Genomic DNA, 57,671 nt, shown 5'->3' with positions numbered 1-57,671 from the left:
CCATTTTTTGCTCCGGAATATAGCTAATATAAATTGTCGCAAAGTCAGGCTGACCAGTTTTTGGACAAAGTGAAGTAAATTCAGGGAAATTAAATTTTACGAAATAATCACGATCAGGGTGAGTATTATCAAATGTTTCTAAAATTCCTGGGTCATATTCAAATAAATATTTTGTGTTGTTGCTACCAAGTAATGATACTTCTTCAAGTGAACCTTTTGATCTTCCTACCATTTTGATTAAACTCCTCTCTTGTTTCCCCAAACAAATGCATGTAATTGAGGTAAAACTTTTACGTTTTTAAAGATTTTTGATTTCATTGCTTCATCTATAAGCCATTCATAACGTTTTAACATGTATTGTAATAAAGTCCCATCATCCGCATTTAACCAGCTATTTCCGACTTGTAAAAAGAACGGAACATGTGGGAATTTTTGATGAACGGTTTCTGCATAAGCTAAGTCTTTTTCATCAAAAATAACAACCTTTAAGCAAAATTTCGGGTGATTTTCTAAATTTTGAATAATGGTTCCTAACATATCGAAGTCAGTATTCATACCGCTACTAGGTGGTTTAGGTGATAAGGTTACTTCATCTATAGAAGGTAACCATGATTGCCACTTACTACCTTGGGTTTCAAGAGCTAAAGTCATATTTTTTTCTTTTAATAACTCTACTACAGGTCCTAATGAAGGAAGTAGGGCAGGGTTTCCACCAGAAATTGTTATATGTGAGAATGTATCTCCGCCTAAGCTCACTAAATTCTCCCAAACTTCTTCTGCGGTCATCCATTTTATATTGTCTTTTTCGCTACCATCCCACGTGAAAGAAGAATCGCACCAACTACAAGAATAATCACAGCCTGCAGTACGAATAAACATCGTTTTTTGGCCGATTGCCATCCCTTCACCTTGTACAGTAGGTCCGAATATTTCAAGTACAGGAATTTTACTCATTAATCATCCACTCCCTACGAGCTTCTGCGTAGCAAGTAGGCGTTTCAAATAAACGAACAAACTCTACACGAATATCTTGTGCCGGATTTGTATGAGCCTTAAGTGCATTTTCCATTTGCTCATAAATCCAAACAACCATATTTTCCGCTGTTGTATTCATTGGAGGTAGCATTTCATTTAAATAACGATGATCTAAATAGATTTCAATTTTTTCCTTCCAAATCTGTTTAATATCACCGAAATCAATAACTAAGCCGATCTCATCAACAAAACCACTAATTCCAAAAATGACTTTATATGTGTGTCCATGTAAATTTTTACATTTACCTTCATAGCAATGTAAGTGATGTGCAGCATCAAAGGTAAATTCTTTATTCACTAGAACACGTTTATGGTGGTATTTTAAGTCTTCTTTTTTGATGTGCTCATCAATCTTATGAAGTCGATCTACGATGCGAAAATCAAACATGCTTTGCGGCTCCTTTCGATTGTAGATAACGATCTAAACCAGCTTGACGAAGCTCACATGCAGGACATTCTCCACAACCGTCAGAAATAATACCATTATAGCAAGTTAACGTTTTATTTTTAACGAATTCAAATGCATTCAAATCATCAGCTAACTTCCAAGTGTCAGCTTTATCAATCCACATAAGTGGAGTATGAATAACAAATGGGTAATCCATTGATAGATTAAGAGTTACGTTTAATGATTTAACGAAGATATCTCGGCAGTCAGGGTATCCGCTAAAGTCAGTTTCGCAAACACCAGTAATAATGTGTTTCGCGTCTTTTTGTTTAGCAAGTACTGCTGCAAAAGATAAGAATAATAAATTACGTCCATCTACGAATGTAGAAGGTAATTCACCTTCTTCGTGTGTAATTTCAATGTCTGTTCTTGTTAAAGCATTTGGAGCAAGTTGATTTAACAAGGACATATCAAGTATATGGTGGGGGATATTTAATTCCTTACATATATCTGCAGCTACATCTAATTCTAGTTTATGACGTTGGTTGTAGTTGAACGTAACAGCCTCAACTTCACCAAATTGTTGCATAGCCCAGAATAAACAAGTAGTACTATCTTGGCCACCGCTAAATACAACGATTGCTTTTTCATTTTTCATATTTCTTCTCTCCTTTACGTGTTTAAAAAGAAGAGGGCATCCCGAATAACAAAAATAAAAACAATATGACAATATTGTTTTTGCCTTATTTTTTTGTAGAGGGGGGTTTGCGACCTCTACCACAAGCGATCTAACTTATGGATTTTTTTATTAAATTTTCTTTCTATCTAATTGTACTAGGAAAGTACAATCATAATTCCCATTATAATCGTTTCATCATAAAAGAACAAAAACTTTTGTAGGAAAGTAAAAAATTTCAAATTTGATTAGTAAATTTAAGATCTGGTGGAGTGTTTTAGTACTAATGTATATATCATGATTAGGAGTTGCATGGTTCAAAACTGTTATTTATTTTGTATATAAATTGATAGGGGAATCGAATTAAAAATAAGGAATTAGTTCGGGTTTAACTGCCAATAGGCTAGAGGAACAATTGATTATTAATTTTTTCAATCTAAAGGATGCTGTATGATGTTGATTTCCACTGCAGGGTTCTCGCTTTCCATGGGGCGAGATTCTTGAGCCTCATCGGCGTGCCGCCTGTGGGGTCTCAGCCTTCCCGCATTTCCCATAGGAGTCAAGAACCCTTCCGTTCCAATCAACTTCTTCAAAATAAAAAGCATGTAATACAGCACCATATTAATCTCCTTTAGTTTGAGAAAAACATAAATTAGATTCTCAGTAATTTTGCGCATATCTGTAAATCTTTTACTTATTAATAAATAATTAAATTCGTTCATCAAACAATTAGTATCACAGTAATTTATAGTCTGAAAAATGTCCATTACTAAAGTTTGTTGGTATTTCACAAGCAAATTCTAGTAAAACAAAAAAATAACATCAACATAAGAAATTCACCATTAAATAGATCACTTAGTAACATTTAAATTATTGACTATTTTATTTTTCAACACTCTGAAATTTAAGTAGAAATTTATGATTTAGGCGTGTGTTTTGGCTCCATTGGTTGTGTAATGACTAGGAGTTCCAGGGATCGAATCTAATATTTATTTTGTATAGAAATTGCTGGAGTTTAGTTGTTTTATTAGTGGGGAATTAGCACAGGATTAATAGCGTGGAAACAATGTGTTTAATTATCTATTAAAGAAGTGGTTGATGAAGTAAATCTCATAATTTATTTCATTTTCTGTTAGTAAACAACAAAGTTTTATTTCAAACGACAAAACACATGCCAGATTTTTTGCTTTGTTGATAACTTAGCTTTTGGTTTTACAATTATAAATTATCCACAAGCTGATTATCTTTTTTAGCTATCCACAAGTTGAGAGGTGGGAGCAATTTATCTACAGATTAATTTTTAATTATTGTAGTTTTTAAGTGAGTTGTACACATTTTTGTTTACAAGTATACGTTTTGTAAACAGTTGTACACATATTTGTACACAAGTTTACAAGAAGTAAACATTTTGTATACGGAAAAGTATACTTGTACACAAAGTTGTACACATGTTTATGTGTTTACCGTTTTGTATACAAGATGACAATTTAGTTACATTTTTATGATAGTTCAGTGCTGAACATTGACCAAAAGGCTAAATTTAAGTTAATCTATTATCAGAATTATCTATTAATATGTAAACTTTTTAACCTATCAATGAAAGGGATGATTTTGATGGTAAAGGCACGTATTGCGGCAATTGATGTAGGAAACGATTCACTCAAAGGGATTTTTGGGAAGATGGAAAATGAAATTAATATTCCTAATATTATTGCTAGGGATACGGAGGATCGTCCAATCATAGGGGTAGAGGAATTAGACAACCAAGAGCCGGTTGATGGTATTCATATTCGAGTACACTCTCCTACTTTAAAAGAAAATAATTCAATCTATCGTGTGGGACATTTGGCAACAAAGAGCAGCAATGCTTCAGAATTAGATCCAGGAAGCAATAAATCTGAAGAAGATCAAACACTAATTATGTTGTTTGCCGCTTTAGCATTAGACGCAGCACGAGAAGAAAATACACATCATAAGAATTCAAATAATGTTATAGATGCTACATATATTTTAGGGACAGGTCTTCCACTTAGAGAAGTTAAAGAAGGTAAGGATGTAGGGTATCGTTCAAGATTGCTAAGCTCTGTGCACCAAGTCGAGTTTTTAGTAACACCTAAATACCAAGGGGTAAAGGTAAATATTAAGTTTGAAGAAGTTAAAGTATACCCAGAAGGATTCGCCGCATTCATTAATCTTGTTATGGATAATGATTTAAACATTATTAATAAAGCACTTATTGATAAAAGAATCTTAATCCAAGATATTGGTGGCTTATCTACTGATGTAGCAGTTATTAAAAATAGAAAAGTTGATGATGATAAAGCACAGGGCTTTAATCTAGGTGTATCAGAATCACTTGAAGCTATTCGTGAAGAAATCCGTTCAAGACACGGGATTGAATTAGATAGCCGCAGAGATGTAGTTGAAATAATAACTAAGAAAAGTGATCGAAACCATATCATGGTAAAAGGTAGTAGGACAAGCGTTCATGATATTGTTGATCGAATCCTTCTTGAGTTAGCAAAGAAACAATATCGCCATTTGCGTAATATATGGCAAAGAAATTCACAAACGGAAATTTGCTATTTCATTGGTGGAGGATCTCTTATCTTAAAGGATTATATTAAAACACTTAATAATAATCTAGACGGATATAATATTGATTTCTTTGAAGATGAAAAAGAAAGTATTTGGATGATGGCTAATGCATATTACAAACTAGTTGCAGATTTTTATAGAAGAACTCAAAAGGAAAAGCAACCTGAAGAACAAAAATTAGCTAAAACAAAATAAGGTGATTTTATGAATGAGAAAGAATTGATGAGAGGGCAACCCATAACCTTCCGTATCCCATCAGATACGCCTGATCAGATTGTTAAACAATTACGACATCTGAAGGAAACTGAAAGGAGAAACTTTTCTAGTAAGATTGCCGAATTTGTAATGGATGGGGTAAATAATTCTCTATCAAAGCAAAAACAGACAATAACAATTCCACTTCCTAAAAGTTTAAGTAAAGCCCAAAAGGATTGGTTAAAACATGAACATTCGGAGGCGTTATTAGGAAATATTGTCTACCAATTATTAATGGATCCAATTAGAACTGCATCGCTCCTCACTTCAATTAATAGTAATTCGCTAGAAATTGATGAGGCACTATATTTAAATGAAGAAGTTGCGGCCGTAAATGAAATAATGGGTGAAACTAATTATAAAGAACAGACTAGGGAAGCTAAACTAAATGATATAGAAGAAGCTGAAACAAACGTCAATCATGATGACCTTGATCTGGAGAACTTTGATTGGACAACTGCTAGTAAAAATGAAATAACAACAAATGATGAGGATGAAGTAGAAGAAGATATGGATGATCTTCTTGGAGAATTTCTTGCTCAAATGAATAAATGAAAAATGGAAAAGGGACCGAAAATTATGGATCGGTCCCTTTCTTCGTTTCCTAATTATTTTTTATGAAAATTGAACCGACGACTTTCTTCTGAGGAATTCAGGTAAAATAATACCAATTAAAATTAAAATAATACCAAAATATTGCGGCGTTCCAATTGTTTCCTTTAATACAATTGCTGACATTAATGTAGCGGTTGGCAACTCTGCAGCTCCTAATATAGAAGCTAGACCTGATCCAGTTAAAGGAACTCCTTTAGAAAACATTAAAGTAGAGAAAAACGGACCTAGAAAGCCAAGAATCAAACCATATTTTGTTAAGAGCTCCACGAATAAACGTCCATTTGTAAAAAATGTAGGTGGTAAAAAGATGGCACAAATGATAAAGCCACCAGTTATCATTAACGCTGTTTTTGTCATTGGATTCGTCTTTAAAGCAACTCTACCACTAAGGAGAATAAAGGTGCTATATGAAACTGCAGATAACAACCCGAATAAAACGCCCATCCAATTCATCGAACCAATTCCACCGGTTAAAACATTAGTAGCAAAAAGTGTCCCGATTACAAGAGGAACTAATGAGAGTAACTTACTTTTTTCAGGAAGTCTACGATTGAATACTGATTCTAATAACACACCGATCCAGGTGAACTGGAACATCAAGACAATAGCTAACGATGCAGTGATATATTGTAAAGCCAAATAGTAAAACATTCCTGTTAAGCCAGTGGTAGATCCCAATACAATAAGTGATAATACATTCTTCTTTGTTGGCTTTAAATATTGCTGTGTTTTTAACTTTGATGACTTAGTTTTATTAAATATGACAACAGACCATAGGAATATTGCACCTACAAACATTTGTATGCCGACTACATCATTTACAATAAAACCATCTCCATAAGCCAGTTTTACAAAGGTAGACAAGACGCCATAACTGACAGAACCTATAATGATATAAAGCATGCCCTTCAAAAAAACACCCCACTTATCTAAATAAAAAGAAGTAAAGAGGATAAACCTCTTTACTTACGAATATTTCATATTTTCCGGACTAGCTAAGCTAGATATTTCTCCGGTAATATTACATTTCTTCTAAAATGCCCTTAACCAAATTAACAAATTTCGATCTAACCATGCTTGCCACTTCGATTACTTCCTCATGGTTTAATGGTTGATCTAGAATTCCACATGCCATGTTTGTTAGGCAAGAAATCCCTAATACCTTCATACTTCCGTGAACAGCAACGATTGCTTCAGGTACTGTTGACATTCCTACAGAATCTGCACCAAGTGTACGGATCATGCGGATTTCAGCAGGTGTTTCGTATGATGGACCACTCCACCAAGCATATACACCTTGTTGTAATTTAATCTCTTGTTTTGCGGCAACATTTAGAGCAAGGCTGCGTAATTCTTTATTATATACTTCAGAAACATCAGGGAAACGAGTTCCTAATTCTGGGTTATTTGGACCAATTAAAGGATTTGTTCCTACTAAGTTAATATGATCAGTAATCAGCATTAAATCGCCTGGGTTAAAGCTTGTATTAACAGCACCACATGCATTTGTTACGATTAACTTTTCTACACCAAGTGCTTTCATTACTCGAACAGGGAAAGTTACTTCATCTAAAGTAAAACCTTCATAATAATGGAAGCGACCTTTCATTGCTACTACAGGTTGTCCTTTTAATTCACCGATTACTAATTCATTTGCATGTCCTACTGCTTCGGATTTTGCAAAATGAGGAATTTCACTGTAAGGGATTACAACAGAGTTTTCGATTTCATCTGCAAGAGTACCTAAACCAGAACCTAAAATTAGTCCAACTGTTGGACGGTAGCTTGTTTTATTTAATATAAAATCTCTTGTTTCTAAAATATGTTCAGTTTTATGCATTTATTTTTTCCTCCTAAAATGAGCAATAAGTTCGTAATAAGAAATCTAGTAAAATAATCATGCGTTCAACTTAAGTCTAATGGAAAATTACCTACTTGTAAATAGACTTAAAATCATTTCGGTAAAAAGCTTAAGTGGTTTTATGAAAAATACTGTAAAATTAGCGTATAAAAAGCTATACTTAATTCATAAAATATAAAAAGCTGAGTAAATACGTTGAAATTAGATTTGAATATTGGAGGAACTAATGATCAGGCAATTTATAGGCTATCAGTCGCCTAAAATAAAAAGTTTAAAGCTTTTATTTAGCTTAATACGGAAATTAGGACCAATAAAAGTAAGTTCACTAACTGAAACTACAGGGTATAAGCACACTACTTGTGTTCGGTTATTAGACGAATTAGTACAAGAGGGACTTATTTACGATACCGGTTTAGGGGTTTCAAGTGGAGGGAGAAGACCAGCCATGTATGAGATTAATCCAACTGCCTACTACCTAGTTGGTGTCGAAATTACGAATTTATTTACGACGGTATTACTGCTTGACTTAAACTTAACGATAATAAAATCAAAAAAATTAAAAATGAGCAGTGAAAGTACTGGAGAATATACACTAAATTTTGTGACGAAAAGTGTAGCTGAACTATTAGAGCACAATAGTATTGATAGGGAAAAGTTACTAGGAATTGGCGTTGGAGTCTTGGACCCAATCGAACAAGAAAATGTAATTAATACAGAGTCATTTTTAGCTGATGGATGGGAAAACTTAAATATTGTTAATTATTTAGAAGAAGCTAATAATTGCCCGGTACTATTAAATAATGGTACTAACTTAGCTGCTTTAGCAGAGTACCGACTAAACTATCGTAAAGAAAATGAGAATATCGTATTTGTCTCGAGTGATATGGGAATACGATGTGGAATCATTCAGCAAGGCAAATTAATAAATAATAAGAATGAAATGGATGACGCTTTTGGTCATATGATCATCGATATTCATGGAAAACGCTGTTCATGTGGCTCATATGGTTGTCTCCAAGCGTACAGTAGTTTGCCAGCAATTCGGGAAGAGGTTATTAAACGGATGAAGCGAGGAGAGGCTACTTCTTTAAAGGAATCAATAAAGGATGTAGAAAAAATAAGCTATCATCAAATTCTTGAAGCACTAGAAAGCGAGGATCCTCTTTGTTTAGAAGTAATCAAAGAGGCTGCTAATTATTTTGGGATTGGACTAACCAATCTAATTTATCTATTGCGTCCCGACGTTGTCATATGTGGAGGCACATTAGTACCAAAACCATTATTCTTTGAATTAGCTTCCGATGTAGCACAAAAAAGAATGGAAAAATACCCTAATAGTCCTGTTAACATTATTAAATCAGCAACGCCTTATAATATTGTTGCTCAAGGTGCAGGTTGTATCGTATTTGATTACTTTACCGAGGAAATGATGTAATAGTAGAAAAAACCGTTAATGCTCTATTGAGAACAAATAGAGGTTAACGGTTCTTTTTAATGTATGAATGTTAATTTTTCTTAGTTTCAAATAAATGAAACTTAATTCCATACGGATCAGAAATCATAACGCTTTTATCGTGATAAACTTTTGTTATATGACAACCGGCATCTATTAATTTGCCAATTATATGATCGAAATGATCTACCGCAAACTCAAAATAAACATTTTTATCCGGATTATTTGCAATAAAAAAATAAGTACCATTTAAGGAGAATTTAGTTTCATTCTCGTATTTCTTTTCAAGCTTCATACCAATTGTGTTTTCATAAAATTTAATTGCATTTTCATAATGATCTACTTCAAAAGCAATATAGTTAGTAAGCTGATAGGGTGTTTGGTTATTAAGTTTTTTTGCCGGTTGAAAATTCTCCGAGCCGGTAGGTAGCAAATCCAGTAGATGCCATACGGAACAATAATCGTCTCCAGGACCAAAGCGGGCTTTTGCAACTTGATAAATCGAACCGTCTAGGTCTTTTCGAAATGTTGTAACACCTGGTTGACAATTACCATCTACCTCGAAGCCCATATCTATTTTAAAAGTAGTATCCTTCGTCGAAACAATCGGGAAAACCCAACCTCGTTCTGCTGCAAGATCCTCTTGAACACCCGGTGCATCTGGTGTCGAAAGGACAAAAGCAGCTTTATTACGAATATGGTGATAAACTCCGTTAAACTCGTCGGCCCACATTGTGCAATAAGAACAACCTCTACCCATGTTATGGATCACGATTAGTTCATCTTTTTCCCCAAAAAGTTTTAGTAAACTTGTTGGCTCTCCATTTGAAGTAACGAACGGATAATTTTCAACTTTCTGCTCCGGTATGGCTTTCCGTAAAGCGGTTAGCTGTCTCTTTTTTTCTAAAATCTCATTTTCTAGCAAATCGATTTCAACTTGCAAATCTTGAATTTTCACTTTGTGCACCTCCAAAAGATATATATATATAGTTCAATATTAAGCAGCGATATCCTCTCAGTGAAGCAACTACTTACTAACAAAATATAAAAAAAGGACTTTCCGTAAAGTTAGAGTAGTAGACACAGAATAGTTGAAGAAGGATTGGTTATTAAATGAAAACTAGCTGATGGGAAATGTTGTAATTAGTCGGTTTTTTTATTAGGTAGATGACAAGATTACTGAACAAGAATTAAAAAGAGGTGCCCCGTTATACTACTGGGGCACCTTTATTGGTTTGAAAGCAGTGGGGAAATTTTATACTTTTCGTTTATTATTGTAACTTTCCAGTACTTCTTAAATCCTCAAATAAACTATAGTCAGCTAAAACTTGATTATAGTAGTTTTCACTTAATTGGAGGACGGTTGTTTTAAATTGTGGCCAAGCATTAATTGCATCTATTACTCCTTGCTCAAGATTATAGTTTACATATGTTGTGTTATAGTCTTTATCAGCTCTTGCATGAGCGTATGCTAAGGCTTTTGCAGAGTACTTTAAAAAGTCTTGCACATCTGATTTACTTTTAAAGTCAGCTGCATCAAATGTTTCATCCCATGGTGAAATTCGTTGAACGCGATAAGACTTAGTATTAAAACTCATTTCCCCTAAATGATTATCTACTTTAATTCCATCTGCTAATTCTCCTGTTTTTGATCGGTTAGCATGAGTTGGGAACCATGAATTGTACTGAGTTTGCGACAAGCTGCCTTCTAAAAACATAGATGGGTTCCGTTGCTCTTTTACTTCCAAGATCACATCATCACTTTGTGAGGTCGTATCACCTTCAATTAATACATAAAACTTGTCTACACCTAAGCTTCCAAGTCCTGAGTGTAAACGTCGAGCTATATCTTTGATCGTAAAGTATGTACTTGGCTTTGAAGAAACAAAATTAGAAATGCTAGCTTTATAATTTGTCCAATTGTTAACAATATTTGATCGTTCCGTAGATGTTACAGCCTTTAAATTACTATTTGAAAAATTAAATAGTCTCATTCCAGATGTGGTTGTGGTCCATTTATTTAATAGCTTAGCTACACTATCAGAGCTTTTTATATCTCGCATTTCATCTTGGACGAATCCACCTGTTAATGTTCCTTCGTCCAGTTGCGTTGTCGTCTCACTGCTATTTCCATTTACTGCTGTTAAGGTATCTTGATATGTAGTTAAAAAGCTTGTTACTAAATCACGTCTATCTTGCATTGATAAAGATACATTTGGGGCTTCATTTGCCATAAGGAAAACGCTAGTAGAAAAGCGAATTAGATCCCAATAAAATGGTGCAACATACGATTCATCTGAATCATTTAAATCAAAAACGACCTCGCCTTTACTATTATCAAAATAACCAATATTTTGTGTATGTGCATCTCCTTGAATCCACGTTTTAATATTTGCAGTCGTTTTCCAAGTGCTAGGAATAGGAATGACACCAGTTCCTAGGTCTGCATAGAAAAGTGGGTTAGTCGCACGGTAAAAGGCAAAGGGAGACTCCTCCATGCTAGTATATTTTTCTTGTCGAACAGTTGAATCGGTAATAAATGAATTTGCATTTGCTAATTGTGTTTGGATGTATGATTCTCTCGATGATGATTGATCTGCAGCATAAGAAGTTGAAACAGGTAGGATTGATAAACAAGCAGTTAATGTCAAAATAGTTCGCTTCATAATATTCCTCCAAATTAAAATGGCTTACTTTTTTGATTTTAGATCGTGATTATATTGTCAGTGATAAAAACGTGTAAATTTTTAGTTAATTTAATTGTGCAAATTGAAACCTATCGTTACATGCATTACTAAGCAGGTAAGTATTAGGATTTCCGCGGAAATTAAGAGGGGTGGGAACGTTTCCAAAAAAACGCTTGCAATCCTGTACGTACAAGAATATACTAATCTTGTACGTACAGGATGAAATTAAATATATTAAAATACATAATAGATTGGTAGAGGAGGGTTACCATGAGCCGATTTAGTGATGAAGCAAAGCAACTACTGCAACATATTGGTGGTAAAGAAAATATAGCGACAGTAACACACTGCGCGACACGCATGCGCTTTGTATTAAAGGATGTTAAAAAAGCTGATGAAAAAAAGATTCAAGAGATCAAAATTGTGAAAGGTACTTTTACTCAGGCTGGACAATTTCAAGTCATCATCGGAAATGAGGTATCTACATTTTATAATGAGTTCGTCAAACTAGCTGGAGTGGACGAAACGTCAAAAGATGCAGCTAAAATAGCTGCAAGGCAAAATATGACATGGCTTCAAAGACTGCTTGCTCACTTAGCAGAAATCTTTTCTCCATTAATTCCGGCGATTGTTGTAGGTGGTCTTATTTTAGGTTTCCGTAACATTATAGGGGATATTAAATTATTGGATGATGGTACGAAAACACTTGTCCAAACCTCTCAATTTTGGGCGGGAACACATTCGTTTTTATGGTTAATTGGTGAGGCAATTTTTAATTTCTTACCAGTTGGTATTACGTGGTCTATTACGAAGAAGATGGGGACAACCCAAATTCTAGGGATTGTTTTAGGGATTACACTTGTTTCGCCTCAGCTGCTTAATGCATACTCAGTAGCTAGCGGAGCAGTGCCTCCAGTTTGGGATTTCGGTTTTGCTAAAATTGATATGATCGGTTATCAAGCGCAAGTAATTCCAGCTATTTTAGCAGGTTTCACTTTATCTATTTTAGAAATAAATATTCGAAAAATCGTTCCAAGTGCAATTTCAATGATTGTTGTGCCGTTCTTTGCGCTAGTTCCAACAGTGTTAATCGCACATGTAGTGCTAGGTCCAATTGGTTGGAAAATTGGCTCAGTTATCTCACATTTAGTTTACTCAGGATTAACATCTTCATTTGGATGGCTGTTTGCATTAGTATTTGGATTCTTCTATGCCCCATTAGTTATAACTGGATTGCATCATATGACGAACGCGATTGATCTTCAATTAATGAGTCAACTCCACGGTACAAATCTGTGGCCAATGATTGCGTTATCGAATATAGCTCAAGGCTCAGCGGTTTTAGCCATTATTTACTTAAATAGAAAGAACGAAGAAGAAAAGCAAATTTCAATTCCGGCTGCTATCTCTTGTTTCTTAGGCGTCACAGAACCAGCAATGTTTGGGATTAATCTAAAGTATGCTTATCCTTTCTTGGCTGCTATGATTGGGTCTGGAATTGCCGCTATTGTTTCGGTGGGTTCTGGCGTAATGGCGAACTCGATTGGAGTAGGGGGTCTTCCTGCAATCTTATCTATTCAGCCAAAGTACTTCGGAATGTTTTCAATGGCTATGCTAGTTGCAATCATTATTCCGTTCATTTTAACGATTATTTTTAACAAGAAAAAACTGCTAGTGAAAAACTCATAGTTATTTAAGAGGAAGGAAATTTCATTTTTCCTTCCTTCATTTTTTAAATCAAGGAGATTATCAAAATGAAGGATTTTAAGAATAGCGTCGTATACCAAATTTATCCCAAGTCTTTTTATGACTCGAATGGTGATGGCATTGGAGACTTAAAAGGAGTTACCAAAAAGCTTGATTATCTAAATGAATTAGGTGTTGACTACATTTGGCTAACCCCGTTTTATGTATCTCCTCAAAACGATAATGGTTATGATGTAGCAGATTATCGAAATATAGATCCTACATATGGAACGATGGAAGATTTTGAAGAATTAGTAAGTGCTGCAAAAAGTCATGATATTGAAATCATGTTAGATATGGTTTTTAACCATACATCATCAGATCATGTGTGGTTTAAGAAAGCACTTAGTGGAGATGAAAAATACAAAAATTATTATCTATTTATGGAAGCTAAGAATGGAAAGGAACCGACAAATTGGATTTCAAAATTTGGTGGTTCAACTTGGGAAAAAGTAGAGAACTCTAATGAATACTATCTTCATTTGTTCGATAAGTCGCAACCAGATTTGAACTGGGAGAATGCTGAAGTACAAAATGAACTATTCGACATCGTAAATTTCTGGGTTGATAAAGGCGTGAAAGGATTTCGTTTAGATGTTATTAATCTTATTTCTAAGCCGGACGTTTATATTGATGACGAGACGGGCGATGGTAGAAAGTTCTACACAGATGGACCTAGAATCCATGAATACTTAAAAAAGCTCAATATGGAGACATTTGGCAAGCGAGAGGATATTATTACTGTTGGTGAAATGTCTTCAACTTCAATTGAACATTGTATTCAGTACTCGAATCCATCCGAGAAAGAGTTATCAATGGTGTTTAGTTTCCATCATTTAAAGATTGACTATAAGGATGGACAAAAATGGTCTTTAATGGATTTTGATTTTATATCTCTTAAATCAATTTTGGATCAATGGCAAAAAGGGATGCAATCAGGAAATGGCTGGAATGCATTATTTTGGTGTAATCATGACCAACCCCGTATTGTTTCTCGAATTGGAAATGACGGGAAATATCATAAGGAATCAGCGAAAATGCTAGCTACTTCTATGCATTTATTAAGAGGGACTCCATATATTTACCAGGGTGAAGAAATTGGAATGCCTAACCCTAATTTCGATCAGATTGAAGACTATCGTGATGTTGAAAGCTTGAACTATTATAAAATATTAAAAGAATCTGGTGTACCTGAAAACGAAATACTAGCTATTTTAAAAAGTAAATCAAGAGACAATTCTCGTACTCCAATGCAATGGAATAACTCAGAGCATGCCGGTTTCACAATGGGAACACCTTGGATTTCGACAGGGAAGAGTTATGGACAAATAAATGTTGAAAAAGCTCTCAAAGACGAAGAATCGGTGTTTCATCACTATAAAAAACTAATCAATTTAAGAAAAGAACTCGAAATTATTTCGTCTGGAACTTATGATGCAATACTAATTGATCATGAACAAATCTTTGCATACACTCGTAGACTTAATAATCAAATGCTATTAGTAGTAAATAATTTTTATGGCGAGGATACGGTGTTTAAGTTGCCTGAAAATCTGGATATTGAAGGATATGATAGAAGAATATTAATTTCCAATTATAGCGACTCCAGTCAAAATATTGAAGAATTTACTTTGCGACCTTATGAGTCTGTTTGTTATCATCTTGAGAAAAATGTTGGAATATAATAAAATTTTTCTAGGTGATGAAAATGAACGCAAAGTATATTTCGATCTACCATAAGTTAGTTGAGCAGATCGAAAAAGGTGTTTTTTCTGTTGGGAGTAAAATACCTTCAGAAAAGTCTTTAATGGAGCAATTCGACGTTTCTAGAGATACAATTAGAAAATCATTACAAATGCTTGAGCAAAATGGATATATAAATAAAGTCAAAGGTAAAGGTTCGTTTATTTTAGACACTACAAAACTAAATTTTCCGGTATCCGGTTTAATTAGCTTTAAAGAGATGTCAAATCAAATTGGCAGAGAAGCAGAAACAATTGTCGAAATTCTTGAAAAGAAAAAACCAAGTAAATTTATAAGAGAACAACTAGAAATCGATGATAAAACGGCGATTTGGAAAGTAGTTAGGGCCAGAAAAATCGATGGAAAGAAAATTATTTTAGACAAAGAATATTATAATAGTAAATATGTCGAAAAACTTTCAAAGTCAATTTGCGAAGGATCAATTTTTGATTATATAGAAAACACATTACAGCTAAATATTGGCTTTGCAAAAAAAGAAATTGTAGTACAGGCTTGTACTGAAGACGATCAAAAATATTTAGACTTAGATGGTTATGACATGGTAGCGGTAGTAAATACTTTTGTATATTTAGACGACGGTTCACTATTACAATACGGTCAATCTAGACATCGACCTGATAAATTCAAATTTGTCGATTTTGCAAGAAGAATTCAGCAAGTTAATGAATGATTATAAGACCTTATTCAATTGGATAAGGTTTTTTGTATTACACATTAACAAAGTATTTGTTCTTAAGTATGAGGACGATCCCAATTTTAAGTACAGGGGTGTCTTCTCCAATCGGCGATTTAGGTTATAAATTGCTATTAGTTTAAGTGTATACTATGCTTAATCAAGCTAATAAAGGAAAAATTAGAAGACTCATTATTAAAATAAGATGGCGAGTGAAAAGCCTTAAAGAAAAGGCTTAATTTTACTCAAAACCGGCAATTTTTTCGGACAGGTCACACTATAATAAGTCTTTATGGAAATAATGAGTAAAAAACAAAATGAATGGATGGACTTATGGATAGAGAAATGATTATAAAAATTAAACAAAAATTTGTAAAAGACTATAAAGCTGGGTATCCATTAATTTCAAAAGAATCGATAGTGAATAACAAAGACTTAATAAATGAAGGAACACTTATTAAACTAGTGGATGAACGGAATGGCTTTATTGGAAAGGGCTATTACGGAAAGCAAAATAAGGGGATCGGTTGGATTCTTAGCCTGAACGAACATGAAAAGATCAGTCCGAAGTTCTTTGAAGATAAAATTAAACAAGCAATTAATGGACGCCAACAATATTATAGCAGTTCTGATACTACAGCCTTTAGGGTATTTAACGGAGAAGGTGATGGAATTGGTGGCTTCACAATTGATTTTTTTGACGGATATTATTTAATTAGTTGGTATAGCGAAGGAATCTTTCAGTTCAAAGATTGGGTTATACAAGCAATACAAAATACTGTCGAATTTAAAGGCATCTATCAGAAAAAGCGTTTCGACACAAAGGGTCAGTACATTGAAGAAGATGACTTTGTGATGGGAGAAAGAGGTCAATTTCCTATTTTAGTAAAGGAAAATGGAGTTAATTTTGCAATTTATTTAAATGACGGAGCGATGGTAGGTGTATTTTTAGATCAACGAGAAGTTAGGAAACTAATTTGCGATAAATATGCTTACGAGAAAACGGTTTTAAATACTTTTTCTTATACAGGCGCGTTCTCTGTCTTTGCAGCAGCTGGCGGGGCAAGTAAAACAACTAGCGTTGACTTAGCAAATCGAAGCTTAGAAAAAACAAAAGAACAATTTCAAATTAATAAAATTGATCCTGCTACCCAAAGCATAATCGTTGAGGATGTTTTTCATTACTTTAAATACGCAGTTAAAAAGAATCTTTTATTCGACATGGTTATACTAGACCCACCAAGCTTTGCAAGATCTAAGAAGCACACATTTAGTGCCGAAAAGGACTATAAAAATCTGTTGAAAGAAGCAATTGCAATTACCGAAATGGACGGTGTAATTGTTGCATCGACAAATTGTAGCACTTTTGGAATGAAAAAATTTAAAGGCTTTATTGACACGGCTTTTAAAGAAATGGACGGACAATATAAATTAATGGAAGAATTCGGCCTTCCAGCTGATTTCCAAATAAATAAGCAGTTTAAAGAAGGCAACTATTTAAAGGTTGTATTTATTCGTAAAATTAAGTGATCGAAAAGAGGATGTCCCAATTTAAGGGGCATCCTCATTTATATATATAGGAAATATTTAAAAGAAGAGTAGGTGAAATAATGGTCGAAGTGCAAATAAGAGTGTTGAAGGTGCTAATAAAACTGTGAGATATGCAAATAAGAAGCCGGAAACTGCAAATAAAGTATGAAGTGCAAATAAAAATAGAGAAACTGCAAATAAAATTAGTGAAAGTGCAAATAAGATTACCAAACTGCAATTAATATTGGTGAAACTGCAATTAAATTTGCTAGAATATCATATTTGATAAGATAATACCTATACCGGTTGGGGTATCATAGCTCCACAATTAGTCAAAAGTAGATGAACAGTTAGGCAATAACAATAAAATTACGCTAATTCTTTCTAAATCGACTAAAAAAGTAAAGAATACCACTAAAAATCTACAAATAATGATCATTAAACTAACTCTAATAGAAAACCACACTTAGATACCCCCATAAATCAACAATCAAAAGGGACCGCCCATGTTCAGCAACGCTGACACTTAGGACGGCCCCTCAAATTGCCTGGAAAATACGTGCAATCAGTCTAAAAATTAATTGTTTGCCTTTTGCTCATATAATTTGATCACTTCGATCATTACATTTGTTGCTTTAACCATATTGTCGATTGAGATGTATTCAAATTTACCGTGATAGTTTTCTCCACCTGTAAAAATATTCGGAGTAGGTAAGCCCATATATGAAAGCTGTGATCCATCAGTACCGCCGCGAATAGGTTCTACAATCGGTTTAATTTCTAGGTTCGTCATCGCCTCATATGCGATATCAACTACCTCTTTAACAGGTAAGATTTTCTCTCCCATGTTATAATACTGGTCTTTTAATTCTAAAGTAATACTATTTTCACCATGCGTTTCCTTTAATTGACTTACAATATTCGTTAATGTCTCTTTTCGGTTAGCAAATTTTTCTTTGTCATGGTCTCTTATAATGTAATGCATTTTTGTTAATTCTACATCACCTTCAATTGATACTAGATGATAAAATCCTTCGTATCCTTCAGTTGATTCTGGCGCTTCTTCAGCAGGTAATAAATTATTTATTTCCATGGCAATTTTCATAGAACTGATCATTTTATTTTTAGCAGTACCTGGGTGTACATTTTTACCTTTAACTGTAATCATTGCACCCGCTGCATTAAAGCTCTCATATTGAAGTTCGCCAAGCGGACCACCGTCCATAGTATAAGCGTATTTAGCATCAAACGCTTTTACATCAAATTTATGTGGGCCTCTGCCAATCTCTTCATCTGGCGTAAAAGCTACTCTAATCTTACCGTGCTTGATTTCTGGGTTTTGAACTAAGTATTCCATTGCAGTCATAATTTCAGCAATACCAGCCTTATTATCTGCACCTAGTAACGTCGTTCCATCAGTTGTCATTAATGTATGACCGATATATTTACTTAACTCTGGTGAATGACTTGGAGATAATACAACATTTAAACTTTCATTTAAAACAATATCTTTTCCGTCATAATTTTCAACTAGCTGAGGATTTACATTTTTTCCTGTAAAATCTGTCGCTGTGTCTAAATGTGCTAAAAATCCAATTGTCGGAATTTCTTTGTCGGAATTTGCCGGAAGTGTAGCCATTACATATCCGTTGTCATCCATTGTTACGTCAACTAATCCAACTTTGTTTAATTCTTCAACTAGCATGCGACCTAATGTAAGTTGACCCGGTGTAGAAGGGCATGTTTCACTACTAGCGTTCGATTGTGTATCAATTTTTGCATAACTAGTTAAGCGGTTAATTAACTCATTTTTCATGTGAAAATCTCCTTTTTACATTTCATAATTTGTAGATAATGCGCTTTCATTTGTAAATTCTAGTGAAAAGAGGCCACAATTATATTTTAGTTCGTTTATTATTTGAATGTAAAATATTACGCAGTTCTCTTCCTATTTAAAATGCTTTTAGCCATTAAAAACTGTGCAGCGTAATAGGTAATCATAATTAACTCATGGCCATACTTAACGCTTTCTACAAATAAGTCCCACGATAAAATAGAATCGGAAATGATGAATAATAAGCTTCCAAAAATAGCCCATTTATTACCAGTCATTATTGCTGTAAATACCATCATTGAAATTGCTACTGAATAGGCAATAACAGGAATAACTAACGTATCTTGTCCGCTGTCATTTAATGAATTTACTAAATTTGAACATAGAATAAACGCATAAATTGCAATCGGAATGATTGATAGCATACGGTAAATTGAAAATTTCCATCCTGAAATAAAGCCAGCTGCATAAAACAAATGTCCAATTAGGAAAGCACTTAAGCCAATAACAAACCATATTAGCGTTCCATCACCAATCATACAAAAAATAAGCCCTAAAAGTATGAGGGTACGATATTTAGTCGATTGATGAGGGTTTTGTGATAAAGCATAGAAAATAATTAATACCATTGGAATTAATTTAAATAAGATTTTTATGCTTACAGGCTCTGAAGGAATAAAAAAGATATAAAGAATACCGAATAGCAAAGTCAGTATAGGAAAATACTTCTTCAAAATAAAATTACCCCTTTCTAACTATTTCCTTTTTACTAAATATTATCAGTGAAAAATGAAAAGAATGCTATTAGAATATGAAAGGTTAATCTATTAAACTATAAAAAAAAGCAAACCAGAATTGGTTTGCTTTTAGAAGATGGCCATACCATATGAGTGAGCTATTTGCCCATTTGAACTCGAGGTATTTGCAATAATAACAGTAGTTCCAACGCTTAGTTGATCGAATAACCATTCAACTTCATTATTGTGCATTCGGATACAACCGTGACTAACTGATTTTCCAATTGAACTCTCGTTAGCATTTCCGTGAATCCCGTAAGAGTTCCCAGGGGAGCTTCCCATACTTAATCCCATCCATCTTTTACCTAGCGGATTATTTGGAGCTCCTCCAGGGATATTTTCCTTATACCAAGGTCTATTTTTAATTTTATTTAAGATTTTAAACTTTCCAGTAGGTGTAGGGGAGGATGCTTTTCCCGTTGCTACACTAAATGTTTTTACTAGTTTTCCTTTATTGTAATAAGATAGTTTATTTGTCTTTGTATTAACAATAACTAGTTGCCCACTTGAAAGTGGTTTAGAGCTTTTAGCTTCGGTATACGAAGTTCTACTTTGGTTTCCAGCTGCATCGACAGCTTGTATTTTAATAGGAGTAAAGGCTTTTAATTTACTAACTTTAAATGTATAACTACCGGACTTAGATGCGTTTGTTTTAGCTACGTATTTATTATTTAAATACAATTTAACGGAAGCAATTGCTTCTGTTTTTCCACTGATTACAGTAGCGTTTTCTTTTACCGTTTGAATGGTAGGAGCAGAAGGTGCAGTCCGATCTAACACGCGAATTGAAACAGGTTTACTTTGATTTTTACTCTTATCAATCGCAACCACTTGAAGGACCGAATTCGCTTTTTGCTTAGCCATTTTTATATTGAACTTTCCTGCAGTATTAACTTTACCTTTTACTAGTACTTTCTTATTCAAATAAATGATGATATCAGCATTCGGCTCTGACTTGCCTGATATATATTGAGAATGATCTGAGATTGAAGGGATTGATGTGACTGAAGGTGCGATTACGTCGGCAACGGTTGATGTAGCAGTTTTACTTTTCAATCCAATTGAAACACCAACTACATTTATTTTAGTAAATTCTTTTAGAGGTTTTGTTTTGAGTTGATAGTTTCCGTTTGTGTCAGTTTGAACAGTACTTACTTGTTTATTATTGACATAAATTTGGACGCTACTTTTACTTAAAAACGTTCCTGAAATAGCAGTAGATTTATTTGTAATTGAGTTAATTTTTGGGGTTGGTAAATCTTTAATTAAAAATTTAACCTTCTGGTCAGATACAGACAATGTTTGACCATCTAGCGTAAGTGAACTTAATGAGTAAGTTCCTTTAGTAAATGAGCTAGTAATACCTATTTTTCCAGAATAATAAAGATCTGATGAAGATAGGTTTTTTAGTAATACTTCTGTCAAGTTAGAGCCATTTTTAAAAGTCAAAGCGACATTGTCGAAATGTTTTTTAGTCGTTAATCCAATTTCAATTGATTGTCCAAAGGTGGCTTCAGTAGTATTTAAATTTAGATTATCTATATAATTCGATAACTCATCATCACTAAAACCTTGAGAAAAAGAAGTCGCGTTAGCAGTGGGTAAAAAGAATAAAGATACCCCTAAAATAACAGATATTATTTTATTAATCATTGTATCTCTCCTTATATATGGAATTAATTAGTTAAATTTGCCATATAAGGGATGGAATCCTTTGTTTTTTTAGTAAAATAAAACGTCATTTTTCTGCAAAAAAGCAAACTAAGTCGAATGATCAATTATTGTGATTCCATGTGAAAGTTATGAGCGTAATTGCCATGAAGACTATTGGAGAGGCTAAAAAGAGAGAAAATCCAAATGCACTTAATCCCATCCCATTCCAACCACCAAATACAATGCCAAGAAAGATTATAACCACACCAATAATTGAAATTACCAATGGAACAATAAATCGAAAGTGTAGCCTTTTTCTAAATAGAAAAGTAGAAACAAAAATAAGAATACAACTTAAAATAAGTGTAAGCAGTAAATAGGAAGTCATATTAATACATGTTCTTTTCTCATTAAATAAATAGAATTTTTTGTAAAACTTTTCATTATTTTGTCTTATTATATATGCTAGAAGCATGTAGTTTCGTTTCCAAATGTGGACAATTTTCGAAAGATAATATGATGATGAATAGAGTCATTAAATCAAAGTTAGTTAGATTTTGTTTAAATAATTAGAAGTGTTAAAGTTAGATATAAGGAAATTGTAAAAATATTAAGGAGTATGATATGAGTAAAATTGTAGTATTAGCAGAAAAACCTTCAGTTGCTAGAGATATAGCGAAAGTGCTGGGGTGCAATCAAAAGGGTAACGGATTTTTAGAAGGAAAAAAATATATTGTAACCTGGGCATTAGGGCATCTTGTAACTTTAGCTGATCCAGAAGGTTATGATAATAAGTATAAATCATGGAATTTAGAAGATTTGCCGATGATTCCAGATAAATTAAAGCTAGTTGTTATTAAAAAGACTGGCAAGCAATTCCAAGCTGTTAAAACACAGTTATTAAGAAAAGATGTTTCGGAAATTATTATTGCAACGGATGCAGGTAGAGAAGGTGAGCTTGTTGCTAGATGGATCCTTCAAATGGCGAAGGTGAACAAACCTATTAAAAGGCTGTGGATTTCCTCTGCAACAGATAAGGCTGTAAAAAAAGGCTTTGAAAACTTGCGTAGTGGTAAGGAATATGAAAATTTATATCTTTCTGCTGTGGCTAGAGCCGAGGCAGACTGGATTGTGGGAATAAATGCAACAAGAGCACTAACTTGTAGGCATAATGCGCAACTTTCGTGTGGTAGGGTTCAAACTCCTACATTGTCGATGATTTTAGAGCGTGAAAAAGAAATAAGAGAGTTTAAACAACAAACTTATTATGGGCTTCAAGTAGTAGCAAATAATGTAGTTTTCACGTGGCAGGATCGTAAATCGAATCTTTCAAGAATTAATACATCTGAAGAATTACAAAAAATTGTTGGAGCTATAAAAGGAAAGCAATTGAAGATTAGAGAAGTTTCAACAGCTGAAAAGAAATCATTTGCGCCGCAGCTTTATGATTTAACAGAGCTTCAAAGAGAGGCTAATAAAAGATTCAATTTTTCTCCTAAAGAAACTTTATCGATTATGCAAAAGCTTTATGAGCAGCATAAAATTGTTACGTATCCGCGAACTGACTCTAGATACTTATCATCGGATTTAGTTGATACATTAAAGGAACGCTTATTAGCGTGTAACATAAAGCCTTATGGCAAAATCATAATGAAGCTAACAAATCAACCGATTAAAGCTAATAAATCATTTGTAGATGATAATAAGGTAACTGATCACCATGCGATTATACCGACAGAGCAGGCACCGATCATTAGTGAACTATCTTCAAAAGAAATTAAAATATATGAGTTAATCGTTAGAAGATTTTTAGCAGTGCTACTACCTCCTTACGTATATGAGCAAGAAAAAGTTGTCGCAGAAGTTGATAATGAGGTATTTGTTGCTAAAGGAAAAAGGGTTATCTCTTTAGGGTGGAAAGAAGTCTTTAAGGACGAAGAAGAAAATGATAATACGGAAGACCAAAGGCTGCCGATCATTAATGAAAAGGAAAATTTCCAGATTACAAAAGTAACTGAGACAAAAGGATTTACGAAGCCACCGGCGTATTTTAATGAAGCCACGCTTTTAAGTGCGATGGAAAACCCAGTACAGTTTATGTCTGGAAATAGTAATGATTTGAAGAAAACGATTGGCGAGACGGGCGGTTTAGGAACTGTTGCGACAAGAGCAGATATCATTGAAAAACTTTTCAGTAGCTTTTTAATTGAGAAAAAGGGAAAAGATATTTTCATAACAAATAAAGGGAAACAATTATTAAACCTTGTGCCGGAAGCTTTGAAATCACCTGCATTAACGGCTAATTGGGAGCAAAAACTTCAAGCTATTTCTAAAGGGAATTTAGCTAAGTCTACATTTATGAATGAAATGATTAAATTTTCTTCAGATGCTGTTCGAGAAATAAAACAAACTGAACAAAAATTTAAGCATGATAATATGACGAGTACTAAATGTCCTGAATGTGGAAAACTGATGCTTGAGGTAAATGGTAAACGAGGAAAAATGTTAGTTTGTCAGGACAGAGAATGTGGTCATCGTAAAACAATCTCACAGTCTACAAACGCTAGATGCCCTAAATGCTTCAAGCGCTTAGAACTTAGAGGTGAGGGAGAAGGTCAAATTTTTGCATGTTCATGTGGGCATAGAGAAAAGCTTACTAATTTTAAAGAGAGACGCTCAAAAGAAAAAAATAGTAAAGTTTCTAAACGTGACGTTCAAAAATATTTAAACAAACAAAACAAGCAAGAAGATGAGCCATTTAATAATCCATTTGCAGAAGCATTAGCAAAGCTTAAAAAACAGTAATAATATGTAAGGCCGGCCAGCCATTGGAGATTACTCAATGGCTGGTTTTTTTCGTTCGATCGCATATTCGTTTACAATTTCGCTATAATGATCCTCAAAATAATTTTCTAGCTCCTTTTTTATCTTTTTGGAAAGAACTGGACTTTTACCTGATGTTGAGACTGAAACGACGAGGTCACCTCTACGCACTACAGCAGGAGTATGAAAATCACTATTACTTTGATCACTAACATCATTAAACCATTGGAAGTCTGTCATACAATCTTTAATAAATTTATTTGTATTTTTATCATTTGTCGCAGCAATAACAATATGAGCGTCCTTTATGTCATCTTTTTCAAAATACTTATTCATTAGCTTAATAGTAGGTAAATTTCTTAATTCCTCGCATATTTGAGGACTTATAATGGTAATAGTAGCGCCACTTTTCAAAAATGCTTTTGCCTTTCGAAAAGCAATCTGCCCTCCACCGATGATCGTTACCCTTTTATTTTCTAAAGTGAATAATAGTGGAACCATTTCAGTCATATAATCGCTCCTAAATAGTAATTGTACATTGTCATTTTATCAAATATTGTTATTTTGTAGAAACTAGCTGGAAATTGAGAAAATGAAGGAATTTCATGTCTTTTATTGAAGACAAAATACAATTTGATTAATATTTCAATAAAAGTTCACTTTTTATTAGGCAAAAAAGTGTTTTTTCTGTTAGGATAATTAGTATTATTTTCTATGAAAAGATAATGATAAGATTGGAATCTATTTTAAAGAAAAGGTGAGTTTTATGTTTAACAAACTAAAGAAAATGTTCGGTTTAGAGGAAGAACAGCAAGACGGTACTACTCAAGCATCTGCTCCTGCAACTAAACAAGTTGCAATTAAGGCACCATTAACTGGAGAAGTACACCCACTATCAGATGTACCAGATCCGGTATTTGCTGAAAAAATGATGGGTGATGGGTTCGCTATTACACCTTCAGAAGGTGTTGTTGTTGCTCCTTTTGATGGAGAAATTGTACAAGTATTCCATACGAAACATGCGATTGGAATTCGTTCAAAAGATGGCGTAGAGATTTTAATTCACGTTGGATTAGAGACAGTTAAACTTAACGGTGAAGGTTTCGATGCACATGTAACTGAAGGTCAAAATGTTAATGCTGGAGATCATCTATTAACTTTCAACATTGATTACATAAAAGAAAATGCAAAGAGTACGATTACTCCAGTGATCTTTACAAATGGAGATGTAATTGAAAATATTAATATTACAGCTACAGGCTCAGTTCAAAAAGGTACTGATGCAGCTGTTGTTACTTTAAAATAAAAAAAATAGCCCTCGGGCTATTTTTTTTATGCTGTTCTTACTTTTAAATTTTGCTTACGCTTTACATTTAAACCAATAAAGAACGGCTTTATCGTAGGCTGAGATTCAATAATAAATTTCTTAGTCAACATAGGAACGGCTAAACCAATGACTGTGTACAATAACGGACCATAATCGAAAAACTGCGAAATAACAGCATTCGCAAAAATATGGATGTACATAATTGTTAGTGATTCTTTACCAAAGATTGTGCATGGTTGTACGAATTGTAGCTTCGCGAGCTTTTGGCATAAAAATAACACTGCAATGGTCATCGTAATTGGAATTAGCGCATCTAAAAATAAATGATCATATCTTAAATATTTAAGACTTAAATGATAATCTAATTTATTCATTTTATATAATGTCATATAAAAAATACTTAACGAGATACATGAAATACCAATAAAGTTAGAAATAGATGCAATAAATTTTTTTGCAAAGAAACCTAGTCCTAAAAAGAATATTGCCAGTAAAGCGACATCCATATTCCATGGAATCGAAATTTGATTAAAGGTGTTTTTACCGATATGTGGAATTAATTTAATTGTTTCAAAATGCGCAATTAAATAGCAAGCGATCACAATGGAAAGGCGAACAATATTCTTTTTAAAATATAAACAGATTACCGCAAACAGTATTTGTGTAATAAATAAACATGTTACATACCAGAATACGCCATGCACTCCTGTAATAAATCTACCACCGATTATTAATGAAATTACTTCATCTAATAAGTTTGAAGCACTAATCGTACCTCTAAGTACCTCTGTTGTAATGTCATATAAACTAAATAGTACTAAATACGTACAATAAGGTACCAGCAATCTACATGTTAGTTTTTTAATAAAAAATTTCAGTTCACTGACAGAATTAACTGGTTTAAATAAATAGCCACTAATAATAAAAAATAGGGGCATATGGAACCAGTAAATAAAAGTAATAGAATTCGGACCTTCTGTAGAATGACCATAAACAACCAAAAAGATACCGATCATTTTGGCAACATCCAACCATTTTTCACGTTCTATTCTCATTTTTATCACCTTGTTTTTATGGCCGTGTAAAAGATACCAACAAAAAAAACATAGCCATTTTATTTGTTTTATGTCCAACATATTGTAAACGATGAGTATTACAGAGTGACAACATGGACGTTACAATAAAGTTATAAAATGTAAATGATTATTACATAAATGGTACTAATTGTTTTAGAAGTCTTGTATAGTATGGAATAAGAACTGATGGAAAAAAATGTAATTTTTTCATTAAAAATTATTAATGTTTATCTTTTTCGACAAATAAATTAATTTTTGCATTATATACTTAGCAGGCTGATTAAAAAAAGAGAGAGTATTCCCTTTAAATAGTTAATTAGACGAGGTGAAGATAAAACAATGAGTTCAATTATTGAAGTTGAAAACCTTAAAAAGCGTTATGGAAATTTCTATGCAGTAGATGGAATTAGTTTTGAAGTTGAAAAAGGTGAAGTTTTTGGATTGCTTGGCCCAAATGGAGCTGGCAAATCTACAACAATGGAAATGCTTGTGGGCTTAAGAAAGCCAGATGAAGGAGTTGCTACGATTGCAGGGCATAAGATTGGGAAGGACTCAAATAAAATAAAACAAGAGATTGGTATACAGCTTCAGTCGACATCTTTATTCGATTTGTTAAAAGTAAAAGAAATCATTGAGATGTATGCTAGCTTCTATCCAAGTCATATCCCAATTCAACCATTGATTGATGAAATGCTATTAACCGAAAAGCAAAATAGTCTAGTAAAAGGACTATCTGGAGGACAAAAGCAGCGATTAGCGATCGCGTTAGCGTTGATTCATGACCCTCAAATTATATTCTTAGATGAGCCAACTACGGGACTTGACCCTCAAGCTCGCAGAACATTATGGGACATCATTTTAAAGCTAAAAGAACGCGGTAAAACAGTTGTATTATCAACTCACTACATGGATGAGGCTCATGTATTAGCTGATCGAATCGGCATTATGGATAAAGGAAAATTAATTGCTCTTGATACACCAAACAATTTAGTTAGTTCAATCTCCGCTGAAAGTGCGATTGAATTTAAAACTAAATCGCCAGAGCAAGAAGATAAGTTTACACATTTAGATAGTGTAATGAATGTTGTCATAAATCATGATTTCGTTACATTGTATACGCGTAATCTTCAAGCTACTTTAATGGCTTTATTAGAGCAAACAAAACAAGAAGATATGATGATTTCTGATTTATCAACAAGAACCGCTACTCTTGAGGATGTATTCCTACACATGACTGGAAGGGGGTTACGTGAAGAATGAAGGCTTATTATCAATTGACTTTAGCACAACTTCGAATTTATGTGCGTAATCGTCAAGCCCTAGTTTGGACACTACTGTTTCCATTTTTCTTTATGATTATTTTCGGACTAATATTTAACGATGGGAATACAACTAGCTATTCGGTAAATTTAATTGACTATGACAAATCTCAAGCAAGTAAACAGATTACTTCAGTTTTGGATAGCCAGAAATCGCTAAAAATTCATAAAAAAACGAATGAATTAAAATCAAAAAAATTATTATCTGATGGAAAAACTGATTTTGTCATCGTCATTAACAAAGGCTTTCAAGATCAGGTGAAATCTAAACAACAAACTGCACCTGCTCAATTAAAAGTACTTTATAACGAAAGTAATTCGGCCCAGCTCCAAGGGGGAATTGCTACAATTACAGCGAATGTGGATGCCGCAAGTAAACAAATGGCAGGATACACGCCAAAAATTGTTACAACCTTTAAAGGTGTAGCCGGGATTACACTTTCTTACTTAGATTTTCTAGTACCTGGAATTATTGCAATGCAAATCATGAATAACAATATGAATGGTGTCGCAGGCCAAATTGCATCGTGGAGAGAGAGAGGCGTTTTAAGAAGGATGCAAGGCACTACATTAAGGGCCTCTACATTTATTGCAGCGCAAATAACAGCTAGACTAATATTAAATAGCTTACAAGCAATTTTAACGCTATTAATTGGCTATTTTGGATTCGATGTCAGTATTCGAGGGTCATTTTTATTAGTTGTATTGTTTGTAATATTAGGCACATTAACGTTTATGAGTATTGGTTTTATTATTGCAAGTCTAGCAAAAAGTCCAGAGAGTGCTGGACCAATTGCAGGTTTCTTATCGTTCCCGCTTATGTTTTTAGGTGGAGTATTTTTCCCAATCAATAATATGCCGGAATATTTACAGCCAATTATAAAAACAATTCCGATTACGCATTTATCAACAGCGATGCGAGATATTATGAATGTCGGAGCAACCTTTGGAGATCTACTCCCTGACTTCGGTTGGTTGTGCGTCTGGATGGTTGTGAGCTTCTTAATCGCTGCTCGTACGTTTAGATGGGAGTAAACTTAAAATAAGGATTTATTAGAAGACTTTCGCTAATTTAAAGCGAAGGTCTTTTTTTATTAAGCTATTTTTGATTTCTCCTATCCTTGCTTTCTAGAATAGTTATGAATTTTTTATTGCATACTATATGAAATTAATTTCTTTTCTAAATCAAGGCATGAAGAAAAGAAGAACAATAAGGAAAGAATGTGGAGATTGCTTCAGTCTCTTTTCCTAGCCAAACTCCTTCATTCTAAGTACTTTCAACTTTATTTAAGATTAGGTGAGTTATAGATGAATTCAATTTTTGAGATTTATTTTCGCGATGTGAAACGAATTGTAACTAATTGGGCAGCTTTAATGATTATCGCTGGCTTAATTATCATGCCTTCAATGTATGCATGGTTTAATATTAAGTCTTCGTGGAATCCGTATGGAAACACGAAGGGCTTAAAGATTGCAGTCGTAAATGAGGACAGAGGTGCAACTGTTTTAAATAATAGGATAAATATCGGAAATGAAGTAATCAATTCATTAAAAGAAAGTCCTACACTAGGCTGGCGATTTACAAGTAGGGATAAGGCAAATGAAGGGGTCAAGCAAGGAAAATATTATGCTAGCATTATGATTCCGAAAGATTTTTCCGAGAAAATTAGTACGGTATTAACAGACAATCCAAAAAAACCTGAACTCGTTTATCAAGTAAATGAAAAGCTTAATATTATTGCTCCGAAATATACAGAAAAAGGTGCAACAGGTATTGCGAGCGAGATTACAAAGAAGTTTGAAAAGACCGTTAGCAAAGAAGTACTACAGGAATTTAATAAAATAGGAATTGATTTGCAAACGAACTTACCTGAAATAAAACAATTTGAGCGAATGATTTTTAAGCTAGAAAAAGACTTGCCTGAAATAAAATCTGAAGTAAATAAAGCATTAAATGATTACAGTAAAGTACAAGGAGTCATTCAAACAGCTAATAAAGATATTGAACTGATCAATCAGATCGTTTCAAATGGTGAGAAGCTTACGGGTAGTTTAAATGGATTTTTTAATCAAGTTAATCAATCGATACATAATGCAATTCCATTTATTAAACAGACCCTTAATCTACTCCAAAGCCAATCAGCCGTCATTCAAAGCACTATATCACAAATGCAGAATCAGGGTATTAATCCTGATGAGTCAACTAGGCTATCAGATGAAATGGGACAAATTATACCAAATTCAAGAAATATCATTCCCTCTTTAATTCAAGTGCTTCAATCGTTTAATAGTCTAAATACTACAGTAAATTTCAATAAAGATATTAACGCACTAAAACAATTAGATGCAGACCTAGCGACAATTCAAAGTGAAAATGATCAAATAAAAAGGGAAATTCAAAACGGGGGCAATGTGCCTACAGATTTACTTCAGAAAATGAGTGAACGCGCAACTAATATAAATAATACGTTAGCGAGTTTAAATTCAAATTTTGACCAAGATTTTGTGCCAAAGCTAAATGAGGCATCGAGATTAGTGAATGAATCCATTAAAAATAGCCAGACGATATTGACTGATGCTAAAAATAATATACCGATCATTAAAGGGGTACTTGCTAATACATCCCATTTATTAGAAACAAAAAAGGGTGATATACAGCAATTAATTAATGAATTCCCTCTGATCGAAACAAAAATTAAAAAATTAGCTAATGAGATTAGAAAAGCCGAAGAAAAAGGTAGTATCGAGGATTTAATAAATTTTCTTCGGACAGATATCGAAAAGGTAAGTGACTTTTATTCAAGTCCAATTGAAATAAAGAAAGAGCGGATGTTCCCAATACCGAATTATGGTACAGGAATGACACCATTTTATACGACTTTGTCATTATGGGTAGGCGCATTATTAATGGTTTCTTTATTAACCACAGAAGTTCATGAAGAGAAATCTTATAAAAGTAGAGAAATTTACTTTGGGAGATTATTAACTTTCATTTCGATTGGTATATTTCAAACACTAGTCGTAACTATTGGCAATTTCCTAATTTTAGGAACATATGCAGCAAGTAAAGGTTATTTTATTTTCTTCGGACTATTGATTAGCATCGTATTTACATTGATTGTTTATACGCTTGTTTCGGTCTTTGGCAATGTCGGGAAAGGCATCGGTATCATCTTCCTAGTTCTTCAAATATCTGGTGCTGGGGGAGTCTACCCAATTCAAGTAACTCCGCCATTTTTCCAAACAATCAACCCATTTCTACCGTTTACTTATGCACTAAGTTTGTTAAGAGAGGCTACCGGTGGAATCATTTGGAATACCGTTCAAAGGGATCTTCTGACACTAGCCCTATTTGTCATTATTGCAATTATAATAGGTGTAGTTTTTAAAGCGCCAATTAATAAAAGAGCTAGTAAAATAGTGGATCTTTCTAAAAAAAGTAAGCTCATTCATTAGTTGCCAAAAAATACAAATTCAAATTAAAATGATTGAACTGTTTCACCAAGTGCTATAACATAGATAAAAGTTATCATTTCATAGCTTTTAGGAGAAGTAGGTGTTTAGTTTGAAAATTTCAGTTGTAGTTTATTGTTATAACAGTGGAGAAAACTTAGAAAGATTTCACGTTAACTTATCAAATACATTAAAATTACTTAAAGACGATTATGAAATTATATATATAAACGATGGAAGTGAAGATGATACATTATTGGCACTTCAAGTTGTTGCAAACCATAGCAATCATTTGAAATATATCTCGTTTACTCGTCACTTTGGAAGAGAAGGTGCACTGTGCGCTGGTCTTGAACACTCAAAGGGTGAGGTAGTCGTGTTAATGGATGGAAGCTTTATACATCCACCAAACGTTATTCTTGAGATGATGGATGAATACCAAAAGGGTAATAACCATGTACTTGCTTCAAAAAAATTAGAGAATTCAGTTCTAAAAAAAGCGAAAAAAGGCATTGTTGAGAAATTCATAAGAAAATTTGTTGATCCTGACATTTTGCAAAATGAATCAGACTTTCGTTTGTTAAGCAGAAAAGTAGTTAATGCAATTTTAAGTATGCCTGAATCAAATCGTTATTCAAAAGGTATGTTTAATTGGATTGGATTTAAAATAAAAGAAATCGAGTATGAAATCACGTCAAGAATAATTAATAAAGAGTCAGAAGTAAAGAAGCTTGATTCTATGAAAAGGTCCATTGAGTATATTCTTTGTTTTAATACGAGGCCATTGAGATTGTTAACTAAAATTGGTTTACTATTAATTGGCATTAGTCTAGTGATCTTTATTATGATGAGTTTTAAAGTACTTTTGGTAGGGATTAGAATACCTGGCTTATATACAATTTCCAATTTCATTATGCTATTTGGAGGCGTCCAACTATTGATGATTGGTGTATTAGGCGAATATTTAGGAAAGACATATTATGAAGCAAAAAGAAGACCTCAGTACATTGTAGAATCTTCAAGCTACGATGAAGAGTAAATTTTTTATATGGTAAATTTGGAAATTCGACAAGAATATTGTCGAATTTCTTTTTTCGTTACATAATAATGAAGGATAGAATTAAATATTATAGTGAAAACTTGGAGATTATTATGGGGAATGTTTTGAAGATTATTCCAGGGTTAGTTATTTGTCTTATTATCGCGCTTGTTAGTCAATCACTTTCTTATATAGTGCCAATTGGAGCGGCTACATTTTCAATTCTAATAGGGCTTTTAATCGGTAATACTGTTCACTTAAAGTCTTATTTTGAAGGCGGTAGGAAGTTTGCAGAAAGTAAATTATTGGAGATTTCAATTTTTTTATTAGGAGCAACTATAAGTGTTCAAATGATAAGCTTATTGGGTTTAAAAGGCATTATTTTAATCGTAACTCAGATGTGTTTTGTGATCATCTTTACGATTTGGATCGGCGAAAAATTAGGTTTTGGATTGAACTTTAGTTATTTAATGGCAAGTGGAAATGCAGTATGTGGCTCATCAGCAATTGGTGCTACAGCTCCTGCTATTCACGCTACTCAAGAAGAAAAAGGCTTGGCTGTGACACTTGTAAATATGATGGGAACAGTCTTAATGTTTATCCTGCCTGTTATCGCTTCAGTTTTATATCACTCGCAAACATTGCCGACTTCTGCGTTAATCGGGAGCACCTTGCAATCAGTTGGTCAAGTTGTTGCCAGCGGTAGTTTGGTGAATGATGAGGTAAAAAATTATGCGACTTTATTTAAATTAATTCGTGTAGTTTTTCTTGTTTTTGTAGTGTTCAGTTTATCGAATATAAAGAGAAGAAACTTACCTACTGAGGACTCAGTTGAAAAAGTAAGAATCCAATTTCCTTGGTATGTAATTGGTTTTGTAATTATGTGTGTTTTATATAGTTTAGGAATGCTACCAAGTTGGGCTGCAACTATTTCTAATAATACAAGTCACTTGCTTGAAATTACTGCACTGGCTGCTATAGGATTGAACGTAAATCTAAAACGAATTATTAAACAAGGGAAATTACTATCACTATACGCACTGAGTATTGTAGGCTTTCAAATACTATTAGCAATTTTATTAATTCAACTATTCTATTGAGTTGGGGACAACGACAATAAACAACAAATAAAGACTATTTCTCGGGAAATTTCGTCAGGAAAGGTGGTATTTCATTGCTTCAACTATCGTCACAGTGGAGAGAAAAATTAAAATCAGAATTTGACAAACCATATTTTAAAGATTTAATGCGTTTTCTAGAAGAAGAATATAAAAATCAAACCATTTATCCTGAGAAAGATCATTTATTTCAAGCGTTAAATGAATGTTCATATGAAGATTGTAAAGTGGTCATCTTAGGACAAGATCCGTACCATCAACCAGGTCAAGCGCATGGATTAAGCTTTTCTGTATTACCAGGAGTAAAAATACCACCTTCTTTAAGAAATGTCTATAAAGAACTAAACAGTGATTTAGGCATAGAGATCCCAACAAGCGGCTATTTAAATAATTGGGCAAATCAAGGCATCTTGTTATTGAATACGGTTCTAACAGTTCGCGAAGGAGAGCCCAACTCGCACAAAAATAAAGGGTGGGAAGTATTTACAAATACAATCTTATCTGAATTAAATAAACACGAACGTCCGATTATTTTCGTTTTATGGGGAAAACACGCCCAAGCAAAGGAAGAATTAATTACAAGTAGCCATCATGTAATATTAAAAGCCCACCATCCGAGCCCATTATCTGCTAGTAGAGGATTCTTTGGAAGTAAACCATTTTCACAAATTAATCAAAAATTAGAAGAGTTTCAAATGGAAGCAATTGATTGGGCGGTAAGGTAGTTATATCAATATCAAAAAAGAAGCTGTCTTATGAGGCAGCTTCTTTTGATTCCGTATGGAAAACGCGAACACTTTGTGTATTTTGTTGATAAAGTTGTGAACTTTATTGATAAAGTAGTTATTTTTGTTGATAAAATAGAAAGTTTTATTGATAAAACCGGAATATTTGTTGATAAGACGCTTGTATCTGTGTAGGAGGGGGATGTTCACTCTAATAATTAAGCGGGTTTTTCATGAGTATACCGAAATATCAACGAGATTTGATCATATATCAACGAGGTTCACAACTTTATCAATATTGTTCACCTAGTATTTGCGTTAGCAGCAAGACAAACACTCAAAATTTCAATACATAAAAAAAGATAACCCATCATTCTTGCGGGTTATCATACGTTTACTATGATCACATCATTATTGATTATTCAGTATAAACTTCTCAACAACTTGTGCCACACCATCTTCATTATTAGTGGCAGTTACATAGTCTGCTTGTTGCTTAATTTCTTCTGGAGCATTCCCCATTGCTACACCTAGTCCTGCGAATTTAATCATCGGAAGGTCATTATATCCGTCACCTACAGCGATGACTTCATCTTGGCGAATTCCTAGAATTTGAATTAAATGATTAAGGCTTTTTCCTTTATCTACTTCAATATTCGTTAGTTCTAAGAAGAATGGTTTCGAGCGCATGACGCTAATTTTACCTTCGAGCTCTTTTTGGAGAATTTTTTCAACTTGAGCTAGTTTTTCTGGATCTTCTAACATTAATAATTTTACTACGTCATTTTGTACATGACCGGTGAAACTACTTACTTCTTTTATAGGCATACCTGTAAGCTCGCCTTCAATATCAGTGTATTGATTGCCTTGTTCAGTAATAATATCATTTTCAATATATGTATGAACGAACACATTATGTTTTTTACTAATTTCGTAAAGTTCATGGGCTTGGTCTTTTGTTAATGCGCATTCATAAACATTATTTTTAGTTCGATAGTCAGTAATAATTCCACCATTAAATGATAGAACATAACTACCATAATCATGAAGTAATAGTTCTTCTGCCAGCTTATGCATTGCAAAGGTTGGTCTACCAGATGCTAATACTACTTTAACACCTATATCTTGTGCTTTTAGTAAAGCTTCTTTAGTTCGTGGAGAAATCACATGATGATCTGTCAAAAGTGTGTCATCGATGTCTAATACAATCATTTTATAGTCCAAAAAAATTACCTCCTAAAATTAACCTTTTTAGTATACCACCGTTCGACTAAAATAGTGCTTAATTTGGTTGTTATTCGCTTTCATAAAAAAGCCATAGTATAATAAAGTTTATTGGATTGTGTTAAAAAAGTTTGGTGGTGATTTATCTGAATATCAGTGTAGAAAAAGTAATCCAGCAAATTGAAAATGAGTTACAAAAGGCGAAAGTAAATACACAAAAGCCAGGTCAATTTCGAGAAAGAATAGCGAGTATTCGTTCTTTATGCGAGCTACTTCTTGAAGATGAGAGTAGTGTAGAGGTTATCAAAAGTGTAATAACTAGTAATTTTATTCAATCAATACCAAGTCAGCCTATTATGTCTCAGCCGTCTGTTATGCCTAAAATAGATGATTCGGAACAAGGCGGATCATTATTAGATTTTTAAGATATAGGGGGAGAAGAAGTGAAGTTATTTTTCTTGTTTGGTAGTATTTTTGCATTTTTATCTATCGCATTAGGTGCATTTGGAGCACATGGACTTGAGGGGAAAATTTCAGCGAAATCACTAGAAGTTTGGCATAAAGCTGTTCAATATCAAATGTTCCAAACAGGTGGATTATTTATTATCGCATTTTTAATTGATAAATATGGATCATCAACTCAATTAATGTGGGCTGGATGGTTATCGGTAATAGGAATAATCTTATTCTCAGGAAGCTTGTACATATTAAGTGTATCTGGCATTAAAATACTAGGTGCAATCACTCCATTAGGAGGATTAGCATTTTTGGTTGCTTGGATCTTAGTAGGTATTTCAGTTATGAAATAAAAAAAGTGTTCAATAGTAGTGCGATTTTGCACTGTATTGAACACTTTTTTTCTAAAGTTGATAAGGGAGAGCTATTTCTTCGTCAAATGTGACGTAGTCTAAGTAAATTGTCAGTAATACGAAAGTTTTCGTTGAATTTACATCTCTGAGTACAATATGATCACGCCCTGCCCCCATAATATACCCGACGAATACTTGTTGTTGGTGTCCAGTGAATGTCATATAAACCGTAGCAACTTTCCCACGATTAGCTCTAAGAATATTTTCGACATATGATTGTTCAAAGAGACCAGGTGTAGCTGACACTTGACCCTGCTGAGTGATCATGCCACCTGATGGAGCTGCAAACCCTTGCCCTTGCCCAGTTTGTTGCCCTTGTCCCTGGGTAGGTTGGGCCGCACGATAAATATTTTGATAATATTCGAAAGGATTACTCAAAGAAAAAACCTCCCTTAGTTAAATCGTTTTAAACACTGTAAACTTTAGGACAATCTTGAGAAGTTGGTTGGTAAAAGCAATGTGACTTATATCTTCCTGCTAGTTTTTGGTTAAACCAAGTTCCTGGGCATGAGCCTGCTGGGCGGAAGAACCATAGGCCATAAGTTGCAGGCCAAAAACGTTGTCCTGCTATTACTTTTCTAGAAAGTTCAATATCTTGATCGCGTGCACGTTGATAAAAGTATGATTTTTGCACGGCTTCAAAACCACCAGGATTCTGATAAACCATATCTGTTAGACTCCGAATATCTCTAAAATCTAAGCAGTCACATAATACCCTGTTAACACAGACATTTCCAACCATTAACATACCTTCTTTACCTTCGCCTTCAGCTTCAGCACGCATTAATCTTGCAAGCAATGAAACTTCAGCTTCGGTATAACGAATTACAGCCATAAAAAAGCCTCCTCATCCGAGTTAAATACTCTGCACGAATCCCAAAAGGTGATCGGAAAGCGAGGACTAATTAGTTCGTTCACTACTGTAACTATATTAAAATTGAAAGAAACATATGACACCTTTTCCAAAAGGGAAATAAAAAAACTTCTCAAAAAGAGAAGTCTTTTAATTTATATACTATGACTGATCGTATATAGAGGATACCCTAAGTATTCAATTATACGTAAAGATATTTTGAGAATGCGTCTTCTTTTAAGATCGTTCCAACAAAGAATGAACCAAATACACCATAACGTGCACTTACTTCATCAAAGCGCATTTCATAAATTAATTTTTTGAACTGAAGTACATCTTCAGCAAATAGTGTAACGCCCCACTCGTAATCATCAAAACCAACTGAACCAGTAATGATTTGTTTAACTTTTCCAGCGTAACCACGTCCAATTTTTCCGTGGCTGTACATCATTTCTTTACGAGCTCCTGAAGGAAGCATGTACCAGTTATCTTCACCTTCACGCTTTTTATCCATTGGATAGAAGCATACATACTGAGATTTTGGTAATGCAGGGTAAAGTCTAGAACGAACATGAGGATTTTGATATGGATCGCCATCTTCTTCGCTTAAGTAATTACTTAATTCAACTACAGAAACGTATGAATAAGTAGGAATCATAAATTGAGACAGTGTAGTTTTGTTTATTTCTGTTTCAATATGTAGTAATTCATCCATAGTAGGTCGTAAAACCATAAACATCATATCTGCCTTTTGACCTAAAATATTGTAAATAGCATGGCTACCTTCACCAGCATCGGCAACTTGATTCCATTTTGAGAATACTTGTTGGAATTCTGTGATAGCTAATTGACGCTCATCACTGCTTAATTGTTTAAAAGCATGCCAATCCATACTTCTAAAGTCATGTAAACAATACCAACCATCTAAAGTTTTTGCAGCTTCACTCATTTTAAATCCCCCAAACGTTATCGTATTGATTTTCATTTATATAGCATACTACAATTAAAAGTATTTTGTAAAAACATACAAAATTATACAGCAACCTAATTTATTTAGAAAATTAGGAATTAATTTACTTTAAATGATAGCGCTTTATTAAATATATTATATTTTTCATTACTCTAAAAAGGTTTTATTCTAATTATAGACAAATAAAATAATTTTAAATATGTTGGAGGCTATTATGAGTAATCTATTTGAAAGTATTAAGCAAAAAGTATCAGGTAAAGGTATTTCAATTGTTTTACCAGAAGGTTTAGATGAGAGAATATTAACAGCAGCTGATAGACTAGCAAAAGAAGAAGTATTAAAACCGATATTAATAGGTAATGTAGAAAGCGTTAAAGAAAAAGCAAGTAGTTTAGGTTTAGAGCTTCAAGGAGTAGAAATTTTAGACCCATCTACTTATGAAAAAATGGAAGAACTAGTTGCTTCTTTTGTTGAGCGTCGTAAAGGAAAAGCAACAGAAGAACAAGCACGTAAAGCATTATTAGATCCAAACTATTTTGGAACAATGCTAGTTTATGCAAATATAGCGAATGGACTAGTTAGTGGTGCAACACATTCAACTGCGGACACAGTACGTCCGGCACTTCAAATTATTAAAACTAAACCAGGCGTTACAAAAACATCAGGTGTATTTATCATGGTTCGTGAAGATGAAAAATACGTATTTGCTGACTGTGCGATTAACATTGCACCAAATAGCCAAGACTTAGCTGAAATTGCTATTGAAAGTGCAAAAACAGCAAAATTATTTGATATTGAACCAAAAATTGCAATGTTAAGCTTTTCAACAAAAGGATCAGCAAAATCACCTGAAACTGAAAAAGTGGCTGAAGCGGTTAAAATTGCAAAAGAACTTGCACCTGAATTAACTTTAGATGGCGAGTTCCAATTTGATGCTGCGTTTGTACCATCTGTAGCAAAAAGTAAAGCACCAGATTCAGTTATTAAAGGTGATGCTAATACATTCGTATTCCCAAGCTTAGAAGCAGGAAACATTGGTTATAAAATTGCTCAACGTTTAGGTAATTTCGAAGCAATCGGACCAATCTTACAAGGATTAAATATGCCTGTTAATGACCTATCTCGTGGTTGTAACAGTGAAGATGTTTATAAATTATCAATCATTACAGCTGCTCAGTCACTGTAAGGGTAGACCGAATTTTTCTTCTTTGATATATAGAAAGAGTGCTCGAGAGTCTTTGGACTTTTGAGCACTCTTTTTTAGTTTGATGGCGTGGAGATATGAACCAAATTTGAAAATACAAAAAACCACAAGAAAAAGTAATCTTGTGGTTCTTCTACATTCTTATCCTTCTCTTAACATTCTTGCATCGAACTTATTTCTGAGTTACGGTCAATCATTCGTTGCAAATGATAATTATACAAATCTATTTCATCGCCAAATAAAGAGTTAGGAGTTAGTTTAGGGGTTAATTTAATTAGAGATTGTAACAGTCTCTTCATTGTATCTGTAACGGTAATTTCAGCTGATAATAGCTCGCTAAGTGATGCCATTGTATTTGGCAAAATGGTAGGGTAGTTAAATGATGTTTCTTGGTTATTAATCGCTATCTCATAAAAGTCTTTGACAATGGAAGCACGTTTTGAACCACTCTCATTAATACATAAATAGATTTGGACAGCAACGCCTTTACGTATACGGCGTTGAGAAATCCCTGCGAATTTCTTTCCATTGATGCTTAAATCAAAATCTCCAGGACAATAGGATCCAACGATTTCTTTTGCGACTATTTTATCAGTTAAGTCTTTAAACATATCTTGAATTAATGCATACATCATTTCATAACCATCATTAATTTGAAGCTTATGTTCAGCCTCCGGAAAGATTAGTGAAATATTTAAAACACCTTCGTCTAATACAACTGCAAGCCCACCTGAATTTCGTACAATTGCTTTATAACCTTGGCTATTAAGATAATTAACACCATTCACTAAATTCGGTAATCTAGTATCTTGTATACCTAGAACAATAGTATTGTGGTGCACCCATGTTCTGATGGTTGGAGGAGACTCCAGTCTTCCGATTTTTGTACATAATGTGTCATCTAATGCAAAAGATTGTTTTGCTTCAAAGGAAGGTCCTAAAGTTGAGCCGTCTATAAAGCGTATTTCATCATTTTGTAATCGATTTAAATATTGATTCATTAAATAAAGCCCCTTGCGTTTATGCGTTTGTTTCCTTATTTTAGCACGAATTTTAACTAAGTAAAAAAACTTCATATTCTAAATATTAACTATTGATTGACAATACATTAAATCCTAATTATAGTAAATTAAGTAATGAAAATGATAATCGTTATCAATTATTTCGAGGTTGATTATAATCGTAAAAAGGAGAAACAAATGAAAAAGTTATTATTACCGTTTATTTTAGTTTTTGTATTAATCATAAGTGCATGTAGCAATAATTCTTCAGATCAGAAGGCTAATACGACAAGTAAAAACGATCACGCAAAAACATTTACATACCAATCTGAAACAGGACCTGTTGAAGTGCCTACACATCCAAAACGCGTGATTCTATTATCAGGTTTTACTGGTAATGTTATTTCCCTAGGTGTTAATGTCGTTGGGGTAGATGTTTGGTCAAAGAATAATCCAACTTTTAAGAAAGAATTAAAAGACGTAGCGGAAGTATCTGATGATAATCTAGAAAAAATTATTGAATTAAAGCCAGACTTAATTATTGGATTATCAAATATTAAAAATATTGATAAATTGAAAGAGATTGCTCCAACAGTGACTTACACATGGGGGAAATTAGACTATTTATCACAGCATGTAGAAATTGGTAAGCTTTTAAACAAAGAGAAAGAAGCAAAAACATGGGTTGATGACTTCAAGCAACGCGCTGAAAAAACTGGAGATGAAATTCGCGCTAAAATTGGTCAAGACGCAACAGTATCAGTATTCGAATCATATGACAAACAGCTCTACGTATTCGGCAATAACTGGGCTCGTGGAACTGAAATACTTTATCAAGCTATGAAATTAAAAATGCCTGAAAAAGTAAAAGAAGTAGCATTAAAGGACGGATATTACACACTTTCCACAGAAGTGCTACCGCAATATGCAGGGGATTATATCATTTTAAGTCAGTATGCAAATGCAGATATTTCCTTCAAAAAAACAGATACATATAAATCGATTCCTGCGGTAAAAAATAATCACGTATATGAAATGACTGGGAATGGCGCATCATTTAGTGACCCTGTGACGCTGGACAAACAGCTAGCATTCTTTAAAAAGTCATTTTTAGGAAATTAATAGATTATAGGGACTACCCGTAAATACATTTTATAACTAAAAATAGAGAAACGAGTTCTAACTTAAGAACTCGTTCCTCTATTTTTCTACAGATTATGTTATTCTGCAATTTTTTCTAAATTTCCGTTCTTATCCATTCTAAAGGATGTTGCTGCTGGCTTCTCTTCCTCTTCAAACAATACTAATTTTCTAGCCCGATTCATTATTTTCATCATTGTTTCATAGTCTTCTTGAACAGTAGTAGCATCTTTTTCAAGCTTTTCTACTTGTCTCTGTAACTGAGAATTTCGTTCCTGTAATTGCATAAGCTCTCTTTTCAACTGATCATTCTCACGGACTAAGCGATCACCACCAATTTGATTACTAGAAAGGCCTTGTAAAAATTGAATTACATCAAACATTGTAAGTGAACTTTTTCTTGTAGTACTTGGCGAAGGTGGTGAAGCCTGTGCTTGGTATTGATTTTGTACTAAAGGAATATTTGAAAAAATTTCAGTTTTTGGTTCTTCATCATGTAAAACCTCGTCGTCTGTTTCAAATTGATCATTAGTTTCCACAAAAGAACCAAATTCTTGATCAAGTTCAAGACCATATTCTAAATCTTGCTCATCATTTAAATAGCGATCAAAATTACTAGATACATCTGTTTGTATATAACTAGATTCAGAAGGTGTATATAATAATTTTTTCTTAGCATCTTCGCCTTTAGCGTGTCGAAGCTTTTCTTTACGGAATTTTTTTGCTAATTGTAGTGCTTTTTCATAATTATAACGAACTACAGCATTCCAACGAAAACCGCATGCGGCAGAAGTACGTTCTAAAACATCGCCAACTTCTTCAAAGGCATTTAATTGGGTGCTTCCTTCGCGCACGTGTCGTAAAACAGTTTCCGCTAAAAGTAAATCATTCTCTTCAGTCCAAGCATCTTGTCTTAATTTCATCATAGAAATTTCCCCTCAACTTTCTTTTATTCAATTATTAATTCATTTAATTTCTAGCTGATTAATAGAAGTTTGGACAAAAAAATAGAAAACTATACAAAAAATAGTAGAATACTATTTGAGTGTGATTTATTAGGAAAACTTGCATGTCTTTTTGGGAACGAGTAAAATTACTGCTAAGTATGTTCAATAAAGAACAGAAAGGATTGTTTAAAAAAAATGTCAAACGAATTTAGAATATGTGATGATTGCCAGGCGACGAATATTAAGACTTTAGTCCCTCGCTTAAAACGAATAGATGAAGACGCAGAGGTTAAAATCGGATGCCAATCTTATTGTGGACCAGGACGAAAAAAATCGTTTTGCTTTGTCAATAACCGTCCATTATCTGCTCCAAACGAAGATGATCTACTTGTTAAGATAAAGTCAAAACTAGGTAAGAATTAAACGTTCCTTCATCTTTAGGAGCGTTTTTTTGATATAATAGTAAAGAAATACGAAAGGCGTTTGCTCAGCCCCGAAAAGCATAAGACGAATTCCAAAGCAGGTTGATTTTTACCTGAATTGGAATTCGGCTTATGACCTCGAGGGGCTAACGCCTGTAGCTAGACAATACGAAATGTGGAGAAAGCTTCAGCAACGATAAATTAGACGATTAGAACAATAAAAAGTGTCGCTTACTATAGATCATAGAAATAAAAGAGACATGTTCAGATAACAAGTAATTTAGCATATAAAGAAATAGTGTACATATTGAAAGGGGGCCAACATATGACATATCGTTTCCAAAAGCTATATGAGGAAAAAGTATTTAAAGATCCAGTACATCGTTATATACACGTAAGAGATCAAGTTATCTGGGATTTAATTGGAACTAAGGAATTTCAGAGACTAAGAAGAATTAAGCAGCTCGGTACTACATATCTTACGTTTCATGGAGCTGAGCATAGTCGATTTACTCATTCGCTTGGCGTTTATGAAATTATAAGGCGAATGGTAGATGATGTATTTTCAGGCCGTCCTGAATGGAATGAGGATGATCGTTTATTAGCTCTTTGTGCTGGGTTGTTGCATGATGTTGGTCACGGGCCTTTTTCACATACGTTTGAGAAGATATTTAATTTAGACCATGAAGAGTTAACTAGAGAAATTATAGAGGGTTCAACGGAAATTAATAAAATTTTAAAAAAGGTTGGAGATGACTTTCCTAAGCAGGTTTCGGAAATCATTGAGAAAACTTCGAAAAATAAGCTCGTTACAAGTATGATTTCAAGTCAGATTGACGCTGATCGTATGGACTATCTTCTTAGAGATGCATATTACACTGGAGTGAGCTATGGTAATTTCGATATGGAACGTATATTGAGAATTATGCGTCCTCGTCCTGATGGCGTCGTTATTAAACAATCAGGTATGCATGCCGTTGAGCATTATTTAATTAGTCGATACCAAATGTATTGGCAGGTTTATTTTCATCCAGTGTCTAGAAGTGCTGAAGCAGTTTTACTAAAAATATTACAAAGAGCTAAATATTTACATGAGTCAGGTTATCATTTTAATTATGTACCAGTTCATTTCGATCATCTTTTTGAAGGGAAGATTGATTTAGACGAATATATTAAATTAGACGAATCTGTACTTCTGTATTATTTTCAAGTGTGGCAAGAAGAGTCCGACGAAATCTTGAGCGATCTATGTCAACGTTTCTTGAATCGGAATTTATTTAAATATGTCGATTTTGATACACAATCTCATACTGAAAAATTTGCTGAACTAAAGAAGCTATTTTTAGAAATAGATATTGATTCAGAATACTATTTAGTCATTGATACGATCTCAGATGAAGCTTATGATTATTTTAGATATGGTGAAGAAGACGGTAAGAAGCCAATATTATTGTTGCAAACGAACGGTGATTTAAAAGAAATCTCCCGTAAATCAGAGCTAGTCGATGGAATAACAGGGAAAGAATTATTCGATTCTAAGTTATTTTTCCCTTATGATTTAATCTATACAAACCCTGATGAGAAGAAAAAGAAAGTAATTGAAATGATTGAAGAAATAGCAGGAGCTAAAAGAAGATAAGCTTATTCGATTGAAGATACTCAAATTGCTTGGTAGTGTGAGAAACAATAATAAAAACAGTAAACGGATTTTAGTCCCGTTTACTGTTAATGTATGTAAGAATTTCTATTCGTCACTAAGGCGTTTGCCTGCAACTGCATAATGATTTTTTGTCATCTCTTCGATGAAAACAACAATCTTCTCAGTTGGTGCGCCTGTTGTTTCACTCACAGCAGCAGTAACTTTTTCTACTAAAGCTTTCTTTTGTTCTTCAGAGCGACCTTCTAGCATTTTTACTGTAACGTATGGCATAATATGACCTCCTTAGTTTTGTCATTTTTATTATAACTCAGGAAGTCAGAATAATAACGGTTAAATCATTAACATTGAAGAAATCACCATCAATAATTTAAACTTTTATTAAAGAGTTCAATAATTAGCAGTCACAAAAACAATTATTTCTTGAGAGGAGTCAAGAATGGGATCATTTTTTCAATATCCATTAAAAGATATACCATTAATATTACTAGTTGTCGCAATTTCACTATCAGTTCACGAATTTGCACACGCATATGTAGCTTATAAATTTGGGGATGACACGGCAAAAAAACAAGGCAGGCTAACTCTTTCTCCATTTAAACATTTAGATATTTTCGGAACGATTGCCATCATTATATTAGGCTTTGGTTGGGCAAGACCAGTTCCAGTGAATCGCCATAACTTTAAAAATCCAAGAATAGCAGGGATTCTAACAACTGCAGCGGGTCCAATAAGTAACTTTATATTGGCAACACTTGGATTAATCGTTTATGCATTACTATTAAAGTATGGATTTTTTCATTCTTTCCCAGAGGCTTTAACGATTACTTTAAATTCGTTCTTTAGTATTTTCATACAAATGAATATTGTGCTATTTGTATTCAACTTAATTCCTCTTCCACCATTAGATGGATATCGGATCATAGAAGATTTAGCACCTAATGATATTCGCGCAAAAATGTCACAATATGAGCAGTATGGAGCATTTGTGTTCTTAGTTTTAGTATTAACTCCTTTAGATAACTATACAATACAACCAATTTTCGAGTTTGCTATACCTTCAGTTTTCCACTGGATTAATTCAATTGTTACAACATTAATTATGTAATTTACTATTAGGAGGCTAACGATGTCTGAACAACCAAAAAAGAAATCACTAGGATTCAATATATTAAAAAATGATTCAACGAGCGGGCATGGCGGTTTTGGTGTTGGGGCGATTAGTTTAGAAAATATCTCTCCTGTCTTTATTGATATACAAGAGAATGATGTTTTTGTAGATATCGGTGCAATGCACGCAAGAAGTTCAGTTGAAAAAGGAATTAAATTCTTAACAAAAGAGGAAGATGTTCCTAATGGAAAACCTTATTGGTTAGTATGGGTAGCAACTGAAAGAACTGAAAGCGGACCTTATTATGCAGGAGTAACTGGTTGCTATATGACAGTTGACCGTGAAGCTAGAAGGGGTTATAAACTTCTACCTGATCATGTAAATAAAATGGATAAAGCGATGAAACGAAAGTTAATGGTTGATCATATGGATGAAAAGTCTCGTACATTATTAGCTGATTTTCTTAAAGCACACAATGAAGAGATGTGGAATAATTCATCTGACCAATTAAAAACAGAACTTTTAGGTTAATAAACTTTTAGCATATTTAGAGAGTGCAAATGAGTAGCAGAGAAAAACTTGATGTGGCTTCCAATATTAGGAATTAAGTTGCGTCTTTACACTAGCTAAAAATGCGATCCAATCGGTGAGTTTTCTTTCAAAAATTATAAAAAAAAAATGAAGAAAACGTCGAATAATCTTTTTACATTTATCACCAAATAAAGTAAACTAATATTAGCTTGGACAAAGCTAGGACTAGGACAAACAAAAGACCTTACCAATTTGGTGAGGTCTTTTGTTTTTAAGGTAAGTACTGGCTATACCAAGGTGTGTTATCCTGTTTTTCTTTTTTATGTTTCTTTGTCTTTTTTTTATTAATACAAGGTTTTGTAGGTTGTGTTCCTTGACGAAAATATAGGGAAACCTTTTCGCCACAACCTTCCTTATACAAAAGGCCAGTCTTTTCATCTACAGCAACTTTTACGATGTCTTTAGGTATTTTTGAATCTACTTTCTTATCTGATAGATTTGTAATAACTGATGCCCAAACCTTCTTTGCTAATGTACTTTCCTCTGCAGATAAATTTTTTGAATGATCATATCCTACCCATACTCCTACAACAATATTGGAATGGAATCCTACCATCCAACTATCTGTTTTTGTAGTTCCAGTTTTCCCATAATAATCCTTTGAAAGTTCAGGAATAATGCTTGTTCCCGTTACTGGTAAGTAGCTTGAGAAATTTGTATTGAACATTCCATTCATTAATTGTTTAAGAATAACCGTTTGATCTTTTTCTAATCTTTGTTTATGGTCAACCTTTCTTTTATAGATTGATTTTCCTGATTGAGTTTTAATCTCACTTACAAAGTGTGGAGTTACATCTTTACCGTTATTGGCGATTAATGCATACGCTCTTGTCATATCAAGTAAGGAAGCATCCTGCGTACCGAGTGCCATTGAAGGAAGCTTATTTTTAGGTGCGGTTAAATAGAATAGTTTCTGTGCTTTAATAAATTCATCTGCACCAATAGCCTGTTGAGTTTTCACTGCGAATATATTGTCTGAAACAGCAATAGCTTTAGCTAAAGAAATTTGATCATGTGCATAAAGATGGCCACTATTTTTGGGACTATATGTATCGCCGTCCTCAAAATGAAATGTTGTCGGCTTACTTTGGAGCATTGTGGATGGTGTATATCCATTTTCAAGTGCACTATAATACAAAATTGGCTTTATTGTACTACCTACTTGCCTTTTTGATGCAACTGCGCGATTAAATAAAAATTGTCCTTTCTCACGTCCTCCAGTCATGCCTAAAACATTACCAGTTTGACTATCCAATACGATTACACTAGCTTGCAGATTAGGAAAAGGCTTAATATATGGATCAAATGCTTGGTCAATTTGATTTTGAATAGTTGGATTAAAGGTTGTATAAATTTTACTGCCATTATTATTGACGGATTGACCAATAGACTCTGTAATTTCTTTTTGAACACTTTGTTGAAAATAGGATGTAAAGGAAGAATTTGAAGTATGAATAATTGGCTTTAACTTAATAGACTCATTCATTGCATTTTTAACGGTATTTGAGTTAATTAATTTATTCTTTTCAAGTGCCGATAAAATCCGTTGCTGTCTCTTTTTTACAGACGAAAAATGAATATAAGGGTCATAGATTGACGGATTAGCCGGAATGCTTAATAAAAAAGTTGATTCTCCAATGGTCAGTTGTTTCGTTTCCTTTCCTAAAAAGGTGTTCGCTGCAGTTTCGAGGCCATAAATGCCATGTCCAAAATAAATGGTGTTTAAATAAGCTTCTAAGATCTTGCTTTTTTTATAGGAAGACTCTAATTTCATCGTTAAATAAGCTTCTTTTATTTTACGACTAAGCGTTTTTTCTTGTGAAAGATATAAATTTTTAGCAAGTTGTTGAGTGATTGTGCTAGCCCCTTGAGCGTATTGACCTTTTGTTAAATTAACTAAAATAGCAGAACCTAATCTTTTTAAATCGAAACCATGGTGATGAAAAAAATTCCGGTCCTCAGAAACTAAAACACTATTGATTGCAATCGGAGGTACATCTGCAATTTTTAACGTTTTTCGATTTTGAAGTAGCTGAGTTTTACTAATTATTTTATTATCGTGATCGTAATAGCTTGAATTCGATGCAATAAATAATGAAGGTTTTGTGGAAGTAATAGCCATAAAATAGACACATGATAAAAATAGGGAACCTAAAATTGAAATAACAGTAAGTAAAATGCCAATCTTTTGAAGGGTGCGCCAATGAAAAGAGTAGTTGATATGATACAAAAAGTATCCTCCTCTCAATATAATTCTGTATTTTAATACTAGTATGGTAGATTAAGAGAATTTTTATACAAATTAATGTAGTAAAAAATATCAAATAATTTAGCTTTAAAAATCTTGCATTTCAGTGAAATTACTCTATACTTTTCTTTTGTACGGCAAAAAATTGTTGTAACAACACAAATCCGATAGGAATTAGGAAGAGTGGGGATAATACGAAACATAATCAACTAAGTTAATGCTACATTGTTATGTTTCAAACTAAATCTTGATAAAGAAGGGTAGATGCAACAAATGGAATTATGGTTTACTGAAAAACAAACAAAAAACTTTGGAATTACTGCTAAAATTAATAAAACTTTACATACAGAGCAAACTGAGTTTCAAAAGCTTGACATGGTAGAGACAGAAGAGTTCGGTAACATGCTTATTTTAGATGGAATGGTTATGACAACTCAAAAAGATGAGTTCGTATATCATGAGATGGTTGCTCATGTACCTTTATTCACACACCCAAATCCTGAAAACGTATTAGTAGTAGGTGGCGGTGATGGCGGTGTTATTCGTGAAGTATTAAAACACCCAAGTGTAAAGAAAGCAACTCTAGTTGAAATCGATGGAAAAGTAATTGAATACTCTAAAATATACTTACCTGAAATTGCAGGGAAATTAGAAGATCCACGTGTAGAAGTAAAAGTAGATGATGGATTTTTGCATATTGCAAATAGTGAAAATGTATATGATGTAATTATGGTAGATTCAACTGAGCCAGTTGGTCCTGCAGTGAACTTATTTACAAAAGGCTTCTACGCTGGTATTTCTAAAGCGTTAAAAGAAGACGGTATTTTTGTAGCTCAAACGGACAACCCTTGGTTTACACCAGAGTTAATTACACAAGTTCAACGTGATGTAAGAGAAATCTTCCCAATCACTCGTTTATACATTGCAAATATTCCAACATATCCAAGTGGTATGTGGACATTTACAATTGGTTCGAAAAAACACGATCCACTTGAAGTAGAAGAGAATCGTTTCTTTGATATTGAGACAAAATATTATACAAAAGAGCTACACAAAGCAGCGTTCGTATTACCAAAATTTGTAGCTGATCTTACTAAATAAGGGGGGCTTAATTATGCGTTTTGATGAAGCATATTCTGGAAATGTATTTATTAAGAGTCATCCAAGCTTTGAAGAAAGTAAAGCAGTTATTTATGGTATGCCTATGGATTGGACTGTAAGCTTCCGTCCAGGTTCTCGTTTCGGTCCAACACGTATTCGTGAGGTTTCAATTGGGTTAGAGGAATATAGTCCATATCAAGATAAAGAACTAGAAGAAGTTAAATATTTTGACGCTGGGGATATCCCATTACCATTTGGTAACGCTCAAAGAAGCCTTGATATGATTGAAGACTATATTGATGGCCTGTTAGCGGAAGGGAAATTCCCTCTAGGTATGGGTGGAGAGCATCTTGTATCTTGGCCTGTAATGAAAGCTATGTATAAGAAATACCCAGACTTAGCAATTATTCATTTTGATGCACATACTGATTTACGTGATTCATATGAAGGTGAGCCATTATCTCACTCAACACCAATTAAAAAAGTTTGTGATTTAATTGGACCAAAAAATGTTTATTCATTCGGAATTCGTTCTGGTATGAAGGAAGAATTTGAATGGGCAAAAGAAGTTGGAATGAATTTATTTAAATTCGAAGTACTTGAGCCGTTAAAGAAAGTACTTCCAACACTTGCTGGTCGTCCAGTATATGTAACAATCGACATCGATGTACTAGACCCTGCGCATGCTCCAGGAACAGGTACTCTTGAAGCCGGTGGTATTACTTCAAAAGAAATGATTGATAGTATCTTAGCAATTGCTAACAGCGATATTAACGTTGTTGGGGCAGACTTAGTAGAAGTAGCTCCAGTGTATGATCATGCTGAGCAAACTCAAGTTGCAGCAAGTAAGTTTATTCGTGAAATCCTATTAGGTTGGGTAAAATAATACGAATTGTGAAAGGCGATTTTTCGTTCATTAGAGCGAGAAATCGTCTTTTTTTTATATAGAATTTTGAACTTGAATAAAAAAATTTACTAAATATATGAAAATGTTATTGATAATGATAATCATTACCCTTATAATTGAGAACGATTATTATTATCATGATTTGGGGAGAAGATGAAAATGAAAAAAGGGGTAAGGAAGTTTATTTTGACACTACATCTTGTGTGCAGTTTAGTTTTTGGACTATTTATTATTGCTGTATGTGCAACGGGTAGTGTTTTAGTGTTTGGGGATCAAATTGAACATGTGTTAAATCCGCAGTATTTTAAGCCTGCAAGTAGTGAAAGAAATGTTGGAATTAACGAAGCAGAAAAGATTTTTCTTGATAATTACAAAGGATTTGAAATCTCGAGGATGGATGTTCCTTCAAAGTTATCAAATGTATACCATGCAAATATGTCAAAAGGACATAATGAAATTGATGCTTATGTAGATCCTAGCAATGGTAAGCTATTAGGTAATTTTGATAGAGAGGCATCATTCGTATCTTTTGTTAAAGATTTACATACACATTTATTGTTAGATGATATTGGCGAAACAATTATAGGGATCGTTGCAATTGCATTTATTTTAATTCTTATTACAGGTATCTATTTATGGTATCCAGGTATTAAACGAATGTTTAAAAGCCTAAAAATAAAATGGAATAAAAGCCAAATGGCACGAAATTTATCATTACATAATTTCATTGGGGTAATTACTTTACCATTTTTACTCGTTGTAGCAATTACAGGAATGCTATATCCATTCCAAGAAAAGATTGAAGAGTCTTTGAAATTAAAGTTTACATCGAATTATCCTGAGGAGCTTAAATCAGTTGATAATGGCAAAAATAAAATTGGATTGGATGCTATAACTGCTGAAATTAAAAAGTTACATCCTGAAGGTGAGTTATACAAATTAAGACTTCCATCTGATAAAGAGGGTGTTATAGAAGCCCAATTAAGCGATGGCACTTACGATCCTGAGGGTAAAGGGAATACAAGTGAATTCTACGATCAATTTTCTGGCAAGCATTTAGGATCTTTTTCCAAAAATAACGAAACTGCCTATGATAAATTTTTCGTTTGGAGACAAAGTTTACATAGAGGTACTTATGGTGGGGTTTTCGTAAAAACAATTTATGCCTTAGTTGGTATTGCTCCACTTGGACTAGGAATAACTGGTATTACAATGTGGGCATTAAAACGTAGAAACAAAGCTAAAAAAATGAAGAAGTTACAGAAAGCAGCATAAAGTATACGAAATTTAATATAGAAGAAAGTGGAACCCGAAAGGTAAATGCTCTAAAAGAGAATTTATCTTTCGGGTTTTTTTGTATAGGAAAAATAGTCAGTGATAAAAAGAAATTCTATAGTTTTTAATAGTAAAACAATGATTTTGAAGAAAGATAAAAATAGAAAAAAGTACAAAGTTAACGTTGACGTTAACGATACATTAGGAGTAAGATATATTAGTGATGTAAATAACGAATTCAATTAAATATTTTTCGAAGGGAGGAAATGATTTGCTTTATAAAATAGATGAAGTAGCAAAAGAGTGCAATTTAACGAAGCGTTCGATTCGATATTACGAGGAAATTGGATTAATCCCTCCACCTGAAAGAAGCGAAGGCGGATTTCGACTTTATTCAGATGAGCATATTGAACGACTAAAGAAAATAATGAATGTTCGAGATGTTCTTGGTTTTTCTTTGCAAGAGGTACAGGAATATATGGCAATTAGTGAGGCATTTGAAGAATTTCGACTGCAATATAGAGAAAACAAGGAAAAGATGAATGAAGATGAAAGAAAGCATAAGCTTTTAGGGGCAGAGGAAATACTTGCTCAACAATTAAATATGATTGATGAAAAGCTTAAAAAAATGAACGACATAAGAAGTGAAATGAATGAGATGTATCAGAGAGTACGAAGTGCATTAGAATAATAAATAATTATGGGAGAAGGATGGAATATGTCAAATTTGGCAAATAATAAAAGTCAAAAGACAAGTTTAAATCAAAAGTCTAGTCTATTAAATCAACCAAAGGCTATTTGGGCAGTTGGGTTTGCATGTATTATTGCATTTATGGGAATTGGATTAGTTGACCCGATTTTACCAGCAATCGCAGAAAAGATGCATGCTTCAAAAAGTGATGTAACTCTTCTTTTTACAAGTTACAACTTAGTCATGGCAATTGCTATGTTAATTACAGGTTTTATATCTTCACGTATCGGAATAAAATGGACATTACTTTTAGGTATATTAATTATTGCAGTGTTCGCAGGACTTGGAGGAAATTCAAGCGGTATATGGCAACTAGTTTGGTTGCGTGGAGGCTGGGGATTAGGTAACGCTCTATTTGTAGCAACTGCTTTATCAGCCATTGTTTCATTATCTAGATCAGGTGTTGCACAATCGATTATTTTATATGAAACTGCAATTGGTCTTGGTATTTCGGTTGGTCCACTTTTAGGTGGAGAATTAGGTTCAATCTCTTGGAGAGGTCCATTTTTTGGTGTTGCTTGTTTAATGGTCATTGCATTTTTATCTCTATCAATTATGATGCCAAAAACACCAATTACACAAAATACAAAAAGAGCGTCATTCTTGGATCCATTCCGCGCTCTTAAACATAGATCTTTATTAACGTTAGGGATTACAGCATTTTTATATAACTTTGGATTCTTTACTTTACTGGCTTTTTCACCATTCTATATGGGATTAAAAGAACATGGTTTAGGATTCGTATTTTTAGGTTGGGGACTTCTATTAGCAATTACATCAGTTTTTATGGCGCCAAAGCTACAAAAAAAATTCGGTACGCTTAAGTCGATGTATGCAATGTTAACTCTATTTGCGATTACGCTTATTATTATGGGTGTTGGAACAGATACAAATAGCGTTATTATCGTCTGTGTAATTATAGCTGGTGCATTTTTAGGTAATAACAATACATTAATTACAACAGCAGTAATGCAAGCAGCACCAGTTGAGCGCTCAACAGCATCTGCGGCATATAGCTTTTTACGTTTTTTAGGTGGAGCAATAGCACCATACTTAGCAGGTAAGCTTGCTGAATGGTATAATCCACATGTACCTTTCTATGTAGGTGGATGTTTTGTATTAGTATCAGTACTATTCTTATTCATTAATAAAAAGCACTTACTTCATATTGATAAAGCAGAATCTGCACATTAATTAGAAGTTATCTCAAGAATTAGTGAAAGCCCGCTGGAAATAAAAATTCCTAGCGGGTTTTTTTGTGTTTTTACAAACAAAAAAACAGCCCTTTACGAGCTGCTTATCATGGTCCGAAATGACCAAAAAGCATCATATAAACGATGAAGCCGATGAGTGCAAGTAATCCAATTAGTGCTGCCGTAAAACTACCGAACATGATCGCTTTTCGTTTGATCCAAAACCACAAGACGATTCCCACAACGAACGGCACTAAAAAGGCGTACAAATAAATGAGAAAAATGCTCGATAACGCAATGATTCCAATGCCTAGTCCGATGAAAAATAATTTGCTAGATGATTGTTGTGCGATTGTTTTCATAAAATCTCCTTCTATTCACCATATGTTCTTTATTGTCTCACAAACCGTTTTCAATTGAAAACAAATATTCTCACAATTTCATGAGAGGAATGTTTTAAAAAAAATTTATTATTTGTGTACAAAGGCACGCCGGTATGAAGGAATATCGCTGCTTTACGAGGACGATGCCATGACCAATAAAACGCTGTGTTATGCACAAAACCAGGTCGCCGTAATCAGAAAATGCTGTGTTATGCACAGAACCACGTCATCATAATCAAAAAACGTTGTGTTACGCACAAAACCAAGTCGCCATAATCAGAAAACGCTGTGTTATGCACAGAACCACGTCATCATAATCAGAAAACGCTGTGTTACGCACAAAACCAGGTCGCCATAATCAGAAAGCGCTGTGTTATGCACAGAACCACGTCGTCAAAATCAAAAAACGCGGTGTTATGCACAAAACTACGTGCTTTATGAACAGAGTTCACAGCTTTATGCACAAAGTACAAAAAGTGTTCGTGCTTATCAATCATCCACAACGCTAAAGAAGCCTCTTAAACGGTTTTATCAACAAAAATCGGTATTTTATCAACAAAACTAAGTATTATATCAACAAAACTAACTACTTTATCAATAAAGTTCACAGCTTTATCAACAAAATACACAAAGTGTTCGTGCTTTCGAAAGAGCCGCCCCTATTCTTTGTTCGTTTTAATGAATATTTTTCACAATTTTTTTCTTACCTATTTTATTTTTTTTATTAGATTATGCTAAAATGGGAAAAGATGATTTTGGATGTGATTCGTTACGTTCATCGGGAGAAAAGGACGTGTAAAAGTGAAAGAGCAACAGGGCATACCTGTCTCAATTGATTTTGAGACTATGATTAAAGATTCACACGGGCGTGATAAAATCAGTTTTCAAGCAAATGGCCTATACTATAAAAAAGAAGATATTTCATACTTATTATTTGAAGAAAAACATGAAGATCGAAAAGTAAAGGCAACAATGAAAATTAGTAAAGGGGAAGTTACGATCATCCGTAATGGTGGAGTTATGATGCGTCATCAGTATCGAGTGAATGAAACGACTGAAGGTACTTTCTCAAATGAATTAGGAGTATTTCAAACGAAAGCATATACAAAAAAACTACAATTTCTAGTATCAGAGGGACCTTTAAAGGGTGTACTTCAATTAGGGTACAAGTTATTCGTTGGTGATGAAAATGCTGGTTCGTATAACATTACAGTATCAATTAAGGAGGCAACGATATGAATACATTAGAACAAGTAAAGAGTCGTTTAAAAGATGAAATCGAAGCTGCAGTATTAAAAGCAGGTTTAGCAACGGAGGAACAATTACCACAAGTTGTGTTAGAAACTCCAAAAGATAAGACACATGGTGATTTTTCAACAAATATGGCAATGCAATTAGCGCGTGTTGCTAAAAAAGCACCGAGAATGATTGCAGAAGAACTAATCAACTCGTTTGATCAAAGCAAAGCTAGTATTCAAAAAGTTGAGATTGCTGGACCTGGTTTCATCAATTTCTATATGGATAATAGCTATCTTACAGATTTAATTCCTTCAATTATTAAATCAGGAAAAGAATATGGCCAAACTAACTTTGGTAACGGCGAAAAGATTTTAGTTGAGTTTGTTTCAGCGAATCCTACAGGTGATTTACACTTAGGTCACGCACGTGGAGCTGCGTTTGGAGATTCATTATGTAATGTTTTAAACAAAGCTGGTTATGCAGTAACACGCGAATACTATATCAATGATGCAGGTAATCAAATTAACAATTTAGCATTATCGGTAGAGGCTCGTTATATGCAAGCTCTTGGTATGGAAAAAGAAATGCCTGCAGATGGCTATCATGGTGCGGACATTATTGAGATTGGTAAAACTTTAGCTGGAGAATTCGGTGACCGTTTTATGAATGAACCAGAAGAAGCTCGTTACAAATTCTTCCGTGAGTACGGTTTAAAATTAGAAATGGAAAAACTACAAAGAGATCTTCGTAATTTTAGAGTAGACTTTGATGTATGGTATTCAGAAACTTCATTATATGAAAACGGTAAAGTGTTAGAGGCACTTGCTGATTTAAATGAACGTGGTGAGACATATGAAGAAGAAGGAGCAACTTGGTTCCGTTCTACAACATATGGAGATGACAAAAACCGTGTACTAATTAAGAGTGACGGCTCTTATACTTACTTAACTCCAGATATCGCTTATCACAGAGACAAGCTAAGTCGCGGAGCAGATAAATTAATTGATATTCTTGGAGCTGATCATCATGGTTATATTCCACGAATGAAAGCAGCAATTCAAGCTTTAGGATACAATGCAGATACTCTTGAAGTAGAGATTATCCAAATGGTTCAGTTATATCAAGACGGTGAAAAAGTTAAAATGAGTAAACGTACGGGTAAAGCTGTAACGTTACGTGATTTAATGGAAGAAGTAGGAATTGATGCAACTCGTTACTTCTTTGCAATGCGTGGATGTGATTCACATTTAGACTTTGATATGGATCTTGCTGTTTCTAAATCAAATGAAAACCCAGTGTATTACTCTCAATATGCACATGCTCGTGTATGCAGTATTCTTCGTCAAGGAGCAGAAATGGGTATTGTTTATAGCGGAGAAGCTGATTACAGCCTTGTTTCATCTGAAAAAGAATATGAGTTATTAAAGAAATTAGGGGAATTCCCAGCTGCCGTTTCATTAGCTGCATCAAAACGTACACCACATCATATTACAAACTATGTGTTTGATTTAGCTGGTACGTTCCACAGTTTCTATAATGCTGAAAAAGTATTAGATGCGGAAAATGTTGAAAAATCAAAAGCTAGACTAGCTTTAATGAAAGCTGCTCAAGTTACATTACAAAATGCATTAGCTTTAGTTGGTGTTTCTGCACCTGAAAAAATGTAATTAGTAAAATGTTAAAAGTACCATGCCTGATTTTCAAGGTATGGTACTTTTTTTGTTCGAACTTTATTTTCAAGGAGTATTAATTTGTAATATTTTTGGGTATTATTTTATACAAATTTGTCGGTGGAACGGGAAAAACAACAAGTTTCACCATTTTTTTATTAATTTTTTAAATTTTTATTTAAACGACCCCCTAAAAAATGATCTTCTCTACGAATAGTTATAGTGAGACTACATAAAGAAACTTTTTTAAAGGGGAAAAAATACATGAAAAAACTTTTAGTACATACAACTGCCACAGCATTACTATTATCTCAATTAGGATTTTCAAGTTCAGTATTTGCTGCTGAAAATGAGTCAGCTTCAAAAACTGATGTAAACCACAAAGAAGAAGCACCTGCATTAGTGAAAGGCGATTTCTTCTATTTTGTAAAAACAACTGTAGAAAAGATTCAACTGTTATTAACAACAGA

Annotated in this window: 55 protein-coding genes (2 of these 55 only partly in view); 32 read left to right on the top strand and 23 right to left on the bottom strand. The window is 33.6% G+C overall.

The window, feature by feature from the left end; all coding sequences use genetic code 11:
- The 4 genes in view from queF to queC are tightly spaced (at most 5 nt apart) and all read right to left on the bottom strand, a layout consistent with a single transcriptional unit that may run on beyond the window.
- On the bottom strand, positions 1-232 hold the start of the coding sequence (queF, locus tag CN692_RS10100; protein ID WP_025568326.1) for a preQ(1) synthase. It extends 266 nt beyond the left edge of the window; the window shows 232 of its 498 coding nt (coding positions 1-232); it begins with the start codon at positions 230-232; the stop codon falls past the left edge of the window.
- 5 nt (positions 233-237) lie between these two features.
- On the bottom strand, positions 238-954 hold the full coding sequence (gene queE, locus CN692_RS10095) for a 7-carboxy-7-deazaguanine synthase QueE (protein ID WP_098119020.1): 717 nt from the start codon (positions 952-954) through the stop codon (positions 238-240).
- Complete coding sequence (gene queD, locus CN692_RS10090) at positions 947-1,423, bottom strand: 6-carboxytetrahydropterin synthase QueD (protein WP_098119019.1); 477 nt, start codon at positions 1,421-1,423, stop codon at positions 947-949. Before queD ends, queE begins: the two co-directional genes overlap by 8 nt.
- Positions 1,416-2,081: a 7-cyano-7-deazaguanine synthase QueC gene (queC, locus tag CN692_RS10085; RefSeq protein WP_098119018.1), complete on the bottom strand. Its 666-nt coding sequence runs from the start codon at positions 2,079-2,081 to the stop codon at positions 1,416-1,418. The genes queD and queC overlap by 8 nt, the downstream gene beginning before the upstream one ends.
- A 1,632-nt stretch (positions 2,082-3,713) precedes the next feature.
- On the opposite strand from queC, the gene CN692_RS10075 reads away from it, so the two are divergent.
- Both CN692_RS10075 and CN692_RS10070 read left to right on the top strand, forming a co-directional pair.
- Positions 3,714-4,892, top strand: coding sequence for a ParM/StbA family protein (locus tag CN692_RS10075; protein WP_098119016.1), 1,179 nt, complete (start codon positions 3,714-3,716; stop codon positions 4,890-4,892).
- Between the two features lie 9 nt (positions 4,893-4,901).
- Positions 4,902-5,507: a hypothetical protein gene (locus CN692_RS10070; protein ID WP_098119015.1), complete on the top strand. Its 606-nt coding sequence runs from the start codon at positions 4,902-4,904 to the stop codon at positions 5,505-5,507.
- A gap of 60 nt (positions 5,508-5,567) precedes the next feature.
- Here CN692_RS10070 and CN692_RS10065 read toward each other — a convergent pair whose 3' ends face one another.
- Both CN692_RS10065 and CN692_RS10060 read right to left on the bottom strand, forming a co-directional pair.
- Positions 5,568-6,470 (bottom strand): EamA family transporter, encoded by a 903-nt coding sequence (locus CN692_RS10065; protein ID WP_257144005.1) that lies wholly within the window; start codon positions 6,468-6,470, stop codon positions 5,568-5,570.
- 118 nt (positions 6,471-6,588) lie between these two features.
- On the bottom strand, positions 6,589-7,407 hold the full coding sequence (locus CN692_RS10060) for a purine-nucleoside phosphorylase (RefSeq protein WP_098119013.1): 819 nt from the start codon (positions 7,405-7,407) through the stop codon (positions 6,589-6,591).
- Between the two features lie 247 nt (positions 7,408-7,654).
- Here CN692_RS10060 and CN692_RS10055 point away from each other — a divergent pair, with 247 nt between their 5' ends.
- Positions 7,655-8,863, top strand: coding sequence for an ROK family protein (locus CN692_RS10055; RefSeq protein ID WP_098119012.1), 1,209 nt, complete (start codon positions 7,655-7,657; stop codon positions 8,861-8,863).
- Positions 8,864-8,933: 70 nt separating this feature from the next.
- Here the strand turns inward: CN692_RS10055 and CN692_RS10050 are convergent, their stop codons facing one another.
- Both CN692_RS10050 and CN692_RS10045 read right to left on the bottom strand, forming a co-directional pair.
- Positions 8,934-9,839 (bottom strand): DUF899 family protein, encoded by a 906-nt coding sequence (locus CN692_RS10050; RefSeq protein WP_098119011.1) that lies wholly within the window; start codon positions 9,837-9,839, stop codon positions 8,934-8,936.
- A 313-nt stretch (positions 9,840-10,152) separates the two neighbouring features.
- Positions 10,153-11,547, bottom strand: a complete 1,395-nt coding sequence (locus tag CN692_RS10045; protein WP_098119010.1) for a DUF2252 family protein — start codon at positions 11,545-11,547, stop codon at positions 10,153-10,155.
- A gap of 291 nt (positions 11,548-11,838) precedes the next feature.
- On the opposite strand from CN692_RS10045, the gene treP reads away from it, so the two are divergent.
- From treP to CN692_RS10025, 4 genes are all read left to right on the top strand, one after another.
- Positions 11,839-13,257 carry a PTS system trehalose-specific EIIBC component gene (gene treP, locus CN692_RS10040; protein WP_098119009.1) on the top strand — a complete coding sequence of 473 codons (1,419 nt, stop codon included), beginning with the start codon at positions 11,839-11,841 and terminating at the stop codon, positions 13,255-13,257.
- A gap of 65 nt (positions 13,258-13,322) precedes the next feature.
- Positions 13,323-14,999: an alpha,alpha-phosphotrehalase gene (gene treC, locus CN692_RS10035; protein ID WP_098119008.1), complete on the top strand. Its 1,677-nt coding sequence runs from the start codon at positions 13,323-13,325 to the stop codon at positions 14,997-14,999.
- A 17-nt stretch (positions 15,000-15,016) separates the two neighbouring features.
- The gene (treR, locus tag CN692_RS10030; protein WP_218923543.1) at positions 15,017-15,748 is read left to right on the top strand and encodes a trehalose operon repressor; all 732 of its coding nucleotides are present in this window, start codon (positions 15,017-15,019) and stop codon (positions 15,746-15,748) included.
- A 336-nt stretch (positions 15,749-16,084) separates the two neighbouring features.
- Positions 16,085-17,281, top strand: coding sequence for a class I SAM-dependent rRNA methyltransferase (locus tag CN692_RS10025; protein ID WP_098119006.1), 1,197 nt, complete (start codon positions 16,085-16,087; stop codon positions 17,279-17,281).
- Between the two features lie 577 nt (positions 17,282-17,858).
- Here the strand turns inward: CN692_RS10025 and pepT are convergent.
- From pepT to CN692_RS27145, 4 genes are all read right to left on the bottom strand, one after another.
- Entirely contained in the window at positions 17,859-19,097 is a 1,239-nt protein-coding gene (gene pepT / locus CN692_RS10020) for a peptidase T (protein WP_098119005.1), read from the bottom strand.
- Between the two features lie 116 nt (positions 19,098-19,213).
- On the bottom strand, positions 19,214-19,849 hold the full coding sequence (locus CN692_RS10015; protein WP_306659897.1) for a lysoplasmalogenase: 636 nt from the start codon (positions 19,847-19,849) through the stop codon (positions 19,214-19,216).
- A 132-nt stretch (positions 19,850-19,981) separates the two neighbouring features.
- On the bottom strand, positions 19,982-21,565 hold the full coding sequence (locus tag CN692_RS26645; RefSeq protein ID WP_306659896.1) for an Ig-like domain-containing protein: 1,584 nt from the start codon (positions 21,563-21,565) through the stop codon (positions 19,982-19,984).
- Positions 21,566-21,686: 121 nt separating this feature from the next.
- Positions 21,687-21,953, bottom strand: a complete 267-nt coding sequence (locus tag CN692_RS27145; RefSeq protein WP_373605031.1) for a YesK family protein — start codon at positions 21,951-21,953, stop codon at positions 21,687-21,689.
- A 236-nt stretch (positions 21,954-22,189) separates the two neighbouring features.
- Between CN692_RS27145 and CN692_RS10000 the strand changes: the two genes are divergently transcribed.
- On the top strand, positions 22,190-24,370 hold the full coding sequence (locus CN692_RS10000; protein ID WP_098119002.1) for a DNA topoisomerase III: 2,181 nt from the start codon (positions 22,190-22,192) through the stop codon (positions 24,368-24,370).
- Between the two features lie 30 nt (positions 24,371-24,400).
- Here CN692_RS10000 and CN692_RS09995 read toward each other — a convergent pair whose 3' ends face one another.
- Positions 24,401-24,898: a precorrin-2 dehydrogenase/sirohydrochlorin ferrochelatase family protein gene (locus tag CN692_RS09995; protein ID WP_098119001.1), complete on the bottom strand. Its 498-nt coding sequence runs from the start codon at positions 24,896-24,898 to the stop codon at positions 24,401-24,403.
- Positions 24,899-25,154: 256 nt separating this feature from the next.
- On the opposite strand from CN692_RS09995, the gene CN692_RS09990 reads away from it, so the two are divergent.
- Positions 25,155-25,694 (top strand): PTS sugar transporter subunit IIA, encoded by a 540-nt coding sequence (locus tag CN692_RS09990; RefSeq protein WP_373605028.1) that lies wholly within the window; start codon positions 25,155-25,157, stop codon positions 25,692-25,694.
- A 26-nt stretch (positions 25,695-25,720) separates the two neighbouring features.
- On the opposite strand, the gene CN692_RS09985 is transcribed toward CN692_RS09990, so the two are convergent.
- Complete coding sequence (locus tag CN692_RS09985; RefSeq protein ID WP_179874406.1) at positions 25,721-26,770, bottom strand: acyltransferase family protein; 1,050 nt, start codon at positions 26,768-26,770, stop codon at positions 25,721-25,723.
- Between the two features lie 360 nt (positions 26,771-27,130).
- Here CN692_RS09985 and CN692_RS09980 point away from each other — a divergent pair, with 360 nt between their 5' ends.
- From CN692_RS09980 to CN692_RS26110, 7 genes are all read left to right on the top strand, one after another.
- Positions 27,131-28,051 (top strand): ABC transporter ATP-binding protein, encoded by a 921-nt coding sequence (locus tag CN692_RS09980; protein WP_098118999.1) that lies wholly within the window; start codon positions 27,131-27,133, stop codon positions 28,049-28,051.
- Positions 28,048-29,145, top strand: coding sequence for an ABC transporter permease (locus CN692_RS09975; protein WP_098118998.1), 1,098 nt, complete (start codon positions 28,048-28,050; stop codon positions 29,143-29,145). The genes CN692_RS09980 and CN692_RS09975 overlap by 4 nt, the downstream gene beginning before the upstream one ends.
- A 273-nt stretch (positions 29,146-29,418) precedes the next feature.
- Entirely contained in the window at positions 29,419-31,566 is a 2,148-nt protein-coding gene (locus tag CN692_RS09970) for a YhgE/Pip domain-containing protein (RefSeq protein WP_098118997.1), read from the top strand.
- A gap of 100 nt (positions 31,567-31,666) precedes the next feature.
- Positions 31,667-32,602 carry a glycosyltransferase family 2 protein gene (locus CN692_RS09965; RefSeq protein WP_098118996.1) on the top strand — a complete coding sequence of 312 codons (936 nt, stop codon included), beginning with the start codon at positions 31,667-31,669 and terminating at the stop codon, positions 32,600-32,602.
- A 113-nt stretch (positions 32,603-32,715) separates the two neighbouring features.
- Positions 32,716-33,702 carry a YeiH family protein gene (locus CN692_RS09960; RefSeq protein WP_098118995.1) on the top strand — a complete coding sequence of 329 codons (987 nt, stop codon included), beginning with the start codon at positions 32,716-32,718 and terminating at the stop codon, positions 33,700-33,702.
- 74 nt (positions 33,703-33,776) lie between these two features.
- Positions 33,777-34,445 (top strand): uracil-DNA glycosylase, encoded by a 669-nt coding sequence (locus CN692_RS09955; protein ID WP_098118994.1) that lies wholly within the window; start codon positions 33,777-33,779, stop codon positions 34,443-34,445.
- 45 nt (positions 34,446-34,490) lie between these two features.
- A complete protein-coding gene (locus CN692_RS26110) occupies positions 34,491-34,640 on the top strand; it encodes a hypothetical protein (protein ID WP_179874405.1) in 150 nt (49 codons plus the stop codon).
- Positions 34,641-34,856: 216 nt separating this feature from the next.
- On the opposite strand, the gene CN692_RS09950 is transcribed toward CN692_RS26110, so the two are convergent.
- Positions 34,857-35,669 carry a Cof-type HAD-IIB family hydrolase gene (locus CN692_RS09950; protein ID WP_098118993.1) on the bottom strand — a complete coding sequence of 271 codons (813 nt, stop codon included), beginning with the start codon at positions 35,667-35,669 and terminating at the stop codon, positions 34,857-34,859.
- A gap of 137 nt (positions 35,670-35,806) precedes the next feature.
- On the opposite strand from CN692_RS09950, the gene CN692_RS09945 reads away from it, so the two are divergent.
- Both CN692_RS09945 and CN692_RS09940 read left to right on the top strand, forming a co-directional pair.
- Positions 35,807-36,094 (top strand): YwdI family protein, encoded by a 288-nt coding sequence (locus tag CN692_RS09945; protein WP_098118992.1) that lies wholly within the window; start codon positions 35,807-35,809, stop codon positions 36,092-36,094.
- Between the two features lie 18 nt (positions 36,095-36,112).
- A complete protein-coding gene (locus CN692_RS09940; RefSeq protein WP_098118991.1) occupies positions 36,113-36,478 on the top strand; it encodes a DUF423 domain-containing protein in 366 nt (121 codons plus the stop codon).
- 51 nt (positions 36,479-36,529) lie between these two features.
- On the opposite strand, the gene gerQ is transcribed toward CN692_RS09940, so the two are convergent.
- From gerQ to hemQ, 3 genes are all read right to left on the bottom strand, one after another.
- Positions 36,530-36,916, bottom strand: coding sequence for a spore coat protein GerQ (gerQ, locus tag CN692_RS09935; RefSeq protein ID WP_257144001.1), 387 nt, complete (start codon positions 36,914-36,916; stop codon positions 36,530-36,532).
- A gap of 28 nt (positions 36,917-36,944) precedes the next feature.
- The gene (locus tag CN692_RS09930) at positions 36,945-37,373 is read right to left on the bottom strand and encodes a cell wall hydrolase (RefSeq protein ID WP_098118990.1); all 429 of its coding nucleotides are present in this window, start codon (positions 37,371-37,373) and stop codon (positions 36,945-36,947) included.
- A gap of 220 nt (positions 37,374-37,593) precedes the next feature.
- Positions 37,594-38,340 (bottom strand): hydrogen peroxide-dependent heme synthase, encoded by a 747-nt coding sequence (gene hemQ / locus CN692_RS09925; protein WP_098118989.1) that lies wholly within the window; start codon positions 38,338-38,340, stop codon positions 37,594-37,596.
- 235 nt (positions 38,341-38,575) lie between these two features.
- On the opposite strand from hemQ, the gene pta reads away from it, so the two are divergent.
- Entirely contained in the window at positions 38,576-39,547 is a 972-nt protein-coding gene (gene pta, locus CN692_RS09920; RefSeq protein ID WP_098118988.1) for a phosphate acetyltransferase, read from the top strand.
- Positions 39,548-39,717: 170 nt separating this feature from the next.
- Here pta and CN692_RS09915 read toward each other — a convergent pair whose 3' ends face one another.
- Positions 39,718-40,566, bottom strand: a complete 849-nt coding sequence (locus tag CN692_RS09915; RefSeq protein ID WP_098118987.1) for a lipoate--protein ligase family protein — start codon at positions 40,564-40,566, stop codon at positions 39,718-39,720.
- A 198-nt stretch (positions 40,567-40,764) separates the two neighbouring features.
- Here CN692_RS09915 and CN692_RS09910 point away from each other — a divergent pair, with 198 nt between their 5' ends.
- The gene (locus CN692_RS09910; RefSeq protein WP_098118986.1) at positions 40,765-41,688 is read left to right on the top strand and encodes an iron-hydroxamate ABC transporter substrate-binding protein; all 924 of its coding nucleotides are present in this window, start codon (positions 40,765-40,767) and stop codon (positions 41,686-41,688) included.
- Between the two features lie 98 nt (positions 41,689-41,786).
- Here the strand turns inward: CN692_RS09910 and CN692_RS09905 are convergent, their stop codons facing one another.
- Positions 41,787-42,629 (bottom strand): RsfA family transcriptional regulator, encoded by an 843-nt coding sequence (locus CN692_RS09905; protein ID WP_098119117.1) that lies wholly within the window; start codon positions 42,627-42,629, stop codon positions 41,787-41,789.
- Between the two features lie 219 nt (positions 42,630-42,848).
- Between CN692_RS09905 and CN692_RS09900 the strand changes: the two genes are divergently transcribed.
- A complete protein-coding gene (locus CN692_RS09900) occupies positions 42,849-43,076 on the top strand; it encodes a DUF1450 domain-containing protein (RefSeq protein WP_098118985.1) in 228 nt (75 codons plus the stop codon).
- A 324-nt stretch (positions 43,077-43,400) separates the two neighbouring features.
- On the top strand, positions 43,401-44,714 hold the full coding sequence (locus tag CN692_RS09895) for an HD domain-containing protein (protein ID WP_098118984.1): 1,314 nt from the start codon (positions 43,401-43,403) through the stop codon (positions 44,712-44,714).
- 105 nt (positions 44,715-44,819) lie between these two features.
- Here CN692_RS09895 and CN692_RS09890 read toward each other — a convergent pair whose 3' ends face one another.
- Positions 44,820-45,005 (bottom strand): 2-hydroxymuconate tautomerase, encoded by a 186-nt coding sequence (locus tag CN692_RS09890; RefSeq protein WP_098118983.1) that lies wholly within the window; start codon positions 45,003-45,005, stop codon positions 44,820-44,822.
- Between the two features lie 166 nt (positions 45,006-45,171).
- Here CN692_RS09890 and CN692_RS09885 point away from each other — a divergent pair, with 166 nt between their 5' ends.
- Both CN692_RS09885 and CN692_RS09880 read left to right on the top strand, forming a co-directional pair.
- Positions 45,172-45,840, top strand: coding sequence for a site-2 protease family protein (locus CN692_RS09885; protein ID WP_098118982.1), 669 nt, complete (start codon positions 45,172-45,174; stop codon positions 45,838-45,840).
- 21 nt (positions 45,841-45,861) lie between these two features.
- Complete coding sequence (locus CN692_RS09880; RefSeq protein WP_098118981.1) at positions 45,862-46,374, top strand: YwhD family protein; 513 nt, start codon at positions 45,862-45,864, stop codon at positions 46,372-46,374.
- Between the two features lie 271 nt (positions 46,375-46,645).
- Here the strand turns inward: CN692_RS09880 and CN692_RS09875 are convergent, their stop codons facing one another.
- On the bottom strand, positions 46,646-48,664 hold the full coding sequence (locus CN692_RS09875; RefSeq protein ID WP_098118980.1) for a transglycosylase domain-containing protein: 2,019 nt from the start codon (positions 48,662-48,664) through the stop codon (positions 46,646-46,648).
- A 291-nt stretch (positions 48,665-48,955) separates the two neighbouring features.
- Here CN692_RS09875 and speE point away from each other — a divergent pair, with 291 nt between their 5' ends.
- From speE to CN692_RS09850, 5 genes are all read left to right on the top strand, one after another.
- Positions 48,956-49,783: a spermidine synthase gene (gene speE / locus CN692_RS09870; protein WP_098119116.1), complete on the top strand. Its 828-nt coding sequence runs from the start codon at positions 48,956-48,958 to the stop codon at positions 49,781-49,783.
- Positions 49,784-49,796: 13 nt separating this feature from the next.
- Positions 49,797-50,669 carry an agmatinase gene (gene speB / locus CN692_RS09865; protein ID WP_098118979.1) on the top strand — a complete coding sequence of 291 codons (873 nt, stop codon included), beginning with the start codon at positions 49,797-49,799 and terminating at the stop codon, positions 50,667-50,669.
- A 180-nt stretch (positions 50,670-50,849) separates the two neighbouring features.
- Positions 50,850-51,965: a PepSY-associated TM helix domain-containing protein gene (locus CN692_RS09860; protein WP_179865579.1), complete on the top strand. Its 1,116-nt coding sequence runs from the start codon at positions 50,850-50,852 to the stop codon at positions 51,963-51,965.
- Between the two features lie 271 nt (positions 51,966-52,236).
- Positions 52,237-52,656: a MerR family transcriptional regulator gene (locus CN692_RS09855; protein ID WP_098118977.1), complete on the top strand. Its 420-nt coding sequence runs from the start codon at positions 52,237-52,239 to the stop codon at positions 52,654-52,656.
- Between the two features lie 27 nt (positions 52,657-52,683).
- Complete coding sequence (locus CN692_RS09850; protein WP_098118976.1) at positions 52,684-53,910, top strand: MFS transporter; 1,227 nt, start codon at positions 52,684-52,686, stop codon at positions 53,908-53,910.
- A 106-nt stretch (positions 53,911-54,016) separates the two neighbouring features.
- Here the strand turns inward: CN692_RS09850 and CN692_RS09845 are convergent, their stop codons facing one another.
- Positions 54,017-54,271, bottom strand: coding sequence for a hypothetical protein (locus CN692_RS09845; RefSeq protein ID WP_098118975.1), 255 nt, complete (start codon positions 54,269-54,271; stop codon positions 54,017-54,019).
- 822 nt (positions 54,272-55,093) lie between these two features.
- Between CN692_RS09845 and CN692_RS09840 the strand changes: the two genes are divergently transcribed.
- The 3 genes from CN692_RS09840 to CN692_RS09830 form a co-directional block, all read left to right on the top strand.
- The gene (locus CN692_RS09840) at positions 55,094-55,531 is read left to right on the top strand and encodes a DUF1934 domain-containing protein (RefSeq protein WP_098118974.1); all 438 of its coding nucleotides are present in this window, start codon (positions 55,094-55,096) and stop codon (positions 55,529-55,531) included.
- Entirely contained in the window at positions 55,528-57,198 is a 1,671-nt protein-coding gene (gene argS, locus CN692_RS09835; RefSeq protein WP_098118973.1) for an arginine--tRNA ligase, read from the top strand. The genes CN692_RS09840 and argS overlap by 4 nt, the downstream gene beginning before the upstream one ends.
- Positions 57,199-57,465: 267 nt before the next feature.
- A protein-coding gene (locus CN692_RS09830; protein WP_098118972.1) for a DUF5667 domain-containing protein crosses the window boundary here: on the top strand, positions 57,466-57,671 show its 5' portion. The gene runs 1,006 nt beyond the window's last position; only the first 206 of its 1,212 coding nucleotides appear in the window; it begins with the start codon at positions 57,466-57,468; the stop codon falls past the right edge of the window.

Origin of the sequence: Bacillus sp. AFS002410, assembly GCF_002556365.1 — a bacterium.
In the GTDB taxonomy this organism is placed as follows: domain Bacteria; phylum Bacillota; class Bacilli; order Bacillales; family Bacillaceae_G; genus Gottfriedia.
The sequence above is the reverse complement of the archived record's forward strand: the minus strand, read 5'-3'. Positions and strand labels throughout refer to the sequence as shown.

What these genes read in the sequence shown, in the direction of transcription:
- CN692_RS09890 (WP_098118983.1), bottom strand. Translation starts at nt 45,005, where the DNA reads ATGCCATACGTTACAGTAAAAATGCTAGAAGGTCGCTCTGAAGAACAA.
- CN692_RS09860 (WP_179865579.1), top strand. Translation starts at nt 50,850, where the DNA reads ATGAAAAAAGGGGTAAGGAAGTTTATTTTGACACTACATCTTGTGTGC.
- CN692_RS26645 (WP_306659896.1), bottom strand. Translation starts at nt 21,565, where the DNA reads ATGATTAATAAAATAATATCTGTTATTTTAGGGGTATCTTTATTCTTT.
- CN692_RS10045 (WP_098119010.1), bottom strand. Translation starts at nt 11,547, where the DNA reads ATGAAGCGAACTATTTTGACATTAACTGCTTGTTTATCAATCCTACCT.
- speB (WP_098118979.1), top strand. Translation starts at nt 49,797, where the DNA reads ATGCGTTTTGATGAAGCATATTCTGGAAATGTATTTATTAAGAGTCAT.
- CN692_RS09990 (WP_373605028.1), top strand. Translation starts at nt 25,155, where the DNA reads ATGTTTAACAAACTAAAGAAAATGTTCGGTTTAGAGGAAGAACAGCAA.
- queC (WP_098119018.1), bottom strand. Translation starts at nt 2,081, where the DNA reads ATGAAAAATGAAAAAGCAATCGTTGTATTTAGCGGTGGCCAAGATAGT.
- CN692_RS09895 (WP_098118984.1), top strand. Translation starts at nt 43,401, where the DNA reads ATGACATATCGTTTCCAAAAGCTATATGAGGAAAAAGTATTTAAAGAT.
- CN692_RS09970 (WP_098118997.1), top strand. Translation starts at nt 29,419, where the DNA reads ATGAATTCAATTTTTGAGATTTATTTTCGCGATGTGAAACGAATTGTA.
- CN692_RS09905 (WP_098119117.1), bottom strand. Translation starts at nt 42,629, where the DNA reads ATGAAATTAAGACAAGATGCTTGGACTGAAGAGAATGATTTACTTTTA.
- pta (WP_098118988.1), top strand. Translation starts at nt 38,576, where the DNA reads ATGAGTAATCTATTTGAAAGTATTAAGCAAAAAGTATCAGGTAAAGGT.
- CN692_RS10070 (WP_098119015.1), top strand. Translation starts at nt 4,902, where the DNA reads ATGAATGAGAAAGAATTGATGAGAGGGCAACCCATAACCTTCCGTATC.
- CN692_RS09930 (WP_098118990.1), bottom strand. Translation starts at nt 37,373, where the DNA reads ATGGCTGTAATTCGTTATACCGAAGCTGAAGTTTCATTGCTTGCAAGA.
- CN692_RS09880 (WP_098118981.1), top strand. Translation starts at nt 45,862, where the DNA reads ATGTCTGAACAACCAAAAAAGAAATCACTAGGATTCAATATATTAAAA.
- CN692_RS09850 (WP_098118976.1), top strand. Translation starts at nt 52,684, where the DNA reads ATGTCAAATTTGGCAAATAATAAAAGTCAAAAGACAAGTTTAAATCAA.
- CN692_RS10055 (WP_098119012.1), top strand. Translation starts at nt 7,655, where the DNA reads ATGATCAGGCAATTTATAGGCTATCAGTCGCCTAAAATAAAAAGTTTA.
- CN692_RS10075 (WP_098119016.1), top strand. Translation starts at nt 3,714, where the DNA reads ATGGTAAAGGCACGTATTGCGGCAATTGATGTAGGAAACGATTCACTC.
- CN692_RS09960 (WP_098118995.1), top strand. Translation starts at nt 32,716, where the DNA reads ATGGGGAATGTTTTGAAGATTATTCCAGGGTTAGTTATTTGTCTTATT.
- CN692_RS27145 (WP_373605031.1), bottom strand. Translation starts at nt 21,953, where the DNA reads ATGACTTCCTATTTACTGCTTACACTTATTTTAAGTTGTATTCTTATT.
- CN692_RS09980 (WP_098118999.1), top strand. Translation starts at nt 27,131, where the DNA reads ATGAGTTCAATTATTGAAGTTGAAAACCTTAAAAAGCGTTATGGAAAT.
- CN692_RS09900 (WP_098118985.1), top strand. Translation starts at nt 42,849, where the DNA reads ATGTCAAACGAATTTAGAATATGTGATGATTGCCAGGCGACGAATATT.
- CN692_RS09910 (WP_098118986.1), top strand. Translation starts at nt 40,765, where the DNA reads ATGAAAAAGTTATTATTACCGTTTATTTTAGTTTTTGTATTAATCATA.
- hemQ (WP_098118989.1), bottom strand. Translation starts at nt 38,340, where the DNA reads ATGAGTGAAGCTGCAAAAACTTTAGATGGTTGGTATTGTTTACATGAC.
- treR (WP_218923543.1), top strand. Translation starts at nt 15,017, where the DNA reads ATGAAAATGAACGCAAAGTATATTTCGATCTACCATAAGTTAGTTGAG.
- CN692_RS10065 (WP_257144005.1), bottom strand. Translation starts at nt 6,470, where the DNA reads ATGCTTTATATCATTATAGGTTCTGTCAGTTATGGCGTCTTGTCTACC.
- treP (WP_098119009.1), top strand. Translation starts at nt 11,839, where the DNA reads ATGAGCCGATTTAGTGATGAAGCAAAGCAACTACTGCAACATATTGGT.
- CN692_RS10000 (WP_098119002.1), top strand. Translation starts at nt 22,190, where the DNA reads ATGAGTAAAATTGTAGTATTAGCAGAAAAACCTTCAGTTGCTAGAGAT.
- queD (WP_098119019.1), bottom strand. Translation starts at nt 1,423, where the DNA reads ATGTTTGATTTTCGCATCGTAGATCGACTTCATAAGATTGATGAGCAC.
- speE (WP_098119116.1), top strand. Translation starts at nt 48,956, where the DNA reads ATGGAATTATGGTTTACTGAAAAACAAACAAAAAACTTTGGAATTACT.
- CN692_RS09915 (WP_098118987.1), bottom strand. Translation starts at nt 40,566, where the DNA reads ATGAATCAATATTTAAATCGATTACAAAATGATGAAATACGCTTTATA.
- CN692_RS09845 (WP_098118975.1), bottom strand. Translation starts at nt 54,271, where the DNA reads ATGAAAACAATCGCACAACAATCATCTAGCAAATTATTTTTCATCGGA.
- CN692_RS10060 (WP_098119013.1), bottom strand. Translation starts at nt 7,407, where the DNA reads ATGCATAAAACTGAACATATTTTAGAAACAAGAGATTTTATATTAAAT.
- CN692_RS09975 (WP_098118998.1), top strand. Translation starts at nt 28,048, where the DNA reads ATGAAGGCTTATTATCAATTGACTTTAGCACAACTTCGAATTTATGTG.
- pepT (WP_098119005.1), bottom strand. Translation starts at nt 19,097, where the DNA reads ATGAAAAATGAGTTAATTAACCGCTTAACTAGTTATGCAAAAATTGAT.
- CN692_RS09985 (WP_179874406.1), bottom strand. Translation starts at nt 26,770, where the DNA reads ATGAGAATAGAACGTGAAAAATGGTTGGATGTTGCCAAAATGATCGGT.
- CN692_RS09995 (WP_098119001.1), bottom strand. Translation starts at nt 24,898, where the DNA reads ATGACTGAAATGGTTCCACTATTATTCACTTTAGAAAATAAAAGGGTA.
- argS (WP_098118973.1), top strand. Translation starts at nt 55,528, where the DNA reads ATGAATACATTAGAACAAGTAAAGAGTCGTTTAAAAGATGAAATCGAA.
- CN692_RS09885 (WP_098118982.1), top strand. Translation starts at nt 45,172, where the DNA reads ATGGGATCATTTTTTCAATATCCATTAAAAGATATACCATTAATATTA.
- CN692_RS10025 (WP_098119006.1), top strand. Translation starts at nt 16,085, where the DNA reads ATGGATAGAGAAATGATTATAAAAATTAAACAAAAATTTGTAAAAGAC.
- queE (WP_098119020.1), bottom strand. Translation starts at nt 954, where the DNA reads ATGAGTAAAATTCCTGTACTTGAAATATTCGGACCTACTGTACAAGGT.
- treC (WP_098119008.1), top strand. Translation starts at nt 13,323, where the DNA reads ATGAAGGATTTTAAGAATAGCGTCGTATACCAAATTTATCCCAAGTCT.